57 protein-coding genes and 3 pseudogenes (2 of these 60 only partly in view) are annotated in these 55,434 nt (G+C 68.5%); 32 read left to right on the top strand and 28 right to left on the bottom strand.

Annotation, left to right across the window (positions count from 1 at the left end):
- Window positions 1–484: the 5' portion of an NAD-dependent epimerase/dehydratase family protein gene (locus tag ACFOY2_RS00805; RefSeq protein WP_379525919.1), read on the bottom strand. The gene continues 428 nt to the left of window position 1, outside the view; only the first 484 of its 912 coding nucleotides appear in the window; it begins with the start codon at window positions 482–484; the stop codon falls past the left edge of the window.
- A gap of 219 nt (window positions 485–703) precedes the next feature.
- Between ACFOY2_RS00805 and ACFOY2_RS00800 the strand changes: the two genes are divergently transcribed.
- Genes ACFOY2_RS00800 through ACFOY2_RS00790 form a run of 3 tightly spaced genes read left to right on the top strand, consistent with a single transcriptional unit; the run spans window position 704 to window position 2,625 of the window.
- A complete protein-coding gene (locus ACFOY2_RS00800; protein WP_379525918.1) occupies window positions 704–1,396 on the top strand; it encodes a TetR/AcrR family transcriptional regulator in 693 nt (230 codons plus the stop codon).
- 24 nt (window positions 1,397–1,420) lie between these two features.
- Window positions 1,421–1,750 (top strand): PadR family transcriptional regulator, encoded by a 330-nt coding sequence (locus tag ACFOY2_RS00795; RefSeq protein ID WP_379525917.1) that lies wholly within the window; start codon window positions 1,421–1,423, stop codon window positions 1,748–1,750.
- Window positions 1,747–2,625, top strand: coding sequence for a hypothetical protein (locus ACFOY2_RS00790; protein ID WP_379525916.1), 879 nt, complete (start codon window positions 1,747–1,749; stop codon window positions 2,623–2,625). The genes ACFOY2_RS00795 and ACFOY2_RS00790 overlap by 4 nt, the downstream gene beginning before the upstream one ends.
- A gap of 45 nt (window positions 2,626–2,670) precedes the next feature.
- Here ACFOY2_RS00790 and ACFOY2_RS00785 read toward each other — a convergent pair whose 3' ends face one another.
- Genes ACFOY2_RS00785 through ACFOY2_RS00775 form a run of 3 tightly spaced genes read right to left on the bottom strand, consistent with a single transcriptional unit; the run spans window position 2,671 to window position 5,740 of the window.
- Window positions 2,671–3,528, bottom strand: coding sequence for a carbohydrate ABC transporter permease (locus tag ACFOY2_RS00785; RefSeq protein ID WP_379525915.1), 858 nt, complete (start codon window positions 3,526–3,528; stop codon window positions 2,671–2,673).
- Window positions 3,525–4,433, bottom strand: a complete 909-nt coding sequence (locus tag ACFOY2_RS00780) for a carbohydrate ABC transporter permease (protein ID WP_379525914.1) — start codon at window positions 4,431–4,433, stop codon at window positions 3,525–3,527. The genes ACFOY2_RS00785 and ACFOY2_RS00780 overlap by 4 nt, the downstream gene beginning before the upstream one ends.
- Window positions 4,430–5,740, bottom strand: a complete 1,311-nt coding sequence (locus ACFOY2_RS00775; protein WP_379525913.1) for an ABC transporter substrate-binding protein — start codon at window positions 5,738–5,740, stop codon at window positions 4,430–4,432. Before ACFOY2_RS00775 ends, ACFOY2_RS00780 begins: the two co-directional genes overlap by 4 nt.
- A 158-nt stretch (window positions 5,741–5,898) precedes the next feature.
- Here ACFOY2_RS00775 and ACFOY2_RS00770 point away from each other — a divergent pair, with 158 nt between their 5' ends.
- Window positions 5,899–7,071 (top strand): ROK family protein, encoded by a 1,173-nt coding sequence (locus ACFOY2_RS00770; RefSeq protein ID WP_379525912.1) that lies wholly within the window; start codon window positions 5,899–5,901, stop codon window positions 7,069–7,071.
- 18 nt (window positions 7,072–7,089) lie between these two features.
- Window positions 7,090–8,817 (top strand): beta-galactosidase, encoded by a 1,728-nt coding sequence (locus ACFOY2_RS00765; RefSeq protein WP_379525911.1) that lies wholly within the window; start codon window positions 7,090–7,092, stop codon window positions 8,815–8,817.
- A gap of 36 nt (window positions 8,818–8,853) precedes the next feature.
- On the opposite strand, the gene ACFOY2_RS00760 is transcribed toward ACFOY2_RS00765, so the two are convergent.
- The gene (locus ACFOY2_RS00760; protein ID WP_379525910.1) at window positions 8,854–9,447 is read right to left on the bottom strand and encodes an NADPH-dependent FMN reductase; all 594 of its coding nucleotides are present in this window, start codon (window positions 9,445–9,447) and stop codon (window positions 8,854–8,856) included.
- 114 nt (window positions 9,448–9,561) lie between these two features.
- Here ACFOY2_RS00760 and ACFOY2_RS00755 point away from each other — a divergent pair, with 114 nt between their 5' ends.
- A complete protein-coding gene (locus ACFOY2_RS00755) occupies window positions 9,562–10,401 on the top strand; it encodes a helix-turn-helix domain-containing protein (RefSeq protein ID WP_379525909.1) in 840 nt (279 codons plus the stop codon).
- Window positions 10,402–10,505: 104 nt separating this feature from the next.
- Here ACFOY2_RS00755 and ACFOY2_RS00750 read toward each other — a convergent pair whose 3' ends face one another.
- The gene (locus ACFOY2_RS00750) at window positions 10,506–10,727 is read right to left on the bottom strand and encodes a hypothetical protein (protein ID WP_379525908.1); all 222 of its coding nucleotides are present in this window, start codon (window positions 10,725–10,727) and stop codon (window positions 10,506–10,508) included.
- Window positions 10,728–10,784: 57 nt separating this feature from the next.
- Window positions 10,785–11,525: an aminoglycoside phosphotransferase family protein gene (locus ACFOY2_RS00745; RefSeq protein WP_379525907.1), complete on the bottom strand. Its 741-nt coding sequence runs from the start codon at window positions 11,523–11,525 to the stop codon at window positions 10,785–10,787.
- 272 nt (window positions 11,526–11,797) lie between these two features.
- Between ACFOY2_RS00745 and ACFOY2_RS00740 the strand changes: the two genes are divergently transcribed.
- Window positions 11,798–12,034: a hypothetical protein gene (locus ACFOY2_RS00740; protein ID WP_379525906.1), complete on the top strand. Its 237-nt coding sequence runs from the start codon at window positions 11,798–11,800 to the stop codon at window positions 12,032–12,034.
- Between the two features lie 165 nt (window positions 12,035–12,199).
- On the opposite strand, the gene ACFOY2_RS00735 is transcribed toward ACFOY2_RS00740, so the two are convergent.
- Complete coding sequence (locus tag ACFOY2_RS00735; protein WP_379525905.1) at window positions 12,200–12,679, bottom strand: ATP-binding protein; 480 nt, start codon at window positions 12,677–12,679, stop codon at window positions 12,200–12,202.
- Window positions 12,680–12,827: 148 nt separating this feature from the next.
- Here ACFOY2_RS00735 and ACFOY2_RS00730 point away from each other — a divergent pair, with 148 nt between their 5' ends.
- The 6 genes from ACFOY2_RS00730 to ACFOY2_RS00705 all read left to right on the top strand — a co-directional run bounded on the left by ACFOY2_RS00730 (window position 12,828) and on the right by ACFOY2_RS00705 (window position 18,978).
- Window positions 12,828–13,652, top strand: a complete 825-nt coding sequence (locus ACFOY2_RS00730; RefSeq protein WP_379525904.1) for a helix-turn-helix domain-containing protein — start codon at window positions 12,828–12,830, stop codon at window positions 13,650–13,652.
- Window positions 13,640–13,852, top strand: a complete 213-nt coding sequence (locus tag ACFOY2_RS00725) for a DUF397 domain-containing protein (protein WP_379525903.1) — start codon at window positions 13,640–13,642, stop codon at window positions 13,850–13,852. Before ACFOY2_RS00730 ends, ACFOY2_RS00725 begins: the two co-directional genes overlap by 13 nt.
- Before the next feature lie 493 nt (window positions 13,853–14,345).
- Window positions 14,346–14,588: a hypothetical protein gene (locus ACFOY2_RS00720; protein WP_379525902.1), complete on the top strand. Its 243-nt coding sequence runs from the start codon at window positions 14,346–14,348 to the stop codon at window positions 14,586–14,588.
- On the top strand, window positions 14,585–16,792 hold the full coding sequence (locus ACFOY2_RS00715; protein ID WP_379525901.1) for a hypothetical protein: 2,208 nt from the start codon (window positions 14,585–14,587) through the stop codon (window positions 16,790–16,792). The genes ACFOY2_RS00720 and ACFOY2_RS00715 overlap by 4 nt, the downstream gene beginning before the upstream one ends.
- Before the next feature lie 107 nt (window positions 16,793–16,899).
- A complete protein-coding gene (locus ACFOY2_RS00710; protein ID WP_379525900.1) occupies window positions 16,900–17,379 on the top strand; it encodes a hypothetical protein in 480 nt (159 codons plus the stop codon).
- Window positions 17,380–17,649: 270 nt separating this feature from the next.
- Window positions 17,650–18,978, top strand: a complete 1,329-nt coding sequence (locus ACFOY2_RS00705; RefSeq protein WP_379526437.1) for an IS256 family transposase — start codon at window positions 17,650–17,652, stop codon at window positions 18,976–18,978.
- A 146-nt stretch (window positions 18,979–19,124) separates the two neighbouring features.
- Here ACFOY2_RS00705 and leuA read toward each other — a convergent pair whose 3' ends face one another.
- Window positions 19,125–20,831 carry a 2-isopropylmalate synthase gene (gene leuA / locus ACFOY2_RS00700; protein WP_379526436.1) on the bottom strand — a complete coding sequence of 569 codons (1,707 nt, stop codon included), beginning with the start codon at window positions 20,829–20,831 and terminating at the stop codon, window positions 19,125–19,127.
- 365 nt (window positions 20,832–21,196) lie between these two features.
- Window positions 21,197–22,120: a hypothetical protein gene (locus ACFOY2_RS00695; RefSeq protein ID WP_379525899.1), complete on the bottom strand. Its 924-nt coding sequence runs from the start codon at window positions 22,118–22,120 to the stop codon at window positions 21,197–21,199.
- Between the two features lie 246 nt (window positions 22,121–22,366).
- Between ACFOY2_RS00695 and ACFOY2_RS00690 the strand changes: the two genes are divergently transcribed.
- From ACFOY2_RS00690 to ACFOY2_RS00660, 7 genes are all read left to right on the top strand, one after another.
- Window positions 22,367–23,695 (top strand): hypothetical protein, encoded by a 1,329-nt coding sequence (locus tag ACFOY2_RS00690; RefSeq protein WP_379525898.1) that lies wholly within the window; start codon window positions 22,367–22,369, stop codon window positions 23,693–23,695.
- Window positions 23,696–23,840: 145 nt separating this feature from the next.
- Complete coding sequence (locus ACFOY2_RS00685) at window positions 23,841–24,086, top strand: DUF2630 family protein (protein ID WP_379525897.1); 246 nt, start codon at window positions 23,841–23,843, stop codon at window positions 24,084–24,086.
- 41 nt (window positions 24,087–24,127) lie between these two features.
- Window positions 24,128–25,111 carry a GNAT family N-acetyltransferase gene (locus ACFOY2_RS00680; protein ID WP_379525896.1) on the top strand — a complete coding sequence of 328 codons (984 nt, stop codon included), beginning with the start codon at window positions 24,128–24,130 and terminating at the stop codon, window positions 25,109–25,111.
- Window positions 25,112–25,145: 34 nt separating this feature from the next.
- A complete protein-coding gene (locus tag ACFOY2_RS00675) occupies window positions 25,146–27,308 on the top strand; it encodes a glycoside hydrolase family 6 protein (RefSeq protein WP_379525895.1) in 2,163 nt (720 codons plus the stop codon).
- Between the two features lie 121 nt (window positions 27,309–27,429).
- The gene (locus ACFOY2_RS00670) at window positions 27,430–28,737 is read left to right on the top strand and encodes an MFS transporter (RefSeq protein ID WP_379525894.1); all 1,308 of its coding nucleotides are present in this window, start codon (window positions 27,430–27,432) and stop codon (window positions 28,735–28,737) included.
- A 9-nt stretch (window positions 28,738–28,746) separates the two neighbouring features.
- Window positions 28,747–29,412: a response regulator transcription factor gene (locus tag ACFOY2_RS00665; protein ID WP_379525893.1), complete on the top strand. Its 666-nt coding sequence runs from the start codon at window positions 28,747–28,749 to the stop codon at window positions 29,410–29,412.
- Window positions 29,409–30,743 carry a sensor histidine kinase gene (locus ACFOY2_RS00660; RefSeq protein WP_379525892.1) on the top strand — a complete coding sequence of 445 codons (1,335 nt, stop codon included), beginning with the start codon at window positions 29,409–29,411 and terminating at the stop codon, window positions 30,741–30,743. The genes ACFOY2_RS00665 and ACFOY2_RS00660 overlap by 4 nt, the downstream gene beginning before the upstream one ends.
- Here the strand turns inward: ACFOY2_RS00660 and ACFOY2_RS00655 are convergent.
- On the bottom strand, window positions 30,734–31,639 hold the full coding sequence (locus tag ACFOY2_RS00655; RefSeq protein WP_379525891.1) for a TAXI family TRAP transporter solute-binding subunit: 906 nt from the start codon (window positions 31,637–31,639) through the stop codon (window positions 30,734–30,736). The two genes, ACFOY2_RS00660 and ACFOY2_RS00655, sit on opposite strands and share 10 nt — an antisense overlap.
- Between ACFOY2_RS00655 and ACFOY2_RS00650 the strand changes: the two genes are divergently transcribed.
- The 3 genes from ACFOY2_RS00650 to ACFOY2_RS00640 all read left to right on the top strand — a co-directional run bounded on the left by ACFOY2_RS00650 (window position 31,638) and on the right by ACFOY2_RS00640 (window position 35,935).
- Window positions 31,638–32,414, top strand: coding sequence for a Mut7-C RNAse domain-containing protein (locus tag ACFOY2_RS00650; RefSeq protein WP_379525890.1), 777 nt, complete (start codon window positions 31,638–31,640; stop codon window positions 32,412–32,414). The two genes, ACFOY2_RS00655 and ACFOY2_RS00650, sit on opposite strands and share 2 nt — an antisense overlap.
- A 292-nt stretch (window positions 32,415–32,706) precedes the next feature.
- Window positions 32,707–33,264, top strand: coding sequence for a hypothetical protein (locus tag ACFOY2_RS00645; protein WP_379525889.1), 558 nt, complete (start codon window positions 32,707–32,709; stop codon window positions 33,262–33,264).
- A 103-nt stretch (window positions 33,265–33,367) separates the two neighbouring features.
- Entirely contained in the window at window positions 33,368–35,935 is a 2,568-nt protein-coding gene (locus tag ACFOY2_RS00640; RefSeq protein ID WP_379525888.1) for an AfsR/SARP family transcriptional regulator, read from the top strand.
- On the opposite strand, the gene urtE is transcribed toward ACFOY2_RS00640, so the two are convergent.
- The 5 genes from urtE to urtA are packed head-to-tail and all read right to left on the bottom strand — an operon-like array spanning window position 35,932 to window position 40,407.
- Window positions 35,932–36,621, bottom strand: coding sequence for an urea ABC transporter ATP-binding subunit UrtE (gene urtE / locus ACFOY2_RS00635; RefSeq protein WP_379525887.1), 690 nt, complete (start codon window positions 36,619–36,621; stop codon window positions 35,932–35,934). The genes ACFOY2_RS00640 and urtE overlap by 4 nt on opposite strands.
- Window positions 36,599–37,348, bottom strand: a complete 750-nt coding sequence (urtD, locus tag ACFOY2_RS00630) for an urea ABC transporter ATP-binding protein UrtD (protein WP_379525886.1) — start codon at window positions 37,346–37,348, stop codon at window positions 36,599–36,601. The genes urtE and urtD overlap by 23 nt, the downstream gene beginning before the upstream one ends.
- Window positions 37,332–38,351 carry an urea ABC transporter permease subunit UrtC gene (urtC, locus tag ACFOY2_RS00625; protein ID WP_379525885.1) on the bottom strand — a complete coding sequence of 340 codons (1,020 nt, stop codon included), beginning with the start codon at window positions 38,349–38,351 and terminating at the stop codon, window positions 37,332–37,334. The genes urtD and urtC overlap by 17 nt, the downstream gene beginning before the upstream one ends.
- Window positions 38,348–39,196 carry an urea ABC transporter permease subunit UrtB gene (gene urtB / locus ACFOY2_RS00620; RefSeq protein ID WP_379526435.1) on the bottom strand — a complete coding sequence of 283 codons (849 nt, stop codon included), beginning with the start codon at window positions 39,194–39,196 and terminating at the stop codon, window positions 38,348–38,350. Before urtB ends, urtC begins: the two co-directional genes overlap by 4 nt.
- On the bottom strand, window positions 39,196–40,407 hold the full coding sequence (urtA, locus tag ACFOY2_RS00615; RefSeq protein ID WP_379525884.1) for an urea ABC transporter substrate-binding protein: 1,212 nt from the start codon (window positions 40,405–40,407) through the stop codon (window positions 39,196–39,198). The genes urtB and urtA overlap by 1 nt, the downstream gene beginning before the upstream one ends.
- 198 nt (window positions 40,408–40,605) lie before the next feature.
- On the opposite strand from urtA, the gene ACFOY2_RS00610 reads away from it, so the two are divergent.
- The 7 genes from ACFOY2_RS00610 to ACFOY2_RS00580 are packed head-to-tail and all read left to right on the top strand — an operon-like array spanning window position 40,606 to window position 45,630.
- Window positions 40,606–40,908, top strand: a complete 303-nt coding sequence (locus ACFOY2_RS00610; RefSeq protein ID WP_080041930.1) for an urease subunit gamma — start codon at window positions 40,606–40,608, stop codon at window positions 40,906–40,908.
- On the top strand, window positions 40,905–41,216 hold the full coding sequence (locus tag ACFOY2_RS00605) for an urease subunit beta (RefSeq protein WP_379525883.1): 312 nt from the start codon (window positions 40,905–40,907) through the stop codon (window positions 41,214–41,216). The genes ACFOY2_RS00610 and ACFOY2_RS00605 overlap by 4 nt, the downstream gene beginning before the upstream one ends.
- Entirely contained in the window at window positions 41,209–42,918 is a 1,710-nt protein-coding gene (locus ACFOY2_RS00600; protein ID WP_379525882.1) for an urease subunit alpha, read from the top strand. Before ACFOY2_RS00605 ends, ACFOY2_RS00600 begins: the two co-directional genes overlap by 8 nt.
- Complete coding sequence (locus ACFOY2_RS00595; RefSeq protein ID WP_379525881.1) at window positions 42,918–43,712, top strand: urease accessory protein UreF; 795 nt, start codon at window positions 42,918–42,920, stop codon at window positions 43,710–43,712. Before ACFOY2_RS00600 ends, ACFOY2_RS00595 begins: the two co-directional genes overlap by 1 nt.
- A gap of 16 nt (window positions 43,713–43,728) precedes the next feature.
- Window positions 43,729–44,403, top strand: a complete 675-nt coding sequence (gene ureG, locus ACFOY2_RS00590; protein WP_379525880.1) for an urease accessory protein UreG — start codon at window positions 43,729–43,731, stop codon at window positions 44,401–44,403.
- Window positions 44,404–44,408: 5 nt separating this feature from the next.
- Window positions 44,409–45,167 (top strand): urease accessory protein UreD, encoded by a 759-nt coding sequence (locus ACFOY2_RS00585; protein WP_379525879.1) that lies wholly within the window; start codon window positions 44,409–44,411, stop codon window positions 45,165–45,167.
- A 4-nt stretch (window positions 45,168–45,171) separates the two neighbouring features.
- Window positions 45,172–45,630: a hypothetical protein gene (locus ACFOY2_RS00580; protein ID WP_379525878.1), complete on the top strand. Its 459-nt coding sequence runs from the start codon at window positions 45,172–45,174 to the stop codon at window positions 45,628–45,630.
- 7 nt (window positions 45,631–45,637) lie between these two features.
- Here the strand turns inward: ACFOY2_RS00580 and era are convergent, their stop codons facing one another.
- From era to ACFOY2_RS00530, 10 genes and pseudogenes are all read right to left on the bottom strand, one after another.
- Window positions 45,638–46,546 carry a GTPase Era gene (gene era, locus ACFOY2_RS00575; RefSeq protein WP_379525877.1) on the bottom strand — a complete coding sequence of 303 codons (909 nt, stop codon included), beginning with the start codon at window positions 46,544–46,546 and terminating at the stop codon, window positions 45,638–45,640.
- A gap of 18 nt (window positions 46,547–46,564) precedes the next feature.
- On the bottom strand, window positions 46,565–47,035 hold the full coding sequence (locus ACFOY2_RS00570; RefSeq protein ID WP_379525876.1) for an NUDIX domain-containing protein: 471 nt from the start codon (window positions 47,033–47,035) through the stop codon (window positions 46,565–46,567).
- 7 nt (window positions 47,036–47,042) lie between these two features.
- Window positions 47,043–47,360 carry a cytidine deaminase gene (locus ACFOY2_RS00565; protein WP_379525875.1) on the bottom strand — a complete coding sequence of 106 codons (318 nt, stop codon included), beginning with the start codon at window positions 47,358–47,360 and terminating at the stop codon, window positions 47,043–47,045.
- 10 nt (window positions 47,361–47,370) lie between these two features.
- Window positions 47,371–48,003 (bottom strand): hypothetical protein, encoded by a 633-nt coding sequence (locus ACFOY2_RS00560; RefSeq protein ID WP_357810547.1) that lies wholly within the window; start codon window positions 48,001–48,003, stop codon window positions 47,371–47,373.
- Window positions 48,004–48,323: 320 nt separating this feature from the next.
- Window positions 48,324–49,619: a hemolysin family protein gene (locus ACFOY2_RS00555; protein ID WP_379525874.1), complete on the bottom strand. Its 1,296-nt coding sequence runs from the start codon at window positions 49,617–49,619 to the stop codon at window positions 48,324–48,326.
- A complete protein-coding gene (ybeY, locus tag ACFOY2_RS00550) occupies window positions 49,616–50,092 on the bottom strand; it encodes an rRNA maturation RNase YbeY (RefSeq protein ID WP_379525873.1) in 477 nt (158 codons plus the stop codon). Before ybeY ends, ACFOY2_RS00555 begins: the two co-directional genes overlap by 4 nt.
- A 59-nt stretch (window positions 50,093–50,151) precedes the next feature.
- Window positions 50,152–50,496, bottom strand: a pseudogene (locus ACFOY2_RS00545) (PhoH family protein); the annotation flags it as partial.
- 264 nt (window positions 50,497–50,760) lie between these two features.
- Window positions 50,761–51,006, bottom strand: a pseudogene (locus ACFOY2_RS00540) (LAGLIDADG family homing endonuclease); the annotation flags it as partial.
- 561 nt (window positions 51,007–51,567) lie between these two features.
- Window positions 51,568–52,194: pseudogene (locus ACFOY2_RS00535) on the bottom strand (PhoH family protein); the annotation flags it as partial.
- Window positions 52,195–52,446: 252 nt separating this feature from the next.
- Window positions 52,447–52,791 carry a histidine triad nucleotide-binding protein gene (locus ACFOY2_RS00530; protein ID WP_357810559.1) on the bottom strand — a complete coding sequence of 115 codons (345 nt, stop codon included), beginning with the start codon at window positions 52,789–52,791 and terminating at the stop codon, window positions 52,447–52,449.
- Between the two features lie 275 nt (window positions 52,792–53,066).
- On the opposite strand from ACFOY2_RS00530, the gene ACFOY2_RS00525 reads away from it, so the two are divergent.
- Both ACFOY2_RS00525 and ACFOY2_RS00520 read left to right on the top strand, forming a co-directional pair.
- Window positions 53,067–53,579: a SigE family RNA polymerase sigma factor gene (locus ACFOY2_RS00525; RefSeq protein WP_049573205.1), complete on the top strand. Its 513-nt coding sequence runs from the start codon at window positions 53,067–53,069 to the stop codon at window positions 53,577–53,579.
- On the top strand, window positions 53,576–54,217 hold the full coding sequence (locus ACFOY2_RS00520) for a hypothetical protein (protein ID WP_379525872.1): 642 nt from the start codon (window positions 53,576–53,578) through the stop codon (window positions 54,215–54,217). Before ACFOY2_RS00525 ends, ACFOY2_RS00520 begins: the two co-directional genes overlap by 4 nt.
- A 9-nt stretch (window positions 54,218–54,226) precedes the next feature.
- Here the strand turns inward: ACFOY2_RS00520 and ACFOY2_RS00515 are convergent, their stop codons facing one another.
- Window positions 54,227–54,952 (bottom strand): 16S rRNA (uracil(1498)-N(3))-methyltransferase, encoded by a 726-nt coding sequence (locus ACFOY2_RS00515; RefSeq protein ID WP_379525871.1) that lies wholly within the window; start codon window positions 54,950–54,952, stop codon window positions 54,227–54,229.
- Between the two features lies 1 nt (window position 54,953).
- Window positions 54,954–55,434 carry the 3' end of a molecular chaperone DnaJ gene (dnaJ, locus tag ACFOY2_RS00510; RefSeq protein ID WP_357810567.1) on the bottom strand. Its footprint extends 662 nt past the window's final position, so only the last 481 of its 1,143 coding nucleotides appear in the window; its start codon lies off the right edge, out of view; it ends in the stop codon at window positions 54,954–54,956.

Genomic DNA, 55,434 nt, shown 5'->3' with positions numbered 1-55,434 from the left:
GGTCACTGGCGCCGGGCCCGAAGTAGTCGGAGCCGCGTACCTCGGTGGCCCTGATCCGGCCCGCCTGGTGCGCTGCCAGCGCGTCGTTCCACATCTTCGCCCGCACCTCGAACTTGGGGTTGGCGGAGGCGAGCGGCAGGTCCTCGGCCATCGGCCCCGAGACGGGTCCGTACGGGTAGAGGTTGCCGACCATCACGTACACGGCGCCGCTCGACTCGGCGGCGGCCAGGAAGGACTCGGCCATCGGCGGCCAGTCGGTGAGCCAGCGGTGGTACTGGGGGTTGACGCAGTTGTAGAGGACGTCGGCCCCCTCGGTGACCTCCGCCAGCCGGGCCTTGTCGGATACGTCGGCGGCCACCTTGATCGTTCCCTCGGGGCCACCGCCCGAGCGGGTCACCACGGTGACCTCGTGCCCCTGCGCGAGGAGCTTGGTGGCCAGGTGCGCGCCGACCTGACCGGAACCGACGATGACGTGCTTGCCCATGATCAGACCTGCTTCCAGATAATGCGGAGGACCGCGTTGACGGCGAAAACTGCGAAGAACACAACGGCTGGGGTGATCAGCCCGGAAGCGTACAGGGCCAGGGCCCCGCCGCCGAACATGTTCACTGTTCACTTACGAGAGCAATGCTCTCCCAAGAGAGCGATAGTCGTCAAGAGCAGTGCTCTCGTTTTTTGGCACCGCTCTGATAGCCTGCTGACCATGACTGCCAGCCGAACCGCAAGAGAACGCGTCCGGGCCGAGCTCACCAGGGAGATCACCGACATCGCGCGCCGCCAGCTCGCGACCGAGGGGGCGGGCGGCCTGTCACTGCGGGCCGTCGCACGCGAGATGGGCATGGTCTCCTCCGCCATCTACCGCTACTTCCCGAGCCGCGACGACCTGCTGACCGCGCTGATCATCGACGGCTACAACGCCATCGGCGCGGCCGTGGAACAGGCCGACGCCGGCTGCCCAAAGGACGACTTCCTTTTGCGCTGGCTGACGGCCGGCCACGCGGTGCGCGAGTGGGCGGTGGCGCACCCCCACGAGTACGCGCTGCTCTACGGCTCCCCCGTGCCCGGCTACCAGGCCCCGCAGGACACGATCGCGGCCAGAGTACGCGACGTCATGGTGCTCGGCCGGATCGTCTCCGACGCCTGGCGGGCGGGTGCCGTGCGACCACCCTCGGCTGAGCCCCCGCCGGAGCTGGCGGCGGAGGCGACCGACTTCCGTGAGCTCATGCCCGGCGTGCCCGACAACGTGATCTGGCGCGCGATCTCGGCGTGGACCGCGCTGTACGGGTGGGTCAACTTCGAGGTGTTCGGCCAGTTCAACAACACGATCGAGAACCGCAGGACGGCCTTCGACCACTCGATGCGGCTGATGGCGGCAACCATCGGACTTGCTCAGTAGAACTTACTAAGTTTTACTGAATACATGGCACGTAGGACTCAGGAGCTCGGCCGCTTCACAGACGTGGCGCTGCTGGTGCTCATCAGCCTGGCTGAGGGACAGAAACACGGCTATCGGATGATCGGCGACATCGAAGAGTTCTCGGGTACGTCCCTGGAGCCGGGCACACTGTACGGAGCGTTGATGAGGCTGGAAGAACGCGGCTGGATCGAGCCGGTCGAGACGTCCGAGCGACGCAAGCCGTACCGGATCACCGAGGCGGGGCGCGGGGCGCTGGGCGAGCAGCTCGCCACCCTGCGTCGCATCGAACAGGCCGGCGCCCGCCGGGCGGGGATCGCCTGGGGGCTCTCATGAAACGGTTTCTCGCCGATCTGGCGCTCAGCCTCTACCCGAAGGCGTGGCGGCAGCGGTACGCCGAGGAGGTCGACGACCTGCTCGCGTCCAGACCCGTCCGCATGCGCACGGTGGTCGACCTGGTCCGCGGGGCGGCCGACGCCTGGCTCCACCTGCGGCGCGTCCCGGGGTCAGGCCCCGTGCGGATCCCGCTCGCGGCCGTCCTGACCGTCGCGGGCGCCGCCCTGTTGCTGCTGTGGAACCCCGGCGTGCGGGACGTGGCCAGCCTGCACGGCGTGTGGGCCGAAGCCGCGAGCGTGGGACTGGCCGCCGACATGCGGGGCATGGCGCAGACCTTTTTCACCATGGCGAGCATCCAAGGGGTGCTGTCCGTGGCGCCGCTGCTGCGCACCTGCCTCACCGCATCGCGCCACTCCGTGCACGGGCCGGCCGTACGGCTGGCGACGCGGCGGGTGGTCGTGACGGCCCTGTTCCTGGCCATCCCCGTGGGGTTGGTCGGGGCGATCTTCGTCGGCCACGTCTTCTTCGACTGGGGCTATCCCGTCGGGCCGCTGGGGACCGCGATGGTCGGCGGCTTCTTCGTGCCGCTCCTCATGGCACTCGTACTGCCGCTGCCCATGATGGCCGCCGAGGTACCCGCGCTGGGCTACGACACGCGCGGCACCGGGACGGCCCTCGCGGTGGCGGCCATCTGCCACGCGCTCGCCTGGATGTGCGTCGCGGCCGTGCTGGTGATGGGCGCAGAGAAGGCGTCGTGGTCGTTCGTGGGGATGGTGACGGCGAGCGCGCTGCTGAGCGTCTGGATGTCCGCGCTGGTGGCCAGGAGCGTGCTCAAACGGAGCAGGACCATGCTCAGCGAGCTCAACCTCGCGTGAAAGCGCGCTCAACCTAGGGGGGCCGGCGCCGTGACATCCATGGCGTCACCCCTTCAACCCTCCGCTGAGCAGGTCGAGACGCCAGAAGCGCTGCAGGAACAGCAGCAGGGCGATGAGGGGGAGCACCGACACGGCGGCGCCCACGATGGCGATGCCGTACAGAGCGGGCTGGCCCGAGCCCTTGCTGAGCAGGGTGTACAGGCCCACGGTGATCGGGAACTTGGTCTCGTCCGACAGCATGATGTACGGCAGCAGGAAGTTGTTCCAGGTCCCGACGAACTGCAGCAGGAAGATCGTCACCATGCCGGGGACCATCATGGGCAACCCGATCGAGCCGAAGATGCGATACTCGCTCGCCCCGTCGATCCTGGCCGCCTCCATCGTCGCATCCGGGACGGACGCCATCGCGTACACCCTTGCCAGGTAGATGCCGAACGGCGAGATGAGGCCCGGCAGCAGGACGGACCAGTAGCCGCCTACCAGGTCGATCTCAGACATGATCAGGTACTGCGGGATGGCCAGCGTCATGCCGGGCACCAGGACGCCAGCCAGGATGGCGTAGAACAGGATGTCGCGGCCGCGGAAGTCGTACTTGGCCATGGCGTACCCGGCCAGCGTCGAGATCAGGGTCGAGACCGCGGAGCCGGCGCCCGCGTACAGGACGCTGTTGGCCGTCCATCGCAGGTAGAGGCCGTCCCCGTAGGCGAACAGGTCGCGCAGGTTGTCCAGCAGGCCCGTTCCCGGGGCGAAGGTGAACGTCGAGAACAGTTCGCCGTTCGACTTGGTCGAGGCCACGAGCACCCAGGCGACGGGCACCAGGCAGTAGATCGCGCCGATGAGCAGGACGAGGGTGGGCAGGATCTTGGCGCGGCGGTGCGGGAGCACCTGGCCGGTAGCGGTCACCGCATGCCTCCGAACGCGCGCTTCTGGGTGACCTTCAGGAGCACGACCGAGACCACGAGGGTGCCCGCTGCCAGCAGGACGGAGGCGGCCGAGGCCAGCGGCAGGTCGTCCCGGAGGAAGGCGTCGCGATAGATCTGCATCAGGGGCACCCAACTCTGGGAGATCTCCGTGGTCATCGGTTTCACGGTGGTCGGCTCGCCGTACACCTGCAGGGTTCCGATCAGCGCGAACAGTCCGGTGAGCACGAGCGCGGGCGCCACCAGCGGGATCTTGATCCGCCGGACGATCTGCCATTCGGAGGCTCCGTCGATGCGCGCCGCGTCGTAGAGCTCCGACGGGATGCCGCGCAGCGACGTGTAGATAATGATCATGTTGAAGCCGACGCCGCCCCACACCGCGATGTTGGCCAGCGACGGGTAGACGCCGCCCGCTCCCAGAAACGGGATCTCACCCAGCCCCAGCTCCCGGGTGAGATAGCTGAACGGGCTGGTCGAGGGCAGATACATGAAGCCCCACAGCAGTGAGGCGGTCACGCCAGGAACGGCGTACGGGATGAAGATCGCCGTACGCGAGAACCTCTTGGCCCGCACACCGGCGTGGTCGAGGAGCAGCGCGAACAGCAGCGCCAGCCCGAGCGTGAGCGGCACGCTGATCAGGCCGTAGAGGGCGAGCCTGCCGAAGCCGGCGAAGAACTCGGGGTCCGTGAACGTCCTGACATAATTGTCGAGCCCGACGAAGACCTCCTCGCGCGTGCCGAAGATGCCCTTGCCGCTCAGCCGCAGGCCACGCGCGCTCAGGTAGATCGCGTAGCCGATGGGGATGGCCAGAAAGGCCAGGAAGAGGAGCACCGCGGGCGCGACGAAGACGTACGGCGCCCGGGATCTCCGCCTGGTCACGGTACTCATGGGCCCGCGACCTTGAAGCCGGTGGCCTTCATGTCCGCCACCACCTGGGTGTGCGTCTTCGTCAGCGCGTCCCTCAGCGGGGTGCGCTCACGGATCGCGGCGGAGACGGCGTCCTCGTACGCGCTCTTGGCGGCGCTGACGTTCGGGCCCCAGCTGATGTGCGGGATCGTGCGCTGGGCCGCCTTCGTGGCGATGTCCCAGTAGTCCTTCTGGTTCGCCGTCAGCTTGGGCGGCGAACTGCTGCTCGCGGCCTGCTGACCGGCCAGCGACGCCGGGTACTCGCCCGGCCCGATCTGGAGGTCGTAGGCCGTCTTGTTGGTGTTCATCCACTTGGCGAACGTGGCTGCGGCCTCGGCGTGCTTGGAGGTCTTGGTGACGGTCAACGCGGAGCCGCCCTGGAAGGCCACCCGGTCGTCACCCTCCTTCCACTGCGGGAGCGGCGCGATGGCCCAGTCGCCCGCCTGCTTCTCCGCGATTCCGTACAGCACACCCGGCGCCCACAGGGCGCTCGGCCAGGTGAGGATCTTGCCCTTGTTCAACTGGTTGTTCCACTCGGGGGTGAGCAGGGGCTCGGCCTTGACGAGGTCCTTGTCGATGAGCCCCAGCCAGAAGTCGGCCACCTGAAGGGAGGTCTGGTCGGCGATGCCGACCGTCCACGTCTGGTCCTGGATCTTCCACCAGGAGGCGCCGGCCTGCTGGGCCAGCCCGGCGAAGTTGCCGAACTCCGACGGCGCGAAGGTCGCGAGGTAGGCTTCCGGGTCCTTCTTGCGAACGTCCGCCGCGACCTTCGCGAAGTCCTGCCAGGTGGCCGGCGGCTCGATCTTCAACTCCTGGAAACGTTTCTTGTTGTAGACCAGGACCATCGGGCCGACGTCCTGCGGCACTCCGTAAACGGCGCCGTCGAAACTGGTCAGGTCCCACACTTCTGGGCTGAAAGCGTCCTTGACGTCGCCGGTGTAAGCGGAGATGTCGGCCAGCGCCCCGGCCACGATCATGGAAGGCAGGGTGTCGTATTCCATGCAGGCGGCGTCGGGGCCGTTGCCTGCCCGGTTGGCCGTGAGCAGCTTGGCCGCGGTGTCCGTGCCACCTCCCACGTCGGTGTGCTTGACCTGGATGTTCGGGTGGGCCTTGGTGAACGCCTCGACCTTGGCCTTCTGGGACGTGCCCCAGCACCAGAACTCCAGCGTGACGGGCGCGGCGTTCGCCGCCTGCGTGCCGGTGCTCCCGGGCGCGCCCGACGAGCAGGCCGCCAGGACGGCGGCCGCGCCGAGCGCCGCGATGGTGCCGCCAAGCCTCGTGATACGCATCCGTACCTCCTCCATGCGAAGCGATCTGGCTTCGCAACAGAGCCAAACTAGAGACAAAATGAGAGCTATGTCACTACCTATCTGCATTTTTCGGGGATTCTGAGGAGAAATGCGGCATAGTAGTTTCGCGACGAAGTCAACCGGGGAGGCCGACGCTGATGGAGATTGAGTCCGGGAGCTGGTCCGGAATGTGGGGCGACCTGCCCGACGCGGCCCGCTCCATCGTCAAGGAGCTCATCATCCACGGCCCCGCGTCCAGGACCGCACTGTCCAGAAACCTGCGCCTGTCGACCGGCAGCCTGACGAGACTGACCAAGCCCATGGTCGGCGCCGGGCTCCTGGTCGAAGGCGACGTGGTGCACGACCCGGTCAACGGCCGCCCGACTCGCCCTCTCGACGTGGCCGCGGGCGAACACCGCTTCTACGGGGTCAAGCTGACCGCGGACCACGTCCACACCGTGGTCACCGACCTGCGCGCCCAGATCGTCGCGGCCCGTGACGAGCCGATCTCCGACCACACTCCCGAGGCCGTGTGCCGCCAGGCCAGGCGACTGCTGAACGAGCTGTCCGGCGGCGGGAAACCACCCGTCGGCGCGGGTGTCACGCTCGCCGGAGACGCCCGCGCCGCGGTTCAACTCGGCGGCGAGCGACTGGTCGACTCGGCCTTCCTCGGCTGGCGGCGGGTGCCGCTCAAGTCACTGCTCGAGCAGGCGCTGGGCGTCCCGTGTGTGGTCAAGAACGACGTGGCGGCGCTGGCCCACCAGCATCACTGGTTCGGGGCGGCCCGCGGGTTGCGCGACTTCGCGCTCGTCTCGATCGGGGCGGGAATCGGTTACGCCCTCGTCGTGCACGACCACCTGGTGGCCGCGACGGAGGCGGACCTCGGCATGTTCGCCCATCTGGTACTGAACGGCGGCGGGCCGATGTGCCCGGAAGGCCACCGCGGGTGCGCCGCCGCGTACCTGTCCAGCGAGTCGATCGTGACCGCCGCCGGGCAGGGGCTACGGCGGCCGGTGACGTACGCGGAGGTGATGCGCCTGGCCGAGGGAGGCGACAAGGTGTGCCGCAGCGTCGTCGGCGAGGCCGCGGACGCGCTCGGCAGGCTCATCGCGCACATCACGACGTGTTCCATGGTCAAGACGGTGATCGTGGCCGGCGAAGGCGTCGAACTGGCTCGCGTCGCGAAGGACGACCTCCACCAGGCCCTCGGCGCGAACCGGCGAGGCGTGCCGAACTCCGCCGACGTGATCATCGAGGCGGACGACTTTCGCGAATGGGCCCGTGGCGGCGCGGTGGTCGCCATCCAGAGTTTCGTCACCGGCAGCGACTGAGACCTGTTGGAGGAATGCGTGTTCTTCGGCGGAGACTACAACCCCGAACAGTGGCCCGAGGACGTCTGGCAGGAGGACGTCGAGCTGATGCGCCGGGCGCGGGTCAATCTCGCCACCGTGGGGGTCTTCTCCTGGTCGCGGCTTGAGCCGTCGGAGGGGGTCTACGACTTCGGCTGGCTCGACCGGGTGCTCGATCTGCTGCACGACAACGACATCCGGGTCAACCTGGCGATTCCGACCGCCTCTCCGCCGCCCTGGTTCACCTTGGCCTACCCGGACGCGATGCCGGTGGGCGCCGACGGGGTCCGGCTCGCCCATGGCAGCCGGGACACCTACTGCGTCAACGCCCCCGCGTACCTGACGGCCTCGCGCCGCATCGTGACGGCGCTCGCCGAGCGGTACGGCGCGCACCCGGCGACAGCCATGTGGCACGTGCACAACGAGTACGGCACGACCTGCCACTGCGATCACTGCGCGACGGCCTTCCGTACCTGGCTGCGTGCGCGGTACACGTCCCTCGACACGCTCAACGACAGGTGGACCACGGCGTTCTGGAGCCAGCACTACACCTCATGGGAGCAGATCCTGCCGCCGCGGGCCACCCAGTATCGGGCCAACCCCGCCCAGTCGCTGGACTACCGCCGCTTCTTCTCCGACGCGCTGCTCGCCCACTACCGCGAGCAGCGCGACATCCTGCGCCTGCACGGGGACCAGCCGGTGACCACCAACTACGTGATGGCCGGATGGACGCCCCTGAACCACTGGAAATGGTCGGCCGAGGTCGATCTCGTGGCGATCGACCACTACACCGACGAACCCGGTGACGGCGGCCTGGCCCAGATCGCCTTCGCCTCCGACCTCGCCCGTTCCTGGGCGCGCGGGAAGCCGTGGATGCTGATGGAGCAGGGCGTCGCGGCCATGTACACCCCTGAGCGGACACTCGCGCTGGAGCCGGGAGAACACCTGCGGCGCAGCCTCGAATACGTCTCCCGCGGGGCCGCCGGGGTGCTGCACTTCCAGTGGCGGGCCGGACGGGGCGGGGCGGAGCAGTGGCACCAGGGCATGGTCCCGCACGCGGGTGCCGACAGCCGAGTCTTCCGCGAGATCGAAGAACTGGGCCGGACGCTCGCCACGCTTCCTCCGGCGCGGCCCGCCGAGGCCGCGGAGGTGGCCATCGTCTGGGACGACGAGGCGGGCTGGGCGCTCAGGAACCCTGGCCTGCCCGCTGCCGGGCTGGACTTCCGAGTGTCGGTGGAGCAGGCGCACCGGGTGTTGTGGAAGCACGGCCTCACCGCCGACTTCCTCCACCCTTCCCACGATATTTCGGGTTATCGGGCGGTGCTGGTGCCGTCCCTCTACCTGATCTCCGACGAGGCCTCCGCCAACCTGGCCGCGTACGTTGAAGGCGGCGGCACCTTGATCGTGTCCTACTTCAGCGGCGTCGTCGACCCTGACACCCGCGTGCGGCTGGGCGGCTACCCCGGCGCCCTGCGCGACCTCCTTGGCGTCCGCGTCACGGAGTTCCACCCGCTGACCGGCCCGGTGACGCTGTCCGACGGGACGACCGGCGACTTCTGGAGCGAGAACGTTCAGTTGACCGGCGCCGTGGCGAGTGCGACCTACGCCGACGGGCACCCGGCGATCACCCGGCATCAGGTGGGATCGGGAACCGCCTGGTACATCTCGACCAGGCTGGACGCGTCCGGTTACGCCAAGGTCCTGGCACGAGCCGGCGTCATGGGCTGAGAAATGCCACCGCGAACGGTGTCATTCGGCCTTTTGTCAAGCTGGGTACGGACTCGTCTCGCGGGCCGCGCTCAGGGCGGCGGCCCACCAGGCGAGCTGGTCCAGCAGGGTCTTGGCATACCCGGGCGCCGCGGGATCCAGTGGCCGCCCGTCCTGCCATGCGGTGAAGTAGTTCGGGAACATCAGGCCGTCGCGGATCGTCACCGCGTGCAGTTCGGTCAGGACGTTCTCCAGGTGCAGGACGGCGTGACGGCCTCCGGCCGCGCCGCCGTAGCTGGCGAAGGCCACGGGTTTGGCCGTCCACTGGGTGAAGTGCCAGTCGATGGCGGCTTTCAAGGAGGCGGGGTAGCTGTGGTTGTACTCGGGCGTGACCAGGATGAATGCCGCCGCCTTCTCCAGGCGGGACGTCAGGGCCGCCATTCCCTCAGGACGCGGGTAGGAGTCGCCGGCGAACTTCGGCGACACCGCCGGCAACGACAGCGGGATCTCGACGTCGGCGAGGTCGACGACCTCGACGTCGAACCCACCGTGTTGACGCGCCTGCTCGGCGACCCAGGAGGCGACGACGGGCCCGAACCGTCCTTCGCGGGTGCTCCCGACGATGATGACCAATGTGTGCTTCTTGCTCATGTGCTCCACCGTCCACCGCTGTGAGAGCAGCAGCCAGACCCAGCTCAGGCTCGCCCTCGCAGGGCCACCCTGCGGGCTTCCAGCGCGTCGGCACCGCTCATTAGGCTCTGTGTCATGGGCACGCCACTGGGCGACTTCGTCCGCGCCAAGCGCGACAGCATCCAACCCGGGTCGTTCGGGCTCCCCGACCGCGGTCGCCGACGCTCACCTGGGCTGCGGCGCTCAGACCTGGCCGCGCGCGCCGGGATCAGCGTCGAGTACCTCAGCCGCATCGAGCAGGGACGAGACCGCAACCCATCCCCCGCCGTGGTCAACGCCCTTGCCGACGCCCTGAGCCTGGACGCCGCGGAACGCGACCATCTGCGCTACCTCGTCAAGATCACCGGCGGAGCCTGCGCCGGGCCCCGCCGGCCGGCGCCGCCCAGCCGCGATGTCCGCCCGACCATGCTGGAGACTCTCCGACTCCTCGAGCCCGCGGTCGCCTTCGTCACCAACCGGCTGGGCGACGTGCTCGCCTACACGAGCGGGTTTGAGCTGGTGATGCGCGGGAGCGGGCTGCTGGAGACCCCGGCTCCGAACCTGACACGCTACGTGTTCACCGATCCGCGGGCCCGGACGTTCTTCGCCGACTGGCACCAGGTGGCCGACGAACAGGCCTTCGACCTGTGGCTCGGGCCGTCCGCGGAGACCTCCGAGTGGTTCAAGAACGAACTCGCCCCGCTCGCCGGGCAAGAATTCACGCAGCGGCTCGGCCGCCACCTGCCCCCGCCACAAGTCCCGCTCCGGCTGAACCACCCCACCGCGCACGAGCTGCGCTGGCAGCGAGAACGGCTGGAGCTGCCACGCACCGACGCACAACAGCTGCTCATCCTCCTGCCCGCCGACGAGCCGACGATGCGGGCCATGGAGCGCCTGCGCCGTCGCCCCGGCGGCGCTCTTCGCGCGATCGGCTGACGCGGCCCGAGCACTGCTCCGGATGCCGAAAGGGTCGACGGGCCGGACCCGTACCGGTTCCCCGCCCCTGATGAGTCTGCTGGTGTTCTCAGCCGACATCCCCTCTACGGTCGTATCTCCGACCGAGTGAGCCTGCGGCGGCTTTCGGTTTCGCCCTGCCGACCTACGCCGCCGGAAGCCTGGTCTACGCGCATCGCGCTTCGCGTGAGATCGATGCCTTCGACCTCACTGATCCAGCCATCCGCCTCAGCGCGTTCGCGGCTGGCAAGGAGATCGGTTTCGATCTCCTTGAGACGATCGAGCATCTTTGGGTTGACGTTCAGCATGCAGGCTTCTCTGAACTTTCCAGAGTCACAACTTTGGAGTTGCCGGGGAACCTGGTGTCATCGCAGGGCCGCCGCGAAGACCAGGCGGTTGGTACTGGTGTAGGCGTGTTCACGTTCGGACCATGCGACGCGGGAGGTGATTTGTTCGGGGCTGGCCGGACAATTGCCGGGGTCGGTCAAGCGGTCTGCCCACCAGCGGGCGTTGCGGGATTGGCGGTCGAGGATCGCATCGGGGACATCAGCACGGCGCGCGGCGGTGAGTCCGTAGGCGTCGGCGAGTACCCGCACCTGGGCGGCTTGCGCGGTGGCTGGCGGCGCGGTGGTCTTGGAGGAGATGCACCACGTCCAGGCCATGTATCCGATGTCCTCGAGCGGATCGCCCGGGGCGGCGGTGTCGAAGTCGATGAAGGCGACTGGTAGCCCGGCGCGGAACACCGTGTTGTTGGGTCCGGGGTCGTGGTGGCAGACGACAGGATGCTCCCCGGTGAGGCCGCTACCGCGGGTGGCGTCGTGCAACGAGCGAAGAAGCGCCCCAGCTGAAGCGACTTGAGCGTCGCTCCAGCGCTGGAACCTGTCCGCCACCCGGCCGGGCAGGTAGCTGAAAATATCGCGATCGGCTTCGTCCCGTCCAAGGTAGCGCGGCGCTCCCGTGAACTGGCGTCGCTCAAGGTGTGTGAGCAGTTGAGCGACGAAGGCGGAGGAGGCCGCGGCGGGCCGTCGAACGGTATCGGCGACACGGACGACGCCTGGGGTGATGCGTCCTCCTGCCAGGGGAACTTCAACGGGGACGTGCCGCATGGGGGGGAGTCCTTTTCAGTGCTTGGAATGCGTGGGACGGCGTTGAGGCCGATGATCGTGGGAATGCCGAGGTCTCCGACGCGGCGGCTGGAGGGGCGTCGGTCGAGCTGGGCGAGCTTGTCCTCCGCTCCCGCCACCTGACCGGTGACCGTAGACACCATCCGCCCCCTGAGCTGCGGAATCTCCACGCTTGGTTCAGTCAACGGGGCATGCTCGTGCTGGCATGGCGTGCCGTAGGGCCGAGCTCGACCCTACGCCTGAGCAACATCGTGATGCTGAACTCAATCGCGAATATCTTCGTCTCCAACCAGCCGCCCGCCGAATACCTGCGAGATTTCACCGACGAACTCGGCGAGGAGCAGATCCTCAACCACATGGCCACTTGCCTGGTGACCAAGAAGGCATACGAGGCGGCGATGCGCCACCACTACGAGGAGTTCCTACGAATCCGCTCCGAGACCCTGCACGCCCGCAGGTTGGAACTCGCCGGACTCGCTTCCCCCGCCTGATCCATCCAGCCGGTGCGGTCTGTGGCCAGAAGTGTGGAGATGGCCCCCGATGAGGGTGTGATGGGCTACTCATCGGGGGCCGTGCCCGGCCTGGAGCTATGGGGAAGATTCCGGCCGGACGGTTTCGTGACAGCCGCGCCTGCCTGGCCCTGACTGGCTGCGCATTCAGCCAGAGCCGCCTCCGCAGGCCGATCCGGAGACCGGTTCGGGAGCGGACGGATCATCAGCGGAAGGATTGACGGCCTGGATGGCACACCAGACGGTACGACCAAGTCCACGACCGTGCTCCCGGGTCCCCCAGTCCTGGGAGATCTCACGGATGATCAACAGCCCCCGGCCGTCCATCGCCTCCGGTTCCTGCCGGATGTGCGGCGCGGAGAACGGAGAACCGGGGTCACGCACCTCCACGTAGACCATGCCCTCCGTCGCGGTGACGGTGAGGCCGATGAGGTCGTACGGCCGGGCGTCGGAGTGCCGGAGCGCGTTGGTCACGAGCTCGGATGCCGCCAGCACGGCGTCGTCGACACAAGGGTGGTCGTCTCCGAGGCATCTGCGCACTTCGGAGCGGGCGTGCGAGACGGACTCGCGAATGCCCGCCAGATGAATCGAACCGATGACCCTCGGCTCCGCACTGGCTGTTTTCATGGCTTCACCAACCTCGAAGAAGTCAGCCTCGTTTGCCTTCCCACCATCCCAAGCTTTAACTACACTAGGTAGTCGATTGACTTCGATTAGCCATCAACGGTTTCGGTGAAAGCTTCGTTGAAACGGTGGCGATCCCCCGGGAGGTCAGGTGCCAAAGGAAAGCGAACTATGCCCCGCCGATTCGCCGACCGCGCTCTTCGGCTTCGAACTGCGGCGACACCGCAAAGCCCGAGGCTGGTCCCAGCTCCGCCTGTCCAAGGCGGTGTCCTACTCCGTCGGCACGATCAGCATGATCGAGACGGCCAGGCGGTCACCGACGGAGGAGTTCGCCCGACTCTGCGACGAGGCGCTGGAGGCGGAGGGCGCGCTGATGCGGCTCTGGCCGATGGTCAGCCACGCGTCGGCTCCACCCTGGTTCCGGCCGTGGCTCGACGTCGAGGCCACGGCGGAGGCAATCCGAACCTGGGAACCACTGGTCGTGCCCGGCCTGCTCCAAACCGAGGACTACGCCAGGGCGGTGCTGAGCGGCGAGCCTGGCGTGACACCAGAGGAGATCGAAGAGCATGTGATCGCTCGTATGGAAAGGCAGTCGATCCTCCGGCGACCCAAACCACCCATCCTCTGGGTAGTCATCGATGAGGGTGTTCTACACCGTCCAATCGGCAGCCCTGCTGTGATGGCTGCACAACTCACCCATCTTCTCGAAGCCGCCCAAAAACCCAGAATCACGATCCAGGTTCTTCCTCTCAATGCCTACTGCACGACCGGCCTTCTCGGAGGATTCGCTATCTCCCAGGCTCACGGAACTCCCGACACGGCATACGTGGAAGCTGCTTCCATTCCCCAGGTAACCGACTGGACAGAGAGCGTCAGAACCCTAGCATTGTGGTACGACGGGATCCGTTCTGAGGCACTGTCGCAGCGCGAGTCCCTAGAAGTGATCAAGGAGACACTGCGGCGATGGACGAGCTGAACCAGGAACTCAACGCTGCCACATGGCGCAAATCCACCCGATCGGGTCCCAACGGAGGTAATTGCGTCGAAGTTGCCGTGCTATCCGGAGGCCGTCGAGGCGTCCGCGACAGTAAGAACCCAACCGGACCAGCGCTGGTCTTCACCCCAAGCGAATGGAATGCCTTCATCGACGGCGCAAAAGCAGGCGAGTTCGACTAAACCATCGAGGCCACCCCACGAGAAGGGCCCCACTTCACCGAAGCCTTTCTCATCTACTTGAACAAAACCCCTCTGCCAGCGGCTCCGCCGGCCACCTGTTCAGCGTCGGCCGCAGTCTGCGCACAGTCGCGCCCCCGCCTTGACCTGGCCCGACAGCAGAGGCTCCTTCTCGCCCTTGATGGCGTACTCATCAACCATCTGGTCCCGTCTCACCCGGCTGTTTCAGTTGATGTTCAATGAACAGCCGCATGGTTTCTTCTCCGCTGAGCAAAGATTAAAATGCGGGCAGGACTGGCGAGCTCCTCCTTTGAAGAGACCCGAGCCATGACCCAGTCGGACAAAACATCCCGTTCTCGAGCAAAACTCGAACGCGCCATGCCTTTCACTGCATTTAAGCTTGTTCTGTTGACGTGTTGTTGATTACGGTGTGTGCACGGGGGAGACGCCGCCTCCTGACCTGTTCTGGTGCAGCGAGACGTACAAGGGGATCATCTTGGCCGACCTCGACCGCCAGGCGATGCGGGCCGTGGCGGAGCGGATCCAGCGGCTGTCGGACGACCACTGGTGGGCGCTCGATTCCTCCTGCCGCCTGATGGAGAACGACGCGTGGGTAGGCCCGACGGGTGCCCGGTTCGGCACCCAGGTCCACGCCGACCAGAGGGAACTGCGGGACATGCTCACGCAGGCCGTGCACACCGCGAACCAGAAGCTGGCCTCGCTTCCGGACAAGCCATGACGGACTTCACGGGAGTCAAGCAGTCCGAATTCGACGCTATGGCGAGCAAACACACTGAGGCGGCCCGACGGCTGGAGGAACTGGCGCAGGCCCTGCACAGCGAACTGCAGAGCGCCGGGCTCGACACTTCTCCAGCGGCGCGGCTGCGGCAGTTGGCCGGCCGGGTCACCACTCAGGCCGAGGACCTGCGGCGACGGCAGAAACTGGTCCACGAGCTGCAACGACAGAAGGTCACCTTCGGTAGGAGCATGCCAGCAGGGAGCTTCTTGGAGATGCCTGACAGCCTGGTAGCCGCCGAAGGGCTGCTGGACGGGACACTGGCAGGTCGTGCTGCCTTGAAGGCCGCGGACGGAGACGCCCAGGCGCTGGCAGAGCTGGAGAGGTACGCGTCACGGACCGGGGACGCGGAGTTCGTCAAGGCGTTCCTCGGCACGCTGGGCACCCAGGGCGTGACGCGGCTGCCCGGCTCACTCGCCGCGCGGTTGTGCGACGCCAGGATCCATGGGGACTCCGTTCTCATGGCCCGGCTTTCCAGCCAAGGCAAGAAGGCCCTGCGTATGCTGAGCGCGGCTCTGGCCCGAGGAACCGATCCGAAGAATCCCGCGTATGTAGGCGACGACTTCCTCAAGGATCTGGTGGCGGAGGGCCGCGCCGAGCACAAGGCGGGCGACACGAGGTACTCGGGTTACCAGGCCCAGGCGCTCATCTGGCGTGCCCATGATGGGAAGCCGCCGTTCTCGAAGGAGTTCATGGAAGTCGTCGGGCGCGACGTGATCGTCTACGAGCACGAGCAGCGCAAGAACGAATGGGCCGCGAGCAAGGACGTGCTGGGCCGTCCCTTCGGGGGAATCCAGCTCCCCATACTCGACCTGGCCGGCGCGCTCGGCCTCGGAACCATGCTCAGTCCGGACTCGCAGGCGGGCAGTCCGGGCATGAAGAACGAGTCATCAATGGTGGAGAACCTGTTTCATGCCGCGAAGTCCAGCCGGGAAGCCTCCCACGCACTCCTGAACCACACCCCGGCCGGATGGAAGGAGTCCGGACTGGACTACCTGCTGACGACCCGGTGGGGTGCTTCCCGCTACCTGGGCGACTACAAGCCGATCAGCGACATGCTGGTGACCGCCACGACCGGCCAGGACGCGACTTCCAAGGCGCTGGCCGCCGAAACGACCAAGATCATCGCCGACGAGATGCGCGGCGCCTTCGGCAAAGCCGACAACGGCAATCTGGAGATCAAGAACAGGGAAGCGTTCGATCGGTACGCACCTCTGAGCTACCCTCTGAGCCGCGCGATCGCCGCCAACATCGACCAGCTCTCCCGGCTCCTCCTGAACCACGCGACGTTCGGCCAGGTCGCCGCCAAGGACATGTCCTACGCGCTGGCGCTGGCCACCTCCAACGACACCGGATTCGAGGCACTGATACGAGCGCAGACTGAACACATGCGGGCAGCGCTCGAGACAGTGCCTCCGGTCGGTCTCAACGCCTCTAACGCCGAGCAACTCGGATTCACCAAGGCCCACGTCAAGGAGTTCGACTTCGACGAGGACGGACGGGTCGACAAGGCCGACATCATGCAGTTTCTGACCGACCGGACCGTGGCCGAGGCACGTCCCTTCAGTCACATCGTCGAGATCCGTCGCCAAGTGCTGATCGCCCAAGAGCTGGACGCCAAGAAGGCGGACGAGGCGCTGAAGAGCATGGTGGGCAACGCCCTGGGGCTGCTTCCGGTACCGGGCGCAAAGCAAGTTGGCCAATTGGCCACCGGCGCCTTCGGCGAGATGATCGGCAAGGGGTACGACAAGCTCGCCGGAGCGGCGTATGACGAGACGGCCAAGCAGGTTGCCCAGCGGATGTTCGACCACAAGCGGGGCTTGGACGAGACACACCAGACGCTGGCGGACAATCGACTGGCGGTGGAGAGGTTGGCAGAGCAGATGCTCGCCACCTCGATGCTGAACAAGGGGTTGCTCGACAACCTCGATATGAAGAGTTGGGCATTCGCCACCGGAACCCCACTGACGGTCAAACCCTTCGCCGAGATGAGCCCGCAAGAGTACAGCGAGTTCCTTGTATGGGCTCGAGATAAGGGGGGCAGCGGCGATCTACTCGATCGTTTCAGGGGCACTTTCCGCACGACCAGTGAGGTAGACGACTACCTTGGCCTCCAGATCCCATCTTCTCCCGGAGGTGGCAGATGAGGCATTCTCGTGTTCCTGCCGCTCTGGCCGCTCTCGTGTGGCTCGCCGCAGCGTGCACTCCGGAGAGCGACATCGTCTCCACACCCACCCCAGCTTCCCAACCGGTCATGGATTCCGCCCCTTACATTTGCGGGCTCGTCCCCGAACAGGCGTTTCGCTTGGTGAGCGGTGCAACTGGGGTACTCCCTGAGAAAACAACGGGCAGCGAGAACAACGGGGAGTGCTGGACCACCGATGCGGCCCATCGGCCACTCGAGGTGGGGTGGCTACAAGTCGGCGGCAAGACGAATCAGGAGCATCTGGACTTCCTTATGGGTAGCAGGCGCAACATGTACACGCGACATGGCGGTGTCAAGCTCCCTGTCGATCTCGGCGACGGCATGGCCGCCTACTTGACGAACAGCCCATCGACCGACCAACCGTACCGGGTGAGCGCGACGTTTCTCTGTGACCGCAAGCATCGAATGATAGACATCTATCTGGCCCAAGTAGCCAAAGGCAGAGATGCGATCAAGGACATGACCGAGCTCATGCGCATTGCCCAAAAACGCTATGGCGAGGTGTACAACTGCACTCCCGGCACATAACAATCCACAGCGCAGACGACTCGACCGCGCCTCCCGCTGTTCGTGGGGCGCGGCGGGGGTATCACTCTAAGTGTGGAAATGATCACTATGGGTAGATGAGTCTAGGTAGATCATCTTAACGCTTCGGGGGGAGCGTCCATCATGACCAACACACGGGGATCATCGGCTCTGACCACCACTTTCACGCCAGACCACGAGCAGACGGGAGGTTTGGCACGGGCTGCTCATCATGGCGGGGAAAAATCCCCCCATCGTGAAGGCGAGGTGCCATTGCGCGACCTGCTCGGCGATCAAGTGCTGGACCTGCTGCTGGAGCGCTCGAAAGACGGCAAGGGCGGGCTGCGGCTGACCGGCGAGGGCTCGATGCTCGGCGAGCTGGTCAAGGCGGTGCTGGAACGCGCCCTGGAGGCCGAGCTGTCGTCGCATCTGGGCTATGGCAAGCACGACCCGGCCGGCAACGGGACCGGCAACTCCCGCAACGGCAAGATCGGCAAGACCGTGCAGACCGGAGTCGGGCCGGTCCGGCTGACCGTGCCGCGCGACCGGGCCGGCACCTTCGAGCCGATCCTGGTGCCCAAACGCGCCGGCCGCATCTCCGGCGGCCTGGACGACATGATCATCAGCCTGTACGCGCACGGCATGAGCGTGCGCGACATCCAGCACCACCTACGCCAGATCTACGAGGTCGAACTCAGCCATGAGGCGATCTCCAACATCACCGACGCCGTGCTGGAAGAGGTCCGCGCCTGGCAGGCCCGTCCGCTGGAGGCGGTCTACCCGGTGGTGTTCCTGGACGCCATCGTGGTCAAAGTGCGCGACAACCACAGCGTCCAGGCCAAACCCGCCTACCTCGCCATCGGCATCGACGCCGACGGCGAGAAACACGTCCTGGGCATCTGGCTGGCCAAGACCCCACTCGACCACGCCACCGCCGGCGAGTCGGCCCGCTTCTGGAGCGCGGTCATGACCGACCTGAAAAACCGCGGAGTGTGCGACATTCTCATCGCCTGCACCGACGGCCTGAACGGCTTCGAAGAGGCCATCCACGCGGCGTTCCCGTACACCACCGTGCAGACCTGCGTCGTTCACATGATCCGCAACGCGCTGCGGCCGGTGGCCCGCCGCGACCGCGCCGCCGTGGCCGCCGAGCTGAAGAAGATCTACACCGCGCCCAGCGAGCAGGCGGCCTTCGACGCCCTGGCCGACTTCACCGCGTCCACCTGGGGCGAGAGGTATCCGCAGGCGGCCCGCGTGTTCGAGACCGCCTGGGACCGGTTCACCCCGTTCTTCGCCTTCACTCCCGGAGTGCGCCGACTGCTCTACACCACCAACGGCATCGAGTCCCTGAACTACCAGCTGCGCAAGGTCACCAAGGCCCGCGGGCACTTCCCCGGCAACGACGCCGTGGTCAAGCTGCTCTGGCTGGCCATCATCAACATCGAGGACAAACGCGCCCGCGAACGCGCCACACACAAGGAACAAACCGGGAAAATCAAGAACTCGCCCAGCACCGCCCGCCTCATCGAAGGTCAACGCACCATCGGCTGGCGCGAAGCACTCATCGAACTCGACATCGCCTATCCAGGCCGGATCAGGTAAAGAAGACCCTTCATCACCCAGAAAGGATCTTTACACACTTGAAGTGACAAGCTCGGCGCGGCCGAGTGAGTGGGCACGGGGCCTTGTGGGCGCGTACCCGAGAAGCCGGGCCCCGGCAGGTCGGTGCCGGGGCCGGATACAGAGAATCAGCGGGAGGCGCGGTTGACCGCGGAGATGATGGCCTTGAGGGAGGCCGTGGTGGCGTTGGCGTCGATGCCGACCCCCCACAGCACCCGCCCGTTGACCTCGCACTCCAGGTAGGACGCCGCCTTGGCGTCGGTGCCGGCGCTCAGCGCGTGCTCCACGTAGTCGAGGACGCGCACCTGGATGCCCACCCCCGCGATGGCGTCGATGAACGCCGAGATCGGGCCGTTGCCGGTGCCGTCGATCTCGCGGATCTCCCCGTCGAGGCGGACGTCGGCGCCGATGCGGTCCTTCTCGTCCACGGTGGATTCGTGGCGGTGGGCCATGAGGCTGAGGCGGCCCCAGCGGTTGGCCGGGTTGGGCAGGTATTCGTCGCGGAAGATGTCGAACATCGCGGCCGGGCTGATCTCGCCGCCCTCGCTGTCGGTTCGGGACTGCACGACCTTGGAGAACTCGATCTGCAGCCGCCTCGGCAGGTCGAGCTGGTGGTCGGCCTTCATGATGTAGGCGACGCCGCCCTTGCCCGACTGGCTGTTGACCCGGATGACGGCCTCGTAGGAGCGGCCGATGTCCTTGGGGTCGATCGGCAGGTACGGGACTGCCCAGGTGAACTCGTCGACCGGAACCCCGGCCGCGGCGGCGTCTCGCTCCAGGTGCTCGAAGCCTTTCTTGATGGCGTCCTGGTGGGAGCCGGAGAAGGCGGTGTAGACGAGCTCGCCGCCCCACGGGTGACGCGGGTGCACGGGCAGTTGGTTGCAGTATTCGGTGATGCGGCGGATCTCGTCGATGTCGCTGAAGTCGATCTCGGGGTCGATGCCCTGCGAGAACAGGTTCATGCCCAGGGTGACCAGGCAGACGTTGCCGGTGCGCTCGCCGTTGCCGAACAGACAGCCCTCGATGCGGTCGGCGCCGGCCATGTAGCCCAGTTCGGCGGCGGCCACGGCGCTGCCCCGGTCGTTGTGGGGGTGCAGCGACAGGATGATCGAGTCGCGGTGCTTGAGGTTGCGGTGCATCCACTCGATCTGGTCGGCGTAGATGTTGGGGGTGGCCATCTCGACGGTGGCGGGCAGGTTGATGATGACCTTGCGGTCGGGGGTGGGCTGCCACACGTCGTTGACCGCGTCGCACACCTCGACGGCGTACTCCAGCTCGGTGCCGGTGAAGGACTCGGGAGAGTACTGGAAGTGGACGTCCACGTCGGTCGCGTCGGCCAGCTTCTTGACCAGCTTGGCGCCCTCGACCGCGATGGCGGTGATGCCGTCTTTGTCCTGGCCGAAGACGACGCGGCGCTGCAACGTGGAGGTCGAGTTGTACAGGTGGACGATGGCCTGCTTGGCGCCCTCGATGGACTCGAAGGTGCGCTCGATCAGCTCCGGCCTGGCCTGGGTCAGCACCTGGATGACCACGTCGTCGGGGACGCGGCCCTCTTCGATGATCTGCCGGACGAAGTCGAAGTCGGTCTGCGAGGCGGCCGGGAAGCCCACCTCGATCTCCTTGTAGCCCATGCGTACCAGCAGCTCGAACATCTGGAGCTTGCGGTGGGGATCCATCGGGTCGATCAGGGCCTGGTTGCCGTCGCGCAGGTCCACCGCGCACCATCGGGGCGCCCTGGTGATCACCTGATCAGGCCAGGTGCGGTCGGTGAGGCGGATCGGCTCGAACGGCTGATAGCGCTTGATCGGCATGCGGCTGGGCTGCTGAGCGGTCATGGTCTGCTGCTCCTCGTCGGTCGGAAGAAAGCGGCCGACGCGCACGACAGGCTCCGCGGCGAGGGAGCCGGCCTTAGAGGCCCTCGCCGCGGCAGCTAAGCAGGAGGCCGCGCAGCATGCCAAGCACGCTACCAGACGCTCTGGGATGCGCTGTCCCACATCTCGAATCCTGAGAAAGGTGGCGTGTCATCCCCAGGTGGGCAGGTCAGTCCAGCCGGACTGGGGATTGGGACGCTGAGGCGGGTGACGCAGCCCTCCAGCTTTCGTATTCGGAAATATTAACCTTTATCGCGACAAATAAGTGCTTTTCGAGTAGCGCGGTAGAAGGCGCAATGCCAGGCCAGGCACCGCCGTACTCCTGCTGGTCACGTGACCTTGGCAAGCTCGTAGGCCGAGATGGGACGGAAAGTGGACAGCACTGCCACCAGGTCAGCCTCAGCGATACCCGAACCGTTGAGCATGACCAGCGCATCGCCCGACCTGGCGAAGCCGGTGACCCAGGAGGACCCGGCACCGGTCCAGACCCATCGGTCTCCCGGGAGCGATTCGCATCGCAGCCGAACTCCAAAATTCTCGGTGACCGCCAGGCAGGAATCCCGCGGGTTTCCAACCGCGGCGGGCCAGACCGTGACCTGGATCTCGGAGAATCCCCGATTCGGCGTGGCGTCCCGCCAGTACTCCAGCCAGGTGGACGGTTCCGGCTCGTACTGCCCGGCGGCATTGAGATCCACGTGGACCAGCCGGTAACCCTGGATCGCTGGAGCGATCAGCGGCACGCCGGACCTCTCAAAGCTGCGGACTTCAAGCCAGGCCAGGATCTGCGGCTTGTACTGCGCCGCGCCCCAAGATCCGAGGGGCACGGCTACGACCAGGGCTACCGCCCACCAGCGAAGAGGCGACATGAACGACCACGCCGACAGGGCGAAGCCGACCACACCGCCGACCACGTAGACAGGGGCGACAAGGACCAGTAGAGAGCCGAAATACTCCGACTCCGGCACCGGCACCAGCACCGCGAGGGCACCGACGAGCAGCCAAGTCGCAGTGCCCCCGGCAAGACCGACCCCGCCCCAGCACGGCAGCCCGGCCAGCCGCGCGCCCACCGTGCCCAGGATCATCGCCAGGAGGAACATGGCCCGCGGGAGAACGGTCCCGTCGAAGTCCTCCCCCTGCATGTCCCCCCAGATGATGGCCGTGGGGATGCCCGTCACCAACCCGACGAGGGCTGCACGCCCCAGGACAGCGCTGGTCGATAGATCCTGCATTTCCCTATTGTCGGCGCTGGCCATGCCAGAACGAGTCCAGAACAACTCAATCTGGCATTGAGTACGGACTACATCTGGCGGTCGCCCGGAGTCCGCCAACTGAAGTGCTCGGTCACGAAGGACAAGGTCACGCGTGAGCGTATGTCTCCTGCGCGATGACGAGGCAGCGGCAGTCCTCGAACTCGGGCAAGCGACGAACCGTCCTCCTGAAACTGTCGTAGTGCCCCGGCAGACTCTTCAGCGACGCCCTCGGCGAGAAAGGTGGGCACCATGGCGCGCGGGGTGGGCCGTGAAAAGGTTCGCGAGCTGCTTGGGCTCGCCGTCTGGGAGGTTGAGTTGGCCGTCGAGACCGGCCTGCTGAGACGCCTTCCCGACCGCACCTTCGACCCCGTCTCGGTCAACGCGGCACAGACCGATGCGGAGCGCTTCCGGCGGATGCTGGCCGCCGAGCATCGGTGCAACGTCAGCCAGGCAGCTGCCAGGCTCGGCGTCTCGGCTGAACGCTTCAAACAGATCGCCGCCGGCCTGGCCCCTGTCGCCGTCGAGGAGATCAGGAAGTATGGCCGGACTCTTGTGGTTCGCTACTACCGCGCAGCGGACGTTGACGCGCTGGCAGACCTCGCCCACGCGGACGCCGAACTCCGAGCCGCGGCACGCGCCTACTCCCGTTCCGAAGCAGCCAGAAAGGCGGCCGGCACCCGCAGGCTCAACCTGGAGCGAGCGAAGACGGCTCGCGCTGAGGTCGAGGCCGCCAAGCCCGCCCCCGACGGAGATCCGGTCCAGGTGCTCGTCTGGACCGCGGCGCTGATGGAGGCCGCCGGTATCTGGCCTGGCCCTGTCAAGCGGCTCCGCCTCATCGCTGACCCGCTCGTCCCCCCGCTCGTCGCGACCCTGCGCGCAGCCCGCCTGCCCCGCGCCGACCTGGAGGCGATGCTCACCGGTCTGCTCACACGGGCGACTGAGTTGATCGGTCTCCTGGTCCCGCCGGCGGCAGCCGAACGGGAACTTGGCGTTCCCATCGACCTGATGCCCACCGATCTTCCCCGATTCGGAGATCATCTGTTCTCGCGCCTGCTCCATGAGCTGCTCTCCGCGCCGCCTCTCTGGCTGTTGCAGGCTCGGGCGGATCAGGAACTGCGACAGGCCGCCCACGCCGAGACGCACCGTGCCGCGGCAGAAGCCTCTCGACGCCGCCAGGCTGAACGGGCCGTCGTCGAGGCAGCCGATCGGGCGGCCTCCCGTCTGTCCAACGCGACAGTGGCGGAGCTCTTCGGCCTTCCTGCCGAAGTGATCCGGCTGCTGCGTCCCAAGAGCGGTCGTTGGTCCGCCCAGCACGTCGAGCATTTGCTGCGGAACCGCCCGCCTTGGCTACGGACGGAGAGCGCAGCCCGCGCGGAGGCCGATCGCCGTCGCCGCGCTGCCGACGATCGCCCTGCCCGACTGGCCGCGCGACGACTGTCCTGGCGCCGGCGCTGGGCGGAGGTGCTCGGTGTACCTCTCGAACAGGTCTCCCAGGCCATCGGACGCCCCACGCCGAGAGCGATCGAGGCCGTCAGACGGGAGTCACCGGACTGGGCTCGCCGACCATCGTCCAGCTGAAGAAGGCCCCGCGGCCACCCATAGTCCACGGGTTCGCGCTCGATATGGGTGACGATCCCCTCCGCGATACGGGAACCCGGCTTCCTTACCAGCGCAATACCACGTATAAGGCGTGTTTTATCACGTGGTGACTAGAGTCTTCGGCATGCGCGACGACGAGATTCTCACCAAGATCAGTGCTCTGGTCGACGAGGAGCACGAACTGCGTGAAAAGCTGACGGCCGGAGAGGTCACCACCGACGAGGAGCACGCCCGCGTCAAGGAGCTTGAGACGGCGCTCGACCGGTGCTGGGACCTGCTCAGGCAGCGCCGGGCCAGGCGCGGCGCAGGCGAGGACCCCGATGACGCCGCCGCCCGCACAGGCCGGACGATCGAGGACTACCGCCAGTAAATCGTTCGCGGCGGCAGGTGCGGGTGCGCTTTGCTGGACGCATGAGGATCCAGCGACTGGATGCCCACGAGCAGGGCGACCTGGTAGACAGCCTGCACGAGGCGTACGTGAGCGCCTACGCCGTCGACGACCAGGGCCCGCCCATCTCGTCGGCCCGCTTCGGCCGCTCCATGCGCGTGGGCCATCCTGGCAGGCGGGCCGAGGCCTGGGTGGTGGTCGAGGACGGTGTGGTCGTCGGCGGTTACGCCCTGTCGCTGCCGCTGCACCACAACGTTCACACGGCCTCGTTGTTCCCTCTCGCGGTCAGGCCTGAACGCCAGGGGCGGGGGCTCGGCTCGGCGCTGTTCGAGCACGCGGTGCGGCGGGTGCGGGCCGAGGGCAGGAAGCTGTTGGTCGTCGAGACGGCCGCCACCGGTTCCGGTGCGCGCTTCGCAATCGCGCACGGCATGACGGAGTCGCTCAGGGAGGCCCGCCGCACGCTCGATCTGCGCAAGGTCGACTGGGAGGCGTTGGAGCGCATGCGTCCCCCTGCGGACGGTTACCGTCTGGAACGCTGGATCGGCCCGACGCCCCCTGAGCTGCTGCCCGACCTCGCCACGGTCATGAACGGCATGAACGACGCCCCGCGCGACGGCGACTTCGAGGACGAGAACTACACCGTCGAACACCTCCGCGAGCGTGAGGAGTCGATGGCCGCGGTCGGCGAAACCGGCTACACCATGATCGCCCGCCGCGACTCCGACGGCGCGCCCGCCGGATACACGCGCATCGTCGTCGAGGGCGACGGCTCCGACGGCTGGGGCCACCAGGCGGACACGACGGTGCTGAAGGAGCACCGTGGCCATCGTCTGGGCCTGCTGCTCAAGCTCGCCAACCTGTTCTGGTTGCGCGAACGCGAGCCCCTGGTCGAGCGGATCATCACCTGGAACGCCATCTCCAACAGCCACATGCTCGCCATCAACGAGGCCATGGGGTTCGAGCTCTTCGACGAATGGACTCTGCGGCGATTGGACGTCCAGGCATAGAACACTCCTCCTCGGCGGGCTAATCTGAGCCTCTATGACCTTGGAGGCGTTGAGAGACGGAGATCCGCGCCAGGTGGGGCCGTACGCGCTCCTGGGCCGCCTGGGCGAGGGCGGGATGGGTGTCGTCTACTTGGGGCGGGGCCCCGACGGTTTACAGGTGGCCGTCAAGCTGATCCATTCGAGGATGGACGCCGACGCCGGCTTCAGGCGGCGTTTCGCCCGCGAGGTGGCCGCGGCCAAGCGGGTCGCCCGGTTCTGTACGGCTCCGGTGCTCGACGCCGACGTGGGCGGCGATGTCGCGTATCTGGTCACCGAGTATGTCGAGGGGCCCAGCCTGGGCGATGCCGTCCGCGAGTCGGGGCCGCTGAAGGGATCGGCCCTTGAGGGGCTGGCGGCCGCGATGGCGATGGCGTTGCGGGCGATCCACGGGGCCGGGGTCGTGCACCGCGATCTCAAGCCGTCGAACGTGCTGCTGTCCCAGGTGGGGCCCAAGGTGATCGACTTCGGCATCGCGCAGTTCACCGACGCGGAGGTCAGCAGTTCGATCGTGGGGACGCCGTCGTACATGTCGCCCGAGCAGGTGTCGGGGGCGACGATCGGGCCGGCGTCCGACATCTTCTCGTGGGGCTGTACGGTCGCTTTCGCCGCCGGGGGCGTGCCGCCGTTCGGGACGGGCTCGGTGCCGTCGATCCTGCTGCGCATCGTCAACGAACCGCCGGATCTGCGAGGGTTGTCCGGCACGTTACAGGAGCTGGTCGTGGCCGCGCTGGCCAAGAACCCCGCCGAACGTCCCACGGCCCAGAACCTGATGGACCGCCTCAGCACCGCCACCGGCCTCCTCCCCACCCCGGGCCTCCCCACCCCGGCCGCGCCCACCCCGCCTCCGGGCGGCGCAACGGCGGAACCGGGCAGTACCGGACCGAGTGGGCTGGGGTCGGGGCAGACGCATCCAACAGGCGCCCCGCACCCGCCTCTCTCAGAGCAGGAACAGGAGCCGAAGCAGGCGTTCAACCAGCGCAGGCTCCTGGCGGCCGCCGCGGCCGTGGTCGTCGCCGTGGCAGGCGCCTCGGCGGCCCTCATATGGCGCGACTCGAGCACCACCGCCACCCCCACAGCCAAGGCGACGGGAGTGCAGAACCTCCCGGCCACCGACGGCGCCATCCAGTCCGCGGGCCAGAACCCGCTGACAGCCCAGGGAGAGGTCCGCTTCTACTCCCGGCCGGAGCCCGCCGCCCAGAACCAGGCCGTCGTGTGGGAGAGGGAGGGCCGCAAGGGGGACGCGGCGCTGATGGACAAGCTGGCCAACGTCCCGCATGTCATCCGCCTGGACGAGTCCGGGGGCCAGGCCGAGGTGGAGGAGACACTCGCGGACGCGAAGGAGGCCGGCGGCCGCGTCCCCGTCTTCCTGATCAACTTGATGCCCGGCGGCGACTGCCAGCCCGTGCAGGACGGCGCCATGGCCACCTACCAGGGCTGGCTCAGAGGCATAGCAGGCAAGATCGGCAAGGCCCCGGCCGTGGTCATCCTGGAGCCCTCCAGCCTGGTCAAGCTCCCCGGCTTGAAAGACTGCGCCACCCTGCCGGGCACCCCCGAAGAGCGGTTCAAGGACGTCGCCGACGCCGTGCGGACCCTCAAGGCCAACCCCAGCACGGCCGTCTACCTCGACGGCGCCCAGGACCTCTACCCGGGCACCGAGACCATGGCCGAGCGGCTGATCAAGGCGGGCGTCGACAAGGCCGACGGGTTCTTCATCAACACGGCCGCCTACCAGCGCACGGCCAGGGCCGTCGAGTACGGCAAGAAGCTGTCCGCCTGCGTCAGCGTCCAGCGCAAGACCCGCAAGAACACCTGCCCGCCGGACGCCCAGGTGAACACGGCGACGATGCCCCACTTCGTCGTCGACACCGCCAGGAACGGCCAGGGTTCCTGGCGGCCGGAAAAGACGTACAAGGACCCGCAGACGTGGTGCAACCCTCCGGGCAGGGGCGTCGGCGACCGGCCCACCACCGACACGAAGGAGGAACTGGTCGACGCCTACCTGTGGATCGCCAAGGCGGGCGCCTCCAGCGGCAGGTGCCGGCGCGGCACGGACGGCGACAAGGACCCCGAGTACGGCAAGGTCGCGCCGAAGGCCGGCGAGTGGTGGCCCGAAATGGCGCTGGAGCGGGCGGTGAATGCCAACCCCGCGTTGCCGTGAGGTTAAGCCCAGGTAAGAGCTCATGTTAAGCGGACGTTAGATCTGCCCCCGCCTCCCTTGTCCGAACATCCTTCTGGGATCAGGCTCTGCCTGCAACTACTCCCCCCAGGAGGTTTCGAACGTGAGCAAAGCACGCGTGCCGTGGAAGGCAGTGGCCGGCGGTTCCATCGGCAATCTGGTCGAATGGTACGACTGGTTCGTCTACACCAGTTTCGCCGTCTACTTCGCCGCCTCCTTCTTCCCCGAGGGCAACGACACGGCGAAGCTGCTCAACACCGCGGCCATCTTCGCCGTCGGCTTCTTCATGCGCCCGCTCGGCGGCTGGCTGCTCGGCCGCTACGCCGACAGGAAGGGCCGCAAGGCGGCGCTCACGCTCACCGTCACACTGATGTCGGCCAGCGCGTTGCTGATCGCGATCGCGCCGACGTACGAGTCGGTCGGCTACTTCGGCGCCGTGGTGCTGGTGGTCGCGCGCCTGCTGCAGGGCCTGTCGGTCGGCGGCGAGTACGCGGCCAGCGCCACGTACCTGACCGAGGCCACCCCGCGCGGCCGCCGCGGACTGGCGTCGAGCTTCCAGTACGTCTCCATGACCGCCGGCCAGCTCGTCGGCCTCGGCCTGCAGATCATCCTGCAGAACACGATGTCCACGGAGGCGCTGCACTCCTACGGCTGGCGCATCCCGTTCATCGTCGGCGCCGCGGCCGCCGCGGTCGTGTTCTACCTGCGCCGCAACCTCCTGGAGACCGAGGCGTACGACGAGGAGGAGCGCGAGGCCGGGCAGGCCGGACGCGGCACGATCAAGGCGCTGATGGCCCACAAGAAAGAGGCGCTGCTGGTCATCGCCCTGACCATGGGCGGCACGGTCGCGTACTACACCTACACCACCTACCTCACCAAGTACCTCTCCCTCAGCGCCGGCCTGCCCAAGGAGACGGCCACGCTGGTCAGCTTCTGCGCGCTGTTCATCTTCATGTGCCTGCAGCCGCTGGCCGGAGGGCTGTCGGACCGCATCGGGCGCAGGCCGTTGCTGATCACGTTCGGGATCGGGTCGATGCTGGGCACGGTGCCGCTGATGACGGCGCTGGGCGGGGTGCAGGGGTTCGGCGGCGCGCTGGTGCTCTCGCTGATCGGCCTGATCATCGTGACCGGCTACACCTCGATCAACGCCGTGGTCAAGGCCGAGTTGTTCCCGACGCACGTGCGCGCGCTCGGTGTGGCGCTCCCGTACGCGATCGCGAACGCCCTGTTCGGCGGTACCGCCGAGTACGTGGCGCTGTGGTTCAAGAACAACGGCATCGAGTCCGGCTACTTCTGGTACGTCGCCGGCTGCGCGGCCGTGTCGCTTGTGGTCTACCTCACGATGCGGGAGACCAAGGACGCCGCCCTGTCGCGGGCCGAGCAGTCCGCGAAGGACTCCGTACCGGTCTAACCTGGCATTATGCGCGTTCTCCTGGTCGAGGACGACGATCGGCTCGCGTCCGCGCTCACCACGGCACTCGCCCGCCACGGCCATCAGGTCACCCGGGCGGGGCTGGCCGTCGACGCCCTCCGACTGGCGGGGGGCGTCGACTTCGTCCTGCTCGACCTGGGGTTGCCCGACATGGACGGGCTCGAGGTGCTGCGCCGCCTGCGCCGGGTGTCGGCGGTGCCGCTCATCGTCGTCACGGCCCGTACGGAGGAGCGGGAGGTGCTGCGCGGGCTGCGTTCCGGGGCCGACGACTACCTGGTCAAGCCGTTCCGCACGGTGGAGTTGATGGCTCGCATGGAGGCGGTGGTACGGCGCGGCACCCGGCCGAGGCCGGCCCGCGACGACGTGGTCAGCGTGGGCGACGTCCGCATCGACCTGGAGTCCAGGCAGGTCATGGTGGCCGGGGAGGCGGTGACGCTGACCAGGCGGGAGTTCGAGGTGCTGGCGTTGCTGGCCCGTGAGCCGGGCGTGGTGCGGGGCAGGGAGGAGATCCTCGACGAGGTCTGGGGCGACCCGCTGCTGTCGGCGTCCCGCTCGCTCGACGTCCACGTGGCCAATCTGCGTTCGAAGACCGGCCGTCCGGGGCTGGTGGAGACGTTGCGCGGCACCGGCTACCGGCTGGGCTCGACAGCGTGAACTCGCGCCTGGTGATCACGTTCACCACCTTGATCGTCTTTCTCATCGCAGCGCTGGCCGTGCCGCTCGGGCTGGCCTACGCCACCCACAGGACCAACCGCCTGCTGCTCGACCGCCGCGCCGACGCCACCCGCTTCGCCGAACTGGCCGACCAGGCGGCGCGCGACAACGACTATTCGGGGTTGATGGCCGAGGTCACCCGCTACGCCGACCTGTACGGCGCGGCCGTGCGCGTGCGCGACCGCGGCGGCTCGATCCGCGTCACCGCGGGCCGCTTCGACGCCGACGACCGTGACGCGCTGCGTCTTGCGCTGGCCGGCCGCACGACCGAGGACCTGCCCACGATCACCCCGTTCGGCCCGGCCATGGTGCTGCTGGCCGAGCCGGCGGGCAGGGACGCGCAGCTTTCCGGCGTGGTCCTGATCGAGGCGCCGACCGAGCGGGCCAGGGCCGAGGTGCTGCTGGTGTGGGCGACACTCGCGGTCGGGGCGCTGGTCGCGGTGGCGTACTCGGCGCTGGCGGCCAGGCGGCTGGCCCGCTGGATCCTGCGTCCGGTCACCGAGCTCGACCGCACCACCCAGGCCATCGCGCAGGGCCGGATGGACGCGCGGGCGCATCCGGGCGCGGGCCCGTCGGAGCTGCGGCGGCTGGAGGAGCGCTTCAACGCGATGGCCGACGCGGTCTCCGGGGCGATGGAGCGGCAGCGGGCGTTCGTGGCCGACGCCTCCCACGAACTGCGTACGCCGCTGACCGTGCTGGGGCTGCGGCTGGAGAACCTGGAGCCGCACCTGCGCGGCGAGGGGACGGCCGAGTTCGAGGAGGCGATGGCGGAGCTGGACCGGCTGGCGCTGCTGGTGGAGGACCTGCTGGCGCTGGCCAGGGTGGAGGCGGGCGCGGCCGTCGAGGGCAGGGCCGTCGAGCTGGGGCCTCGGCTGGCGACCTGGCGGGAGGTGTACGCGGCCAAGCGGGTGGCCCTGGTGGCGGAGGTGCGGGAGACGGCGCAGGTGCCGGAGGCGGCGGCCAGGATCGCCGACATCGCCCTGGACAACGCCCAGAAGTTCGTGCCCGAGGGCGGCACGGTGACGGTCACCCTGGCGGACGGGGTGCTGGGGGTGGCCGACGACGGGCCTGGGCTGGGCGAGGAGGAGCGCTCGGAGGCGCTGGGGCGGTTCTGGCGCTCCGGGGCGCACGCCAACGTGCCGGGCAGCGGGCTGGGCCTGGCCATCGCCGCCGAGCTGGCCAGGGCGTGCGGGGCCACGCTGCGGCTGCTGCCGGCCGAGCCCCACGGGCTGATCGTAGAGCTGCGCCTGAACCAGGCGTATCAGCCGTAGACGGAGCGGTAGTAGCGGATCGCGCCGGCGTGGAGCGGCACGACGCCGGTGCCGATCGCGTAGCGCTCGTCGAGCCGTCCGCCGGGCGCCGATGGGGCCTGGAGGCGGTCGCGGGCGTTGAAGAGCGTCTCGGTGATCGTGTACGCCAGGTCGCCGGGCAGCGTGGCCCGGCACATCAGGTAGCTGGGGGTGCCCACGGTCGGCACCGGCGCGGCGCCCCCGTACGTGCCCGCGGGGACGGTGGCGTGCTCGTAAACCGGCCCGAACCCGCGCCGCATCACCGGCACCAGCCGCTCCAGCGGCACCAGGCGGACGTCGTCGAGCGCGGCCAGGGCGGGGGTGGGCACGCCGCCGGACCAGAAGAACGCCTCGATGTCGCCGCCGCGCAGGGCCTTGATCGAGGCGTCGAGCTCCAGCCTGACGACCTTGGGCGGGCGCTCCAGCGCCGCGGCGGACAGCACGCGGGTGGCGGTGACCGCAGTGCCTGAGCCCTCCTCGCCGATCGACACCGCCCGCCCGGCCAGTTCCTCGATCCCGGTGATCGGCGAGGTCCTGGCGACGACCAGGTGGACGTAGTTCATGTACATCCTGGCCAGCGCCAAGACCGGCTGGCGGCGCACGCGTACGGCGTCGTCGGCGCTGTCGGCCAGCGAGAACCCCGCCTCGGCCCGCCCGTCGGTCATCATCGTCAGGTTCTGCACACTGGCGGCGGTCCGCAGCACCCGCGCCCGCAGCCCCTCGCGCCGCAACTCCTCGGCGAGCCGGTCTCCGAGCTGCCCGTACGGCCCTCCGGCCGGGCCCGTCGCCAGCCGCAGCTCCGGCAGGTCCTCCCCCGAGCCCGAGCACGCGGCCGCGAACGCGGCCAGGCCGAGGAGGGCACGACGGGATATGGACATGAATTCACGGTATCTGGTGTCACAGAATGGACCTGTGACCGCACATCTGCGCATCTCATCCGAGTTGAGGATGTTCCTGCCCGTGAGCCGCCGCCGGGAATGGCAGGAGGTGACTCCCGACGCGACCTCGACGCTGGGCCACCACGTCGAGTCGATCGGCATCCCGCTCACGGAGGTGGGCCCGATGGTGGCCGACGGCCGCGGAGTGCCGCCGTCGTACCTGCTGGCCTCCGGCGACGTGGTGGAGGTGCACCCCGTGCCGCGGCCCCAGCAGCTTCCGCGGGAGCCGCGCTTCCTGCTGGATGTGCACCTGGGCACGCTGGCGCGGCGGATGCGGCTGCTGGGCATCGACACGGCCTACCACAACGACATGGACGACCCGGCCCTGGTGGTGCAGGCCAACGAGGAACGCAGGGTGCTGCTCACCCAGGACCGCGGCCTGCTGCGCCGCCGCGCGCTGTGGCTGGGCGCGTACGTGCACGGTTCCCGCCCCGCCGACCAGCTCCGCGACCTGCTGGAGCGTTTCTCGCCGCCGTTGCGCCCGTGGACGCGCTGCACCGCGTGCAACGGCGTGCTCGTGCCGGTGACCAAGGGCGAGGTGGAGCCCCTGCTGGAGGCGGGCACCCGCCGCAACTACGACGTCTACGGCCGCTGCCGCGACTGCGGGCAGGTCTACTGGCACGGCGCCCACGGCGCGCGGCTGGAGGAGATCGTGCGGTCGGCGCTGGCCTGGGCCGCGCATCAGCAACCGGTAAGGCGTCTTTCCTCTTCGTAAATGGCCACGGAGTTGATCAGAAAGTGCCCATTCTTTGGGACATTCTTAGGCCGTTCCAGCATTCCCTGATTAGTGGCCATAACGCTATTCAGGTGTATGCTTCAACCCAAGAGTCGGAGAATCTTTCACAATTCGGCGTTGACATCCACAAGACGACGACGCCACCTTTCGCATACCCTAAAAGGCTGAAATAGTCCGATTTGCCCTACTTTCCGAAGCCGCGACGCGCTATTTCGGCCCATATCGTACGCCTTGCCGCAGGTCATACTCCTGATTGGAGGATTTGCGCGATATGTCCGATAACGCGAAGCCCGGCAACGGGGCCCCCGAGACGGGGGCGAAGAGATGGAAGAAGGCGACGGCCGTCACCGGCATGGCCACCGCCCTGGTCGGCCTCGCCACCGCCATCGTGCAATTCACCCAGGCCGGCACCAGGAGCGCCGCGCCCGCGATCGCCATCACCTCTCCGGGCACCGGCGCGGGCGCCACCGCCTCGGCCTGCCAGACGGTCCTGGGAATGGCCAACGTGGCCGACGGCATGACCCTGATCGTGGCGGTGCGCCGCACCACGGGCACACCGCGGTCGAAAACGAAGTTCTATCGCGTCGACACCGCCAGGTCCACGGGGCGGTGGAACGTCACGGTCTCCCTAGAAGGGGAGAATCCGAATACCGCGGGTCAGTGGTATTCCATCACCGCTTTCACCATGCCGGTCGGATGGGCCGATTTCCTGGAGAAGGTCGGCGGCTCGGCGGACGGCCCGTTGATTACCGCCTCCACGATGCCGCCCTACGATGGCGAGGCGCCGTCCATCGACGTCCAGCGAGTAGCCGGGCAGGGGTTCTGCTGACTGGCTACTCGTACATATCCACACAAACCCGGAGCTCCTTGAGCGTACGCGGCTCCAGATGTGAAATCCTGAGGCGGATATCCTCCCCCCAAGGAAGGGTCGCGTGGAATTTCGCATCATGGGGCCGCTCGAAGTGACCGGCAGCGGCCGCGATCGCACACCCACGACGCCCAAGCACCGCGATCTGCTGGCGATGTTCCTGCTCAACGCCGGCCGGCCGATGACGGTCGAGCGGCTGCGGCGGCTGCTGTGGCCGCGCGAGGGCGGCGACCGCTCCGACTCACTGGTCCGCGGCTACATCGGCCAGCTCCGCCAGCTCCTCGGCAAAGACGTGATCACCACCGTGTCCGGCTCGTACGTGCTGGCCATCGGCGACGACCAGCTCGACGTCGACCGCTTCAGGCTGCTGGTCGACAAGGGGGCCTACGAGGAGGCCCTGGGCCTGTGGCGGGGCGAGGCCCTGGAGGACATCGACCCCGAGGGCGAGCGGTGGGTCGAGACGCGCCGGCTGCGCGAGGAGCTGGAGGAGCTGCGGCTGCTGGCCCTGGAGCGCAGGCTGCAGGCCGACCTCGACGCGGGCCGCCACCGCGAGCTGCTGGCCGAGCTGCGCCGGCTGACCAAGCAGCATCCGCTGTGGCAGCGCTTCCGCGGCCAGTACATGCTGGCCCTCTACCGCAGCGGCCGCCGGGTCGACGCGCTGGCCGCCTACGCGGTGCTGCGCGACCAGCTCGACGGCGGCCACGCGATCGAGCCCGACCCCGAGCTGCAGCTCCTCTACCACCGCATGCTCCACGACGACGCCTCGCTGCACGTCTCGGCGGGCCCGCCGGTGCTGCTGCCGCCCGACGTGAACGGGTTCACCGGCCGGGCCGGGCTGCTCGACCAGGTGGTCGGCGGCCAGATCGTGGTGCACGGCCAGGCGGGGGCGGGCAAGTCGGCACTGGCCGTGCACGCGGCCTGGCGGGCGCGTGAGAACTTCCCCGACGGCATCCTGTACGCCGACTTACGCGAGACGACCACGCCCTCGGCGGTTCTTGAGGACTTCCTGCGCTGGCTGGGCTGCCCGGCCCAGGCCATCCCCGCCACGCCCGAGCAGCGCGAACGGCTGTTCCGCACGTACACGGCCAACCGCCGCCTGCTGGTGCTGCTCGACAACGCGATCGGCGAGGCGCAGGTGCGGCCGCTGCTGACCTCGTGCCCGACGATCGTGACGAGCCGCTCCTCGCTGGGCGGCCTGACGGGCGCGCGGCGGATCTGGCTCGGCGTGCTCGACGACGGCGACTCCCTCAACCTGCTCATGCGGAGCTCGGGCCGCGCGCCCGACGACGCCCTGCGCCGGCTGGCGCGCTTCTGCGGCGGCCTGCCGATCGCGCTGCGCATCGCGGGCTCCCGCCTGGCGGCCAGACCGGAGTGGACCGCCGACTACCTGGTGGGCCTGCTGGAGGACGAGCACGAGCGGCTCGACGGGCTGCGCGCCGGCGACCAGGCCGTGCGCAGCGCGTTCGCGATCGGGTTCGACGGCCTGCCCGAGGCGGCCAGGCTGACGTTGTGCGGGCTCGGCGCCCTGTCGGCGCCCGACTTCGCCGACTGGGTCACCGACCAGCTCGGCGGGCAGGCCGAGGCGCTGGTGGACGCGGGCCTGCTGGAGACGTACGGCGTCGACGTGGCCGGCCAGGTCCGCTACCGGCTGCACGACCTGACCCGGCTGTTCGCCCGCGAGCAGCCGGTGCCCGGGGTGCTGGCGAAGCTGGCGGCGGTGGTGCTGGCCAGGGTGCGGGCCTCGCGGTTCTCGCTGGTGTCGGGCGACCCGGCCACGGCCGTGGCCACCAGGGACATCAGGGAGTCGGTCGAGTGGCTGGCGGCCGAGCGGGCGTTCCTGGCCGGCCTGGTCACCGACCTGCACACGGCGGGGCTCGACGACGAGTGCTGGCAGCTCGTCCACCTGCTGGCCCCCTACCTCGAACGCCACCGCTTCCTGGACGACTGGCGGACCCTGACGTGGCTGGCGCTGGAGTCGGCGCGGCGGGCGGCCGACGAGCGGGGCGAGGCGCTCATCCTGCTCGACCAGGGCGACCTGCACCTGGCCGAGCGCGAGTGGGACCGCGCCTACGAGCGGCTGAGGCAGGCGCTCGACATGTTCATGGGGCAGGGCCGCCGGCGCGAGGTGAACCGCGCCAGGTGCCGGCTCGGCCGCGTGCACCTGGAGCGGGGCCGCCTGCAGGAGGCCGAGCGGGCCCTGCTCGCCTGCCTGGAAGGCGCCGGCAACCAGCGCGACCTGGCCGAGGCCGAGCACGTGCTCGGCGCGGTGCTGCGCCGGGCCGGCCGCCTCGACGAGGCCGCCGAGCGCCTCCTGGCCGCCATCGGGCGCCTGGCCGAGCTGGGCGACCGCCACCGGCAGGCCGACACGCTGCTCGACCTGGCCAACGTACGCCTGGCGCAGGCGGCCAAGCCCGACGCCAGGGCCGCCGCCGAGCAGGCCAGGGGCATCGCCGTCCGGCTGGGCGACCGCCTGCTCGACGCGCGCGCCCTGCTGGCCCTGGCCGGCGTCAACCGGGCGGAGGGCGCGGTGGAGCGGGCCCGCGAGCTGGCCGGGGCGGCGCTGGAGGTCTTCGAGAAGACCGGCGACCGGCGAGGCGCCGCCAACGCCCGCGCCCTGCTGGCCCAGGGTTAGACCGCCAGGAGGCGGCGGACGTCCTCGCGGTGCAGCTCTTCTGCGGCGCCGGTGCGCACGACGTGCCCGCCGTCGAGGATGACGAACGTGTCGGCCAGCCGAAGCGCGATGTCCAGGTACTGCTCGACGAGGAGCACGGCCGGCCCCGAGGCGTGCAGCCGTTCGATGGCCGCCTCGATCTCCAGGATGATCGACGGCTGGATGCCCTCGGTCGGCTCGTCGAGGATGAGCAGCCTGGGCTTGGTCACCAGGGCACGCGCCATGGCGAGCTGCTGTTGCTGGCCGCCCGACAGGTGGCCGGCGCTGCGTTTGAGCAGCGGCCGCAGCGCGGGGAAGATCTCCAGCGCCTCGTCGATGACCTCCTTGGGCTGTTTGGCGGCCTCGACGGCCACCAGCAGGTTGCCCAGGACGGACAGCTGGGGGAAACACTGGTGGCCCTGGGGGACGTAGCCCATGCCGAGCCGTACCCGTTCATGTGGTTTGAGCCTGGTCACGTCGCGGCCGTCGAACATGACCGTGCCCGCCGTCGCGGGCAGCACGCCCATGACGGTGTTGAGCAGCGTGGTCTTGCCGACGCCGTTGCGGCCCATGACACAGACGAGCTGACCCGGCCCGACCTCCAGCGAGACCCCGAACAGGACGCGGGCCCGCCCGTACCCCGACTCAAGGCCGCTCACCGACAACATCGCTCGGCCTCCTTCCCAGATAGACCTCCTGCACGCGCGGGTCGGCGCTGACCTCGTCCACCGATCCCTCCACGAGCACCTTGCCCTCGTGCAGCACGCTCACCTTCGAGGCGTGCCGCCGCAGGAACTCCATGTCGTGCTCCACCACGATCACCGTGTGCTCGTCGGCGATCTGGGTGAGCAACTCCCCCGTGCGTTCGCGTTCGTCCTTCGACATGCCGGCCACGGGCTCGTCCAGGAGCAGCAGCCGGGGGCGCTGCGCCAGCAGCATCCCGATCTCGAGCCACTGGCGCTGGCCATGGGAGAGAACTCCCGCAGAACGTTCGGCGAGCTCTTCCAGCCCGGTCCTGGCCAGGGCCTGCTCGACGGCCTCCGACACGCCCCTGCGCCGCCGGGCCAGCGACCACAGCGGCCTGCGGAAACTGGCGGCCAGGTCGAGGTTCTCGATCACGGTGAGCTCCTCGAACACGACCGACGTCTGGAACGTGCGGCCGACGCCCAGCCGGACGATCTGGTGCTCCTTCCTGCCGACCAGGTCGTAGCCCTCGAACCGCACGCTGCCGGCCGCCGGCCGGGTCAGCCCGGTGATCACGTCGATGAGCGTGGTCTTGCCCGCCCCGTTCGGCCCGATCAGGAAGCGCAGCTCGCCCTCGGGCACGGTCAGATCGACGCCGTCGAGCGCGCGGAAGCCGTCGAAGACCACCTGGACGTCACGGAGTTCGAGCACGTCGCAACCTCCCTGCGATGCCGACGATGCCCTTGGGGGCCAGCGTCATGACGAGGATGAACAGCGCGCCCTGCAAGTACAGCCAGCCGTCGGCGAACTGTTCGCTGAAGGCCGTCTTGGCGTAGCCCATGACGACCGCGCCGAGCACGGCCCCGGCCAGCGCGTGCCTGCCGCCGACGGCCACCGCGACGACCAGTTCCAGCGAGGGCACCACGCCGAGCAGCGCGGGCGAGATGATGCCGACGACGGGCACGAACAGCGCCCCCGCCAGCCCCGCCATGCCCGCCGAGATGGCGAAGGTGACGGTCTTGACCAGCGCCGGGTCGTAGCCGAGGAAGCGCACCCGGTCCTCGCCGTCCCTGACGGCGACCAGCAGCCGGCCGTAGCGGCTGTGCACGAGCTGCCGGGTGGCCAGGTAGAGCCCGCCCAGGACGCAGGCCACGACCAGGTAGAGCCCGCGCTGGGTGGAGTCCTGCGCGAGGTCCTGGCCGAACAGCTCGAAGAAGTTCGTCATACCGTTGGTGCCGCCGCTCAGGCCCTGCTGGCCGACCAGCAGGATGACCATGGCGGCGGCCAGCGCCTGGGTGAGGATGGCGAAGTACGCGCCGCGTACCCGCTGGCGGAACACCAGCGTCCCGAGGAGCACCGCGAGCAGCGCAGGACCCGCCACGGCCATGCCCAGCGCGAAGACCGGGCTGGCGAACGGCGCCCACAGCGCGGGCAGCGACTCCACGCCGCTCCACACCATGAAGTCGGGCAGCCCGCCGCCGGCCTCGGTGAGTTTGAGATACATCGCCATGGAGTAGCCGCCGAGCCCGAAGAAGACGCCCTGTCCGAGCGTGAGCATGCCGCCCTGTCCCCAGGCCAGCCCGATCCCGAGCGCGACGATCGCGTAGCACAGGTACTTGGCCAGCAGGCCCAGCCGGAACGGCTCCAGCAGCAGCGGCGCCGCCACCAGCGCGATGACCGCCACGGTCGCGAACGGCAGATGAGCTCTGATCATGTGAGCGCCCTCGACCTGAGCACGAACAGCCCCTGCGGCCGCACCTGCAGGAACGCGATGACCACGGCCAGGACGACGACCTTCGCCAGCGAGGCGTCCGACCAGAACTCGGCGTAGGAGTTGAGCAGCCCGAGCCCGATCGCGGCCAGCACCGCGCCCCTGAGCTGCCCGAGCCCGCCCGCCACGACGACCAGGAAGGCGTCGACGATGTAGTACGTCCCCAGCGCGGGCCCGACGGGCCCGATGAGCGTCAGCGCCACCCCGGCCACGCCCGCCAGCGCGGAGCCGATGAAGAACGTCAGCATGTCCACCCGGCCGGTGTCGATGCCGCTGGTGGCGGCGAGTTGCCGGTTCTGCACCACCGCCTGCGTCCTGCGGCCGAGCCCGGTCCTGGTGAGGTAGGCCCAGACCGCGACCACGCCGGCCACGGCCAGCCCCATGATGAACAGCCGGTTGTACGGCAGGATCCCCACTCCTCCCGTCAACCAGGACGGGGCGGGCACCTGCACGTTCGGCGCGCCGAACAGGTCGCGGGCCAGCTGCTGCAGCACCAGGCTCACCCCCCAGGTGAGCAGCAGCGTGTCCAATGGCCGGCCGTAGAAGTGCCGGATCGCGGCCCGCTCCAGCACCAGCCCCATGAGCCCCGCGACCAGGAACGCGACCGGCAGCGCGAGCACCAGGTCCCCGAGCAGGAACGCGGTGTAGGCGCCGGCCATGATGAACTCGCCGTGCGCCATGTTGATCACGCCCATCTGCCCGAAGGTGAAGGTCAGCCCGAGCGCGATGAGCAGCAGCACGGCCCCGATCGACAGCCCGATGGGGAGCTGGTTGACGAAGGCCGTCATCACTGGCCCGCCGACAGACCGGCCGCCCACGGGTAGCCCTTGAGGTACGGGTCCGGTTTGATCGGCTTGCCGGAGTCCCAGACCTGCTTGATCAGGCCGTCGGGCTGGACGATGCCGATGCGGGCGGTCTTGTACATGTGCTGGGTCTCGCCGTCGATGGTGACCAGGCCCTCGGGGCGTTCGAGCGCGATGCCGGGCGCGGCCTTCCTGACCGGCTCCACCTCGGTGCTGCCCGCCTTCTTGACCGCCTCGGCCCACAGGTAGACGGCGTTGTAGCCGGCCTCCATGGGGTCGCTGGTGACCTTGCCGCTGCCGTACTTGGCCTTGTACGCCTTGACGAAGGCGGCGTTGGCGGGGGTGTCGGTGGTCTGGTAGTAGTTCCAGGCGACCGGCTGGCCGGCGATGTTGTCCACGCCGATGCCGGTGACCTCCTCCTCGGCGATGCTCACCGACAACACCGGCATGTTCTCGGCGGAGGCGGCGCCGGCGCTCTTGAGCTGCTTGAAGAAGGCGACGTTGCTGTCGCCGTTCAGGGTGTTGAAGACGGCGTCCGGCCGCGCCTGCACGACCTTGTTGACCAGGGTGGAGTACTCGGTGTGGCCGAGCGGGGTGTATTCCTCGCCGAGGATCTCCATCCCGTTCGCCGCCGCGTACGCTTTGATGATCTTGTTGGCGGTTCTGGGGAAGACGTAGTCGCTGCCCACCAGGAACACCCTCTTCTTGCCCTGCTCCTTCAGGTAGTCCAGGCCGGGGATGATCTGCTGGTTGGTGGTGGCGCCGGTGTAGAAGATGTACGGCGAGCTCTCCAGGCCCTCGTACTGCACCGGATACCACAGCAGCGCCTTGTAACGCTCGAAGACCGGCAGCATCGCCTTCCTGCTGGCCGAGGTCCAGCCGCCGAAGACGGTGGCGACCTTGTCCTGTCTGATCAGCTTGGTGGCCTTCTCGGCGAACGTGGGCCAGTCGGAGGCGCCGTCCTCGACCACCGGGACCAGCTTCTTGCCGAGCACGCCGCCCGCCTTGTTGATCTCCTCGATGGCGAGCAGTTCGGCGTCGCGCACGGTGACCTCGCTGATCGCCATCGTGCCGCTGAGGGAGTGGAGGAGCCCGACCTTGATCTCGTCGGACCCGGCGGCGGGCTCGGCGCCGGATCCGCAGGCCGTGAGGGCCGATAGCAGAACGGCGCAGACAATCGGGCGGGAAATGCGCACGGCGGTTCCTTCCTGGCGACCGGTCCTGCCTGAAAGGTGACTCCGCGTTATTTCCCGGGAAGATCCCGTACGTTAATAGGCCATTGCCAAGATTTCACAAATGCACAAAACCCGACATATGGGGGTTCGTCCGAGGGCGAAACCAACACGACATGGCTCGGCAACAGCGAGGAAACCACTGATTCCTATGGTCCGGCCATGCGGCTTACCTCACACGAGCAGGAGCGGCTGCTCATCCACGTCGCCGCCGGGGTCGCGCGCGAGCGGCAGGCCAGGGGCCTGCGGCTCAACCACCCCGAGGCTACCGCCATCATCGCCTCCTTCCTCATGGAGGGCGCCAGAGACGGGCGCAGCGTGGCCGATCTCATGGAGGCGGGCCGGTCGGTGCTCGGCCGGGCCGACGTCATGGAGGGCGTGCCGGAGATGCTGGAGAGCGTGCAGATCGAGGCGACCTTCCCCGACGGCACCAAGCTCGTCACCGTCCACAGGCCGATCCCGTGATCCCCGGCGAGTACGTCCACCCCGAAGGCTCCCACCCGCTCAACCCCGGCCGGGAGCGGGTCACCGTGCGGGTGGTCAACACGGCGGACCGGCCGGTGCAGGTGGGCTCCCACTACCACTTCGCCGCGGCCAACCCCGGGCTGGAGTTCGACAGGAAGACGGCCTGGGGGATGCGGCTCGACGTGCCCGCGGGGACCGCGCTGCGGTTCGAGCCCGGCCTCGCGCGTGAGGTGACGCTCGTGCCGCTGGCCGGCGAGCGGGTGGTTCCCGGCCTGCGGCCCGAGTGGGCGGGGCCGCTCGATGACTGAGATCTCACGCGCCCGCTACGCGGCGCTGTACGGGCCCACGGTCGGCGACCGGATCCGGCTGGCCGACACCGACCTGTTCATCGAGGTCACCCAGGATCTGTCGATGGGGCCGTCGGGCGCCGGGGACGAGGCCGTGTTCGGCGGCGGCAAGGTGATCCGCGAATCCATGGGGCAGGCCAGGACCACCCGGGCCGAGGGGGCGGCCGACCTGGTCATCACCGGCGCGGTGATCCTCGACCACTGGGGCGTGGTCAAGGCCGACGTGGGCATCCGCGACGGCCGCGTCCACGCCATCGGCAAGGCCGGCAACCCCGACACGATGGACGGCGTCGACCTGGTCATCGGGCCGTCCACGGAGGTGCTCGCGGGCAACGGCAAGATCCTCACCGCCGGGGCCGTCGACTCCCACGTGCACCTCATCTGCCCCCAGATCCTCGACGAGGCCATCGCATCGGGCGTCACCACGATCGTCGGGGGCGGCACCGGGCCCGTCGAGGGCACCAAGGCGACGACCGTCACCGGCACCTGGTACCTCGGCAGGATGCTGGAGTCGCTCGATGCCTACCCGCTCAACTTCGCGCTGCTCGGCAAGGGCAACACGGTCAGCGCCGAGGGCCTGTGGGAGCAGCTGCGGGCCGGGGCCTCCGGGTTCAAGCTGCACGAGGACTGGGGCTCGACGCCCGCCGCCATCGACGCGTGCCTGCGCGTGGCCGACGCCTCGGGCGTGCAGGTGACGCTGCACACCGACACGCTGAACGAGGCCGGGTTCGTCGAGTCGACGCTCAAGGCCGTCGGCGATCGGATGATCCACGCCTACCACACGGAAGGGGCGGGCGGCGGGCACGCGCCCGACATCATCCGCGTGGCCGCCCACCCCAACGTGCTTCCCTCCTCCACCAACCCGACCAGGCCGCACACCGTCAACACCCTCGACGAGCACCTCGACATGCTGATGGTCTGCCATCACCTCAACCCGTCGATCCCCGAGGACCTGGCCTTCGCCGAGTCGCGCATCAGGCCGACGACGATGGCGGCCGAGGACGTGCTGCACGACCTGGGCGCGATATCGATGATCGGCTCGGACTCGCAGGCCATGGGGCGTATCGGGGAGACGATCATCCGGACGTGGCAGACGGCGCACGTCATGAAGGGGCGGCGGGGGGTGCTGGGCTCGGGGCCGGCGGACAATGCCCGAGCCCAGCGATACATCGCGAAATATACGATATGTCCGGCTATTGCCCATGGTTTGGACGGCGAGCTCGGCTCCGTCGAACACGGCAAGCTCGCCGACCTCGTCCTGTGGTCGCCGGCGTTCTTCGGGGTCAAACCGGACCTGGTCCTCAAGGGCGGCGTCGTGGCCTGGGCCCAGATGGGCGACGCCAACGCCTCCATCCCGACCCCGCAGCCGGTGCTGCCCCGGCCCATGTTCGGCGCCTCACCGGCCACCGCCGCCGCCACCTCACTCCACTTCGTCTCCCCCCAGGCCGTCGAGTCCGGCCTCGCCGAGCGCCTCGACGTGCGGCGGCGGCTGGCGCCGGTGGCGGACGTGCGGCGGCGCGGCAAGTCGGCCATGCCGCTGAACGACGCCACGCCCAGGATCGAGGTCGCACCCGACACCTTCGAGGTCCGCGTCGACGGCGACCTCATCGAACCCGCACCCGCCGCCCGCCTGCCGCTGGCCCAACGCTACTTCCTGTTCTGATGGGCCCCGCCCTGCTCCTGCTCACCGACTCCCGCCTCCCCGCCGGGGGGCACGCCCACTCGGGCGGCACCGAACAGGCGATCGCGTCGGGGGCCGTGCACGACGTGCCGTCCCTGGCGGGCTTCCTGCGGGGACGTCTCCATACGGCGGGCACGGTCACGGCCGCCTTCGCAGCCGCCGCCTGCGCCCACGCCGCCAGCCCGCAAATCACCCCAGAACCCGCCACGCCCGTGGACGCCGCCTCCAGACCGGCCGCCCCCGGGCCCGCCACGACTGTGGACGCCGCCCTCGGACCGGCGCCGTTCGCCGTCACCGGTTCCTGGCCGATGTCGTGGGCGGTGCTCGACGCCGAGGTCGACGCCAGGACCGCGGCGCCCGCCCAGCGGGAGGCGTCCAGGACGCAGGGCAGGCTGCTGCTGCGGGTGGCCCGCCGCGTGTGGCCGTCCCCCATCTTGGAGGACCTTGCGCGAACCGTACCGAACCCGCATCATCCGATCGCGCTCGGCGCGGCTGCGCACGCGGCGGGCGCCACCCCCGAGGAGGCCGCCATGGCGGCGGCCTACCACGCCGTCAGCGGCCCGGCCACGGCGGCGGTCCGGCTGCTTGGCCTGGACCCGGTGGCCGTGCACGGACTGCTGGCCGACCTCACCCCCGACCTCACGGCCGTGGCCGCCCAGGCCCACCTGGCGGCCGCGGGCCAGGCCCCCGAGTCGCTGCCCGCGCACTCGGCCCCGGCTCTCGACCTCCTGGCCGAGCGGCACGCCCGCACCAAGATCAGGCTCTTCGTCTCCTAGGAAAGGACTCCCCGACATGGGCGCCGATCACGACGACCACCACCACACCCCCGACGGCCGAGGCCGGGCGCTGAGGCTCGGGGTGGGCGGCCCGGTGGGCAGCGGCAAGACGGCCCTGGTGGCCGCCCTGTGCAAAACCCTGGGCCCGTCCCTCTCCCTGGGCGTCGTCACCAACGACATCTACACCACCGAGGACGCCGACTTCCTGCGCAAAGCGGGCGTACTCGACAGTGAACGTATCCTCGCCGTCGAAACCGGCTGCTGCCCCCACACCGCCATCCGCGACGACATCGCCGCCAACCTCGACGCCGTCGAAACCCTGGAGTACCGGTTCGGCCCGCTGGACCTGGTGATCGTGGAGAGCGGCGGCGACAACCTGACGGCCACGTTCAGCCGGGGCCTGGCCGACCGGCAGATCTTCGTCCTGGACGTGTCGGGCGGCGACAAGGTGCCGCGCAAGGGCGGCCCCGGCGTCACGACGGCCGACCTGCTGGTGATCAACAAGACCGACCTGGCGCCGATGGTCGGCGCGGACCTGGACGTGATGGCCCGCGACGCGGCGGCGGTGCGCGGCGAACGGCCGGTGCTGTTCACCTCGATCAGGCGGGAGCCGACCGCGCGGGACGTCGCCGCCTGGGTGTCGGAGCAGGTGAGAGTCTGGGCCCACACCCACGCGGCACCCGTCTCGTGACGGCCATGCGAGCCCGCGCCGCCGTGGCGACGGCCCTGGCCCCGGACGGCAGGACGGTGGTGCGCCGCCTGGCCTCGGCGCCGCCGCTGACGCTGCGCCAGACGGGCCCGTACACGGTGCATCTCGTCTCCACGGCGGCGGGCCCACTCGGCGGCGACCGGCTCGCACTGGACCTGGACGTCGCCCCACACACCACGCTGGAGCTGGGCTCGGTCGCCGCCACGCTGGTCCTGCCCGGCCGGGGCGAGTCGGAACTGCTGGTCACCGCGCGGGTCGGCGCGGGCGCCACGCTCCGGTTCACGCCGGAGCCGACCGTGCTCGCCGCCGGCTGCGCGCACCGCCTCCTGGTACGACTGACGCTGGCGGCCGACGCCGACGTGCTCTGGCGCGAGGAGATCGTCTTCGGACGGTACGGCGAAGAGCCCGGCCGCTGCCATGCCCGCTTCGACGCCACACGCGAGGGCCGGGCGGTGCTCAGGCAGGAGTTCACGGTGGGCGAGGCGGCCCTCGACTCCTCCCCCGCCGTCTACGGCGCCGCCCGCTGCGTCGGCAACACCTTCATGACCTCGGCCGCCAAGCAGGCCGTCGTGGCCGAGGGCGTGGCCGTGCTCCCGCTGGCCGTCCCGGGAACGCTGGTGTCCGCCCTGGCCGCCGACGCCGTCCAGCTCCGCTCGCGGCTGGAATGGGGCGAGCGCAGGGCTGTCGTCGATGGTGACGACTCGGTGGCGTACGGTGGTGACGCGGACGCGCCAGGCTTACAGTGATCGTGTGGGCGAACAGTCTGTCCAACCGCGTACCCGTCGTGGCCCGGCACTGGCCGTGGTGGCCGCCGGGGCGCTGCTGGTGTGCTGCGCCGTCCTGCCGTGGGCCGGCCTGGAGGCCAGGAGCGACATCCTGGGCGGCGGAGTGGCCAGCGACATCCGCGGCATCGACGACGCGTTCGGCCTCTACACGCTGATCGCCGGGCTGGCCGCGCTGGCGTGCGGGCTGGCCGGCGTGCTCACCCGGCCGCGCCTGGCCGCCCTGGCCGCCGTTCCCGGGGGCGTCGCGGTGGTCGTGCTGGTGCTGTTCCTCACCCAGGGCAACGGGCTGCGCGACCGGATCTCCGTCCAGCTCGGCGACTGGCTGTCGATCGCGCCGGTGATCAGGGGCGGCTGGTTCGGGGCGATGGCCTGCGCGCTGGCGGTCGTCGTCCTGGCGATCGTGGCACTCTTGCGCCGCGCCTGATCTCCTGTCAGTCGTAGAAGCCCAGGCGGCGAAGCTGCTTCGGGTCGCGCTGCCAGTCCTTGGCCACGCTGATACGCAGGTCCAGGTAGACGCGCGTGCCCAGCAGCCCCTCGATCTGCTTGCGGGCCTTGGTGCCGACCTCGCGCAGCCGCTCGCCCTTGTGCCCGATGACGATTGCCTTCTGCGAGGGCCGTTCCACATACATGTGGGCGTAGATGTCCAGCAGGTCATCACGCCCCTCCCGGGGCAACATCTCATCGACGACCACGGCGATCGAGTGGGGCAGCTCGTCGCGGACGCCCTCCAGCGCCGCCTCCCTGATCAGCTCCCCGACCAGCACCTGCTCGGGCTCGTCGGTCAGCCGGCCGTCCTCATACAGCGGCGGCGACTCCGGCAGGTGCTCGATCAGCACGTCAGCCAGCACGTCGAGCTGGTCACCCGCCTGCGCCGACACCGGCACGATCGCCGCGAACTCCCCGAGCTCCGACACCGCGAGAAGCTGCTGGGCGATCTGCTCCTTGCTCGCCAGGTCGCACTTGGTCACCACGGCCACGACCGGCGTCTTCTTCACCGCCGACAACTTGTCGGCGATGAAGCGATCACCCTTGCCGACCGGTTCGTTGGCCGGCAGGCAGAACCCGATCGCGTCCACCTCGGTCAGCGTCGACAGCACGAGGCTGTCGAGCCGCTCGCCGAGCAGCGTGCGCGGGCGGTGCAGGCCGGGCGTGTCGACGACGATGATCTGAGCGTCAGGACGGTGGACGATGCCCCTGATCACGCGCCTGGTCGTCTGCGGCTTGGACGAGGTGATCGCCACTTTCGCGCCGACCAAGGCGTTCATCAGCGTGGACTTGCCGACGTTCGGCCTCCCCACGAAGCAGGCGAATCCGGCGCGATGGCTGTCTGGCGAAGTCACATACTGCATTCTGGTCCATCAAAGGGCGTGTTCACGCCACCAGGTGAAGGCTTTGGGCGCCACCATCGGCGTCCAGGGTGTCGTGTCGAGCCCGGCGAGCTCCTCCTCGGTCACCCATCGGCAGTCGATGATCTCCTCGCCGTCGGGCTTCGGCTCACCCGAGACGATCACGCAGCCGAAGACCATGACGACGTAGGCGACCTGATGGCCGTTCGGGTAGAGCGTGCGGAACTCGGGGCCGCCGTACGCGCCGATCAGCTCCCGTGCCTCGATCTCGATGTCGAGCTCCTCGCGCAGCTCCCGCACCACGGCGTCCTCCGGACGCTCGTCGGGGTCGATGCCGCCACCCGGCACCGCCCAGAGCCCCATGTCGCCGTGTTCGGCCACCAGCGCCCTGCCCGCGTCATCGAACACGAACCCGGACGCCGACGGCAGCACGAGCAGGTCAGAGCCGACCTTCTCCCGAATTCTGGCCAGAAACGGCGACATCGGCATGTCAGCCCCGCAACGTTCCGTCGGGACCGGCCACGAGCAGCGACGTGACGCCCAGCTCCGCGGCCACGGCCGCGTCGGCGGCGCTCGGGTCGCCCTCGCTCACCAGCGCGACCGCCTCCAGCGACTGCGCTCCGCTGGAGATCGCCATGGCCGCCGCCACCTGCACCGCCGACAACCTCAGCGCCGACAACGCCACGTTCGTGGCCGAGTAGGTGCGGCCCATCTCGTCGCGCACGGCCGCTCCTTCCGCGGTGCCGTTGCGCGCCCTGGCGGCGCGGGCCAAAGTGATGATCTTGCTGTCTTCAGGATCGAGAGTCACGGGCTCTAGGTTAAGTGGTCACCATCGACACGGCGGCCTCGACCACCTTCCTGGTACGCCCGGCGTCCACGTCGTTCATGCCCGTGTGCACCACCGACACCAGCGTGTCACCCACCCGCGACAGGACGACGTCCATCGCGTACGGGTAGCCGTTCAGCCGGCCACGCAACCTCCGGCTCACGACCTCGTCACCGGCCTCCCCGATCGGCAGCTCCTGTGCCAGCAACTCGGTCCCATCGGGAGTGCGGACCTCGCGGCACCGCTCCAGCGCCCTGGCCAGCTCGTCGAGGTGCTCCTCAGCCCCCTCGCCCGCGTACCGCGCCAGACCCACTCCCGCCTGCTCCCCCAGGCCGTCGCCGTGATAGCTGACCGCTGCCTGGGCCGTCAGCGCCTGCCCCGGCGCCCGCCCACCGGCGGGCTCCAGCACGGCCCTGCAGTTCTTGTCCGTCTGCGTGAACGGCATCCGCCAGGCCTGCTCCGGCCTGGCCGTGAACCCATCGGGCAGAGGCGGCTCCTTGCTGAGAACCTCGCGCAACTGCGCCATGGCCTGTGCGTCAATGAAACTCTCGGCTCCCTCGCCGCCGCACCCCGCCAGAAGGCTGGCCAGCAGCACGTATGCGATGATCCCCGGTTTTCGTTTCATGCTCCCTCCTGGTCCGCAGCCTCCCCCAGCGACTTTTGCGGCAATCCACCAGAGTTTCCTCCGATACGCAAAAAGGGTGCCCTCATCCGGCTTTCCGGACGAGAACACCCTTTACGCCGACCTGCGTCCCGGCTTACGCGCCGAGACGCCGTCGTCCCCCCCAGGATCACCCTTTGTCGCGAACCCCACCCGACATCGGGATATTTCCCCTTTGACACCCACCGCACTGGATGTCGTGTTATGAGAGTGCCGGATCCCGCTTGCAGAACACTTGTAGAAGACTTGCGGCATTTGCCCCACCCTCCGAGAAAGGTGTGCGGTCAGTCGGAATCGGCCTCGGCCGAGACCTCAACCTCCTCCGACGACTTGGCCCGCCGCACCACCACCGTACTGATCCGATTCCGCCGCCCAGCCAGGCTCTCAGCCGTCAACGTGAGCCCCGCGACCTCCGCCCGCGACCCCGCGATCGGCACCCGCCCCAGCGCATGCGCCAGCAACCCACCCACGGTCTCGACGTCGTCCACCTCGATCTCGGCGTCGAACAACTCACCCAGCTCATCCACCGGCATCCGCGCCGTCACCCGCATGGCCCCGTCAGGCATCGCCTCGACCCGAGGCGCCTCCTGGTCATACTCGTCGGTGATCTCACCGACGATCTCCTCCAGCACATCCTCGATCGTGACCAACCCGGCCGTACCGCCGTACTCATCGATGACGATCGCAATGTGAATCTGGCGCGCCTGCATCTCACGCATGAGCTGGTCGATGGGCTTACTCTCGGGCACATACGCCGCAGAACGCATGATCGACTCGACCGTCTCCTTGCCCCCGCCCTCCCCCACCTCATGAATCTTGCGGGCGATGTCCTTGAGATAGGCGATGCCGACGACATCATCCTCGTTCTCACCGACAACCGGGATCCGCGAAAAACCACTACGCAACGCCAGCGACAGAGCCTGACTGATGGTCTTGCCACGCTCGATGTAAACCATGTCCGTACGCGGCACCATGACCTCACGCACCAACGTGTCACCAAGCTCGAAAACCGAGTGGATCATCTCCCGCTCGTCCGGCTCGATCACCCGGCGCTCCTCAGCCAGGTCCACCAGATCACGCAACTCCGCCTCGGAGGTGAACGGCCCGTCGCGAAACCCCTTACCAGGCGTCAACGCGTTACCGAGCAGAATCAGCAACTTGGGCAGCGGCCCGAAAATGCGGGTCAACCCGTACACGATCGGAGCACTGGCCAGCGCGACCGGCTCGGCATGCTGACGACCCAGCGTACGAGGCATGACCCCGACCACCACATAGCTGATCACGATCATCACCACGGCCGCCCAGACATAAGCCCAGCCCTGATCGTGCAGCAGATCGATGAACAGCAACGTGGCGATCACCGTGGCCACCAGCTCACAACTCAACCGCAGCAGAAGCAGCAGATTGAGATAGCGCGGCGGATCGGTCACGATCGCCTGCAACCGCACCGCCCCACGCTTCGCCTCACGGACATACTCCTCGGCACGCACCCGGGAAATCCGCGTCAGCGCCGTCTCCGCACTGGCGATCAGGCCACCGATGACCACAAGTGCGATGGCCAGCAACAACCAGGCGTTCACCGCGGGTCGCGCTCCTCCTGCCAAGACTCGAGAAGCCGGGCCTGCAAGCCGAACATCTCCTTGTGCTCCTCGGGCTCGGCATGGTCATAACCAAGCAGATGAAGAATGCCATGCGTACACAGCAACTCCAACTCCTCGGCGGCGCTGTGACCCGCCTCCTTGGCCTGCCTGGCAGCCACACTCGGGCAGAGCACCACGTCCCCGAGAAGCGCCGGATCAGCCGGACTCTCCGAATCGCCGCGCGCGCCCCCACCGGGCCGCAACTCATCCATCGGGAACGCCAGCACGTCAGTCGGACCGGGCTCGCCCATCCACTTCTCGTGCAACTCCGACATGGCGTTCTCGTCGACTACCACGATGGACAACTCGGCAAGCGGATTGATACCCATCTCGCCGAGCACATGGGCGGCCAGGGCGACGAGCTTCTCCTCGTCGACCTCGGCCCCCGACTCATTGTTGATCTCGATACTCATCGATCGCCTACCGCTCCTCATTCCCTACGCGAAGGGCCGAGGAACCGCATCGGATGCGCTCACTGCTCACGGTCGCTCACCCGCCGCTTCCCCCGTTGCTGCTGAATACGCTTGGGCTCCTGCAGCGCGTCATAACGCCCGTACGCATCCACGATGTCGCTCACCAGCTTGTGCCTGACCACGTCAGCGCTGGACAACCGCGAAAAATGGATGTCGGGAATGCCATCGAGGATCTCCTGAACGATCCGCAACCCGCTCACCGTGCCCGAAGGCAGGTCAACCTGCGTCACGTCACCCGTCACCACGATCTTGGAATTGAACCCGAGCCTGGTGAGAAACATCTTCATCTGCTCGGCCGAAGAGTTCTGCGCCTCGTCCAGAATGATGAACGCGTCATTGAGGGTGTTGTGCGTCAGGAGGAAGTCCTCGGTGACGTAGAGCGAATCCTCCGCCGCCACCTGAATGCACACACACTCCGCCGTACCGCGCGGCTCGATACGGTCCACGAAGCGCATCGGACGCCCGCCACCGTACTCCTTGTACCGCTCGGCCTTCCGCGACAACCGGAACGGCTCAATGCCCTCAGGAAGCCGGATGTCGAGAATGTGGGCATCGTGACGGTGATGGACCTGTCTTCCGTTCGCCAGCCCGGGCTTGCGTCCCCTCGCGGGGCGGGTGCGCCAATAGACCACACCCCCGAGAGACTGGACCAGGAAGACGACGTCGTCACGCAATCGCGAGGACACGGTGGTGAACTGGATCCTGCATGTACGGCTGTCCTGGACGACAGGACCCCCGTCAGAATCGAGCAGGCCCTGGAGCACCGCAAGCCTGATCTCTGGCGTGTTACGGAGATATACCTCAGGGACGAACTTCGTGTGCGATCCGTGGCCCCACAGTTCCAGCCGACGCATGGCATCGGTGATCGGATTGGCGACCGCCACGCCTCCACCCGGCTGCGCCCGGCTGAGCATATATTCAAAACCGCCCCTCGGCCTCGCCCGGACGCCGGGAACAGCGCGTTCGAGCGCCTCAGCGAGTTCGGGGTCGTTCGTGGAGAACCTCGGAGTCTTCGGCCCGGTGATGCACCCGTCTCCCAGGAGCAGGCCGAGTGCGTAGGGGTCCAGGGGAACCTCGCGCTCCGGGAAACAGACCGGCGCGCTCAGCATGGGCAGCTCCCACTTCCGGTAATGAGCCGTCCGCAGGTCGCCGATCATGTCCTTCGTCCGCAGCACCCGCCACGGCTTGCCTCGGTTACCGTCGTCACGGGTGCGGACGGTCCAGAGGTGATCCTCGGAGGCGAGCACTGAGGAGCCGTCCTGGCTGAAGAGCCGGTAGATCTCCTTCTCGCCCTGGGGGTAGACGCCCAGCACGGGTGTCGGCTCGCCGTTCGACCCGATGACGAGGTCGCCGACTTCCAGCTCCCCGATGGAGCGGAACCCGTCCGGGGTCAGCACGCCCGTTCCGACAGGCTGGCTCCTTCCCCTCATGTACCCGAGCGGCGCGACCTCGATCGTGCCTGCGGCCATCAGCTTGGGGATCGAGTCGGGGTCGACCATGTCGTGCAGGGCGTCGTAGAGGGGCCGCAGGTAGGGGTCGATCTTCTCGTAGAGGGTGCCGGGCAGGAAGCCGAGCCGTTCGCCGGCCTCGACGGCGGGGCGGGTGAGGATGATGCGGTTGACTCGCTTCTCCTGCAGTGCCCGTACGGCCTTGGCCATGGCGAGGTAGGTCTTGCCGGTGCCTGCGGGGCCGATGCCGAAGACGATCGTGTGTTTGTCGATCGCGTCGACGTAGCGTTTCTGGTTGACGGTTTTGGGACGGATGGTGCGTCCGCGGGAGGAGAGGATGTCGAGGGACAGCACCTCGGCGGGGCGGTCGGAGGTCATGCGGAGCATGGCGATGCTGCGCTCGACGGCGTCGGGGGTGAGTTCGCCGCCGCTGCGGAGGACTTCGACGAGTTCTTCGAAGAGTCTCACTACGGCGCCGCTCTCGTCGGGGCTGCCGGTGACGGTGATTTCGTTGCCCCGTACGTGGATGTCGGCCCTGAAGGCGCCCTCGATGACGCGTAGTAGCTCGTCTCGGGAGCCGAGGAGGCTGACCATCGGGTATTCGTCCGGAATCAGCACCTTGGCTTGAGTGCGCGAGGGAGGTGCCGTTCGTCGGGATTCATGTAGTTCGGACATGGGCAGGCCAGTGGCCTGATGCCTCCCGGTCTCTTTCGGTGTGCTTCTCCGCCCATCGTAGCCGGGACCAGGTGGATCGCTCGCGTCAATATCGCCGCGGCCGGCTCGTGGGAGTGGTACGGACGTTACGTTACCGCCGGGGTGCTCGATCGCATCAGGCCGGTGTGTGTTTTATCCGGGTGGCCAGGTCAAGGGACGCCCGCCGAGGACGTGGGCGTGCACGTGGAAGACGGTCTGTCCGGCGCCGGGGCCGGTGTTGAACACGACGCGGTAGCCGTCTTCTGCCACGCCTTCCTGTACGGCGACGGCGTGGGCGGTTTTCAGTACGTCGTCGGCGAGTCCGTCGTCGGCGCGGGCCAGGGCTGCGGCGTCCGCGTGGTGTTGTTTGGGTATGACCAGCGCGTGGGTGGGCGCCTGGGGGTTGATGTCGCGGAAGGCCAGTGTCCTGCCGGTTTCGTAGATGATCTCGGCTGGTTGTTCCTTGGCCACGATTCTGCAGAAAAGACAGTCGCTCACGTCGGCAGCCTATCGGGGGTTGGTGGCTTCGGTCTGTTGCGAATCGGTAATCAGAGGTGCCGTGCGTACGAAGATCGACGCGGTTAGGGTGAGTGTGCGAGACTTCACGAAAAAAGACGATTCAGGGTCGGGCGAGCGCCACCTGGCGAGGACACGACTGGGTAATGCACCCTAAGGAACCGGGGACACCTCAAGAACCGGAAGAGCGTAAACCCTCTGGGAAGGTCGCGCGTCCCACAGATGTGACCACCGAAACCCTTCTGGCCGACAGGTCCATGGGGGCGGTGCCGGTCGGGTGGGATGCCGACATGGCTGTTACCGCACTCTATAGTGCGCACTTTCGGTCATTGGTGCGTCTCGCTGTGTTGCTGGTGCGCGACATGGCAACCGCTGAGGAAGTCGTGCAGGATGCGTTCGTCGCCATCCATGGTGCGTGGCGTAGACTGCGCGATCCCGACAAAGCACTCGCCTACCTGCGTCAATCTGTCGTCAACCGGTCTCGTTCGGTGCTGCGTCATCGAGCGGTCGTCGAGAAGTACGCTCCTAAGGGCCTGCCGGACGCTCCGAGTGCCGAGAACGGCGCGATCGGCGAGCTGGAACGCTCCGCCGTGATCGAGGCGTTACGCGCCCTGCCGACCCGACAGAGAGAAGCACTTGTTCTGCGTTACTACGGTGACTTGTCCGAAGCTGAGATAGCCCACGCCATGGGCATCAGCAAGGGCGCGGTCAAGAGCCACACGGCACGTGGCATGGCCGCCTTGCGATCCGTTCTGGAGAAAATGTCATGACCCAGCCCCCCGACGAGCACGGCGACCTGCTGCGTCGTGCGCTCCGCGCGGAGGCGGACGCGGTCGTGCCCTCGCCGGAAGGACTGGAGATCATCCGCGGCCGCATTGAGCGGCGTGGTGTCCGTAATCTGTTCTGGTGGCGTGCGGGCGCGGCCGCCGCCAGTGCTTTGTTGGTGGCGGGGACGATCGTGATGGCCGTTCCCGAGTTGCGCTCGAAGATCGTCGAGGTCCCTGCGCAGGTCGTCGATGATGAGACCTCGAAGGAGGCTCCGTCCAATTCCTCCACCACTCGTTCCCAGCAGCCTCCGCGGGAGGAGCCCAGCTCGGAGCAGCCGCCGGTCGTGATCGTCGACACTCCGAAGCCTTCGTCGCCGCGGCCGTCGAAGAAGGCCGAGTCGACCAGTCGTCCTTCGCCGACTCCGAGTCCTTCGCCCACTCCGTGCCCTTCTGCCACGGCCGAGCAGGCCGTGCTTTCTGAGGACTGTCCCACGGCCTCTCCGACGCCGACGCCGACGTCGGAGGAGACGGTCGTTCTGCCCACGGTGTGCCCGCCCGAGGAGTGTCCGCCGGACGACATGACGGAGACGCCGACGGAGTCGGTCAGCCCGCTGGTGGATGCCTCGCAGACCACGCCCTGACGGGGTGGCTCACCAGCGGCCGGTGCGGGTGAGCAGCACGGCTGCGGCCGCCACGCCTGCCGTGGACGTGCGCAGGACCGTCGGCCCCAGCAGGACGGGCACCGCTTTGGCGGCCCTGAATGTGCCGAGTTCTTCGTCGGAGACTCCGCCTTCCGGCCCCACGATCATCACGATGTCGCCGCCGGGCGGCAGGGTCACTCCTGACAGCGGTTCGTGGGCTTCTTCGTGCAGCACCAGGCCCAGTGCCGCCGTGGCCAGCAGTGCTTCGACGCCTGCGGTGGAGGCGGGCTCCGTGACTTCTGGCAGGTGGAAGCGGCGGGCCTGTTTGCCCGCCTCGCGGGCTGTGGCCCGCCAGCGGCCCAGTGCCTTGGCGACTTTGTCGCCTTTCCATTGGGTGATGCTGCGTGAGGCCGCCCAGGGCACGATCACGTCGACTCCGGCCTCGGTCATCATCTCGACGGCCAGTTCGCCTCTGTCGCCTTTGGGCAGCCCTTGGACGACGACCAGGCGTTGCCGGGGCGCCTCGATCTCGTGACGGCTGATCACGTCGAGCCTGAGTGCGTCCTTCAGCACCTCGCGGACGACGCACTCGGCGACGGCGCCGGTTCCGTCGGTCAGGTCGATCCGCTCGCCGGCCCGTAGGCGCCGCACGGAGGCCGCGTGGCGCCCTTCCGGGCCGTCGAGTGTCAGCTCGGCCCCGTCCAGGTTCTGGGACAGGAAGACCGGGACGGTCACGTCACCTGCCGTTGAAGGCGTCGCGCAGGCGGGAGAAGAAGCCCTGCTGGCCGGGGGCGAACTTGCCGGGTGGTCGTTCCTCGCCCCGCTGCTTGGCCAGTTCGCGCAGCAGCTCCTCCTGGGCGGGATCGAGGCGGGTGGGGGTTTCGACGTTGACGTGGATCAGCAGGTCGCCTCTGCCGGATTCGTTGAGTCGTTGCACGCCGCGTCCGAACATGGTGATGACCTGTCCGGCTTGGGTGCCGGGGCGCACGTCGATTTCTTCTGAGCCGTCGAGTGTCTCGACCGCGAGTATGGTGCCGAGTGCGGCGGCCGTCATCGGGATCTGGACGGTGCAGTGGAGGTCGTCGCCGCGCCGTTCGAAGATCTCGTGGGCTCGTTCGACGATCTCGAGGAAGAGGTCTCCGGGCGGGCCGCCGCCGGGGCCGACTTCGCCTTCGCCGGCGAGCTGGATGTGGGTGCCGTCCTCGACGCCCGCGGGG

The sequence above is a fragment of the Nonomuraea purpurea genome (genome assembly GCF_042650645.1).
GTDB classification, from domain to species: Bacteria; Actinomycetota; Actinomycetes; order Streptosporangiales; family Streptosporangiaceae; genus Nonomuraea; species Nonomuraea purpurea.
This window is presented reverse-complemented; position numbering and strand designations above follow the sequence as displayed.

Bases quoted from the DNA above. Each gene is read 5' to 3' on its own strand.
- ACFOY2_RS00800 (WP_379525918.1), top strand. From the start codon at position 704: ATGACTGCCAGCCGAACCGCAAGAGAACGCGTCCGGGCCGAGCTCACC.
- ACFOY2_RS00795 (WP_379525917.1), top strand. From the start codon at position 1,421: ATGGCACGTAGGACTCAGGAGCTCGGCCGCTTCACAGACGTGGCGCTG.
- ACFOY2_RS00790 (WP_379525916.1), top strand. From the start codon at position 1,747: ATGAAACGGTTTCTCGCCGATCTGGCGCTCAGCCTCTACCCGAAGGCG.
- ACFOY2_RS00780 (WP_379525914.1), bottom strand. From the start codon at position 4,433: ATGAGTACCGTGACCAGGCGGAGATCCCGGGCGCCGTACGTCTTCGTC.
- ACFOY2_RS00775 (WP_379525913.1), bottom strand. From the start codon at position 5,740: ATGCGTATCACGAGGCTTGGCGGCACCATCGCGGCGCTCGGCGCGGCC.
- ACFOY2_RS00770 (WP_379525912.1), top strand. From the start codon at position 5,899: ATGGAGATTGAGTCCGGGAGCTGGTCCGGAATGTGGGGCGACCTGCCC.
- ACFOY2_RS00760 (WP_379525910.1), bottom strand. From the start codon at position 9,447: ATGAGCAAGAAGCACACATTGGTCATCATCGTCGGGAGCACCCGCGAA.
- ACFOY2_RS00755 (WP_379525909.1), top strand. From the start codon at position 9,562: ATGGGCACGCCACTGGGCGACTTCGTCCGCGCCAAGCGCGACAGCATC.
- ACFOY2_RS00750 (WP_379525908.1), bottom strand. From the start codon at position 10,727: ATGCTGAACGTCAACCCAAAGATGCTCGATCGTCTCAAGGAGATCGAA.
- ACFOY2_RS00745 (WP_379525907.1), bottom strand. From the start codon at position 11,525: ATGCGGCACGTCCCCGTTGAAGTTCCCCTGGCAGGAGGACGCATCACC.
- ACFOY2_RS00740 (WP_379525906.1), top strand. From the start codon at position 11,798: ATGCTGAACTCAATCGCGAATATCTTCGTCTCCAACCAGCCGCCCGCC.
- ACFOY2_RS00735 (WP_379525905.1), bottom strand. From the start codon at position 12,679: ATGAAAACAGCCAGTGCGGAGCCGAGGGTCATCGGTTCGATTCATCTG.
- ACFOY2_RS00725 (WP_379525903.1), top strand. From the start codon at position 13,640: ATGGACGAGCTGAACCAGGAACTCAACGCTGCCACATGGCGCAAATCC.
- ACFOY2_RS00715 (WP_379525901.1), top strand. From the start codon at position 14,585: ATGACGGACTTCACGGGAGTCAAGCAGTCCGAATTCGACGCTATGGCG.
- ACFOY2_RS00710 (WP_379525900.1), top strand. From the start codon at position 16,900: ATGGATTCCGCCCCTTACATTTGCGGGCTCGTCCCCGAACAGGCGTTT.
- leuA (WP_379526436.1), bottom strand. From the start codon at position 20,831: ATGACCGCTCAGCAGCCCAGCCGCATGCCGATCAAGCGCTATCAGCCG.
- ACFOY2_RS00695 (WP_379525899.1), bottom strand. From the start codon at position 22,120: ATGGCCAGCGCCGACAATAGGGAAATGCAGGATCTATCGACCAGCGCT.
- ACFOY2_RS00690 (WP_379525898.1), top strand. From the start codon at position 22,367: ATGGCGCGCGGGGTGGGCCGTGAAAAGGTTCGCGAGCTGCTTGGGCTC.
- ACFOY2_RS00685 (WP_379525897.1), top strand. From the start codon at position 23,841: ATGCGCGACGACGAGATTCTCACCAAGATCAGTGCTCTGGTCGACGAG.
- ACFOY2_RS00680 (WP_379525896.1), top strand. From the start codon at position 24,128: ATGAGGATCCAGCGACTGGATGCCCACGAGCAGGGCGACCTGGTAGAC.
- ACFOY2_RS00675 (WP_379525895.1), top strand. From the start codon at position 25,146: ATGACCTTGGAGGCGTTGAGAGACGGAGATCCGCGCCAGGTGGGGCCG.
- ACFOY2_RS00665 (WP_379525893.1), top strand. From the start codon at position 28,747: ATGCGCGTTCTCCTGGTCGAGGACGACGATCGGCTCGCGTCCGCGCTC.
- ACFOY2_RS00650 (WP_379525890.1), top strand. From the start codon at position 31,638: ATGAATTCACGGTATCTGGTGTCACAGAATGGACCTGTGACCGCACAT.
- ACFOY2_RS00655 (WP_379525891.1), bottom strand. From the start codon at position 31,639: ATGTCCATATCCCGTCGTGCCCTCCTCGGCCTGGCCGCGTTCGCGGCC.
- ACFOY2_RS00645 (WP_379525889.1), top strand. From the start codon at position 32,707: ATGTCCGATAACGCGAAGCCCGGCAACGGGGCCCCCGAGACGGGGGCG.
- urtE (WP_379525887.1), bottom strand. From the start codon at position 36,621: ATGTTGTCGGTGAGCGGCCTTGAGTCGGGGTACGGGCGGGCCCGCGTC.
- urtC (WP_379525885.1), bottom strand. From the start codon at position 38,351: ATGATCAGAGCTCATCTGCCGTTCGCGACCGTGGCGGTCATCGCGCTG.
- urtB (WP_379526435.1), bottom strand. From the start codon at position 39,196: ATGACGGCCTTCGTCAACCAGCTCCCCATCGGGCTGTCGATCGGGGCC.
- ACFOY2_RS00610 (WP_080041930.1), top strand. From the start codon at position 40,606: ATGCGGCTTACCTCACACGAGCAGGAGCGGCTGCTCATCCACGTCGCC.
- ACFOY2_RS00600 (WP_379525882.1), top strand. From the start codon at position 41,209: ATGACTGAGATCTCACGCGCCCGCTACGCGGCGCTGTACGGGCCCACG.
- ACFOY2_RS00595 (WP_379525881.1), top strand. From the start codon at position 42,918: ATGGGCCCCGCCCTGCTCCTGCTCACCGACTCCCGCCTCCCCGCCGGG.
- ureG (WP_379525880.1), top strand. From the start codon at position 43,729: ATGGGCGCCGATCACGACGACCACCACCACACCCCCGACGGCCGAGGC.
- ACFOY2_RS00585 (WP_379525879.1), top strand. From the start codon at position 44,409: ATGCGAGCCCGCGCCGCCGTGGCGACGGCCCTGGCCCCGGACGGCAGG.
- ACFOY2_RS00570 (WP_379525876.1), bottom strand. From the start codon at position 47,035: ATGTCGCCGTTTCTGGCCAGAATTCGGGAGAAGGTCGGCTCTGACCTG.
- ACFOY2_RS00560 (WP_357810547.1), bottom strand. From the start codon at position 48,003: ATGAAACGAAAACCGGGGATCATCGCATACGTGCTGCTGGCCAGCCTT.
- ybeY (WP_379525873.1), bottom strand. From the start codon at position 50,092: ATGAGTATCGAGATCAACAATGAGTCGGGGGCCGAGGTCGACGAGGAG.
- ACFOY2_RS00525 (WP_049573205.1), top strand. From the start codon at position 53,067: ATGGGGGCGGTGCCGGTCGGGTGGGATGCCGACATGGCTGTTACCGCA.
- ACFOY2_RS00520 (WP_379525872.1), top strand. From the start codon at position 53,576: ATGACCCAGCCCCCCGACGAGCACGGCGACCTGCTGCGTCGTGCGCTC.